The sequence below is a fragment of the Paenibacillus oralis genome (assembly GCF_003863965.1).
GTDB lineage: Bacteria > Bacillota > Bacilli > Paenibacillales > Paenibacillaceae > Fontibacillus > Fontibacillus oralis.
This window is the reverse complement of record NZ_RRCN01000001.1, coordinates 3,457,677-3,515,347: the sequence shown is the minus strand read 5'-3', so window position 1 is coordinate 3,515,347 and position 57,671 is coordinate 3,457,677. Positions and strand designations below refer to the sequence as shown.

The 57,671-nt window shown below is 54.7% G+C and carries 42 protein-coding genes, 1 pseudogene and 1 riboswitch (1 of these 44 only partly in view); of the genes and pseudogenes, 11 read left to right on the top strand and 32 right to left on the bottom strand.

The features are described from left to right. Positions 1-56: 56 nt before the first annotated feature. The 4 genes from EHV15_RS15685 to EHV15_RS15675 all read right to left on the bottom strand — a co-directional run bounded on the left by EHV15_RS15685 (position 57) and on the right by EHV15_RS15675 (position 5,668). Positions 57-1,079 (bottom strand): LacI family DNA-binding transcriptional regulator, encoded by a 1,023-nt coding sequence (locus EHV15_RS15685; RefSeq protein ID WP_128632024.1) that lies wholly within the window; start codon positions 1,077-1,079, stop codon positions 57-59. Between the two features lie 578 nt (positions 1,080-1,657). Next, entirely contained in the window at positions 1,658-3,403 is a 1,746-nt protein-coding gene (locus EHV15_RS15680; protein ID WP_128632023.1) for a methyl-accepting chemotaxis protein, read from the bottom strand. Positions 3,404-3,560: 157 nt separating this feature from the next. Then, the gene (locus tag EHV15_RS36540) at positions 3,561-3,737 is read right to left on the bottom strand and encodes a hypothetical protein (protein WP_178075870.1); all 177 of its coding nucleotides are present in this window, start codon (positions 3,735-3,737) and stop codon (positions 3,561-3,563) included. A 188-nt stretch (positions 3,738-3,925) separates the two neighbouring features. Next, positions 3,926-5,668 (bottom strand): DUF4127 family protein, encoded by a 1,743-nt coding sequence (locus EHV15_RS15675; protein ID WP_128632022.1) that lies wholly within the window; start codon positions 5,666-5,668, stop codon positions 3,926-3,928. A gap of 210 nt (positions 5,669-5,878) precedes the next feature. On the opposite strand from EHV15_RS15675, the gene EHV15_RS15670 reads away from it, so the two are divergent. Together EHV15_RS15670 and EHV15_RS15665 are read left to right on the top strand one after the other, a co-directional pair. Further along, positions 5,879-6,220: an RNA polymerase sigma factor gene (locus tag EHV15_RS15670; protein WP_128632021.1), complete on the top strand. Its 342-nt coding sequence runs from the start codon at positions 5,879-5,881 to the stop codon at positions 6,218-6,220. Beyond that, positions 6,172-6,390: a hypothetical protein gene (locus tag EHV15_RS15665; protein WP_128632020.1), complete on the top strand. Its 219-nt coding sequence runs from the start codon at positions 6,172-6,174 to the stop codon at positions 6,388-6,390. The genes EHV15_RS15670 and EHV15_RS15665 overlap by 49 nt, the downstream gene beginning before the upstream one ends. Positions 6,391-6,425: 35 nt before the next feature. Here the strand turns inward: EHV15_RS15665 and EHV15_RS15660 are convergent, their stop codons facing one another. Genes EHV15_RS15660 through EHV15_RS15650 form a run of 3 tightly spaced genes read right to left on the bottom strand, consistent with a single transcriptional unit; the run spans position 6,426 to position 9,595 of the window. After that, complete coding sequence (locus tag EHV15_RS15660; RefSeq protein WP_425464474.1) at positions 6,426-7,304, bottom strand: carbohydrate ABC transporter permease; 879 nt, start codon at positions 7,302-7,304, stop codon at positions 6,426-6,428. A 22-nt stretch (positions 7,305-7,326) separates the two neighbouring features. Further along, positions 7,327-8,208, bottom strand: a complete 882-nt coding sequence (locus EHV15_RS15655) for a carbohydrate ABC transporter permease (RefSeq protein WP_128632018.1) — start codon at positions 8,206-8,208, stop codon at positions 7,327-7,329. Positions 8,209-8,233: 25 nt separating this feature from the next. Beyond that, positions 8,234-9,595 carry an extracellular solute-binding protein gene (locus EHV15_RS15650; protein WP_128632017.1) on the bottom strand — a complete coding sequence of 454 codons (1,362 nt, stop codon included), beginning with the start codon at positions 9,593-9,595 and terminating at the stop codon, positions 8,234-8,236. Between the two features lie 535 nt (positions 9,596-10,130). Between EHV15_RS15650 and EHV15_RS15645 the strand changes: the two genes are divergently transcribed. Continuing rightward, a complete protein-coding gene (locus EHV15_RS15645; RefSeq protein ID WP_128632016.1) occupies positions 10,131-11,033 on the top strand; it encodes a transposase in 903 nt (300 codons plus the stop codon). A gap of 372 nt (positions 11,034-11,405) precedes the next feature. Here the strand turns inward: EHV15_RS15645 and EHV15_RS15640 are convergent, their stop codons facing one another. Continuing rightward, on the bottom strand, positions 11,406-12,191 hold the full coding sequence (locus tag EHV15_RS15640; RefSeq protein WP_128632015.1) for a response regulator transcription factor: 786 nt from the start codon (positions 12,189-12,191) through the stop codon (positions 11,406-11,408). After that, positions 12,188-13,948 (bottom strand): cache domain-containing sensor histidine kinase, encoded by a 1,761-nt coding sequence (locus EHV15_RS15635; RefSeq protein WP_128632014.1) that lies wholly within the window; start codon positions 13,946-13,948, stop codon positions 12,188-12,190. Before EHV15_RS15635 ends, EHV15_RS15640 begins: the two co-directional genes overlap by 4 nt. A gap of 164 nt (positions 13,949-14,112) precedes the next feature. Between EHV15_RS15635 and EHV15_RS15630 the strand changes: the two genes are divergently transcribed. From EHV15_RS15630 to EHV15_RS15615, 4 genes are all read left to right on the top strand, one after another. Continuing rightward, positions 14,113-14,844 carry an HAD family hydrolase gene (locus tag EHV15_RS15630; RefSeq protein ID WP_246061609.1) on the top strand — a complete coding sequence of 244 codons (732 nt, stop codon included), beginning with the start codon at positions 14,113-14,115 and terminating at the stop codon, positions 14,842-14,844. Between the two features lie 112 nt (positions 14,845-14,956). After that, positions 14,957-16,465, top strand: a complete 1,509-nt coding sequence (locus tag EHV15_RS15625) for a spore germination protein (RefSeq protein ID WP_246061607.1) — start codon at positions 14,957-14,959, stop codon at positions 16,463-16,465. Positions 16,466-16,474: 9 nt separating this feature from the next. After that, on the top strand, positions 16,475-17,086 hold the full coding sequence (locus EHV15_RS15620) for a GerAB/ArcD/ProY family transporter (RefSeq protein ID WP_128632012.1): 612 nt from the start codon (positions 16,475-16,477) through the stop codon (positions 17,084-17,086). Beyond that, positions 17,079-18,185 carry a Ger(x)C family spore germination protein gene (locus EHV15_RS15615; protein WP_128632011.1) on the top strand — a complete coding sequence of 369 codons (1,107 nt, stop codon included), beginning with the start codon at positions 17,079-17,081 and terminating at the stop codon, positions 18,183-18,185. The genes EHV15_RS15620 and EHV15_RS15615 overlap by 8 nt, the downstream gene beginning before the upstream one ends. A 3-nt stretch (positions 18,186-18,188) precedes the next feature. On the opposite strand, the gene EHV15_RS15610 is transcribed toward EHV15_RS15615, so the two are convergent. The 4 genes from EHV15_RS15610 to EHV15_RS15595 all read right to left on the bottom strand — a co-directional run bounded on the left by EHV15_RS15610 (position 18,189) and on the right by EHV15_RS15595 (position 23,364). Continuing rightward, positions 18,189-20,186, bottom strand: coding sequence for a beta-galactosidase (locus EHV15_RS15610; protein ID WP_128632010.1), 1,998 nt, complete (start codon positions 20,184-20,186; stop codon positions 18,189-18,191). Between the two features lie 113 nt (positions 20,187-20,299). Then, positions 20,300-21,601, bottom strand: a complete 1,302-nt coding sequence (locus EHV15_RS15605) for an ABC transporter substrate-binding protein (protein ID WP_128632009.1) — start codon at positions 21,599-21,601, stop codon at positions 20,300-20,302. Between the two features lie 54 nt (positions 21,602-21,655). Next, complete coding sequence (locus tag EHV15_RS15600; RefSeq protein WP_128632008.1) at positions 21,656-22,483, bottom strand: carbohydrate ABC transporter permease; 828 nt, start codon at positions 22,481-22,483, stop codon at positions 21,656-21,658. Further along, on the bottom strand, positions 22,483-23,364 hold the full coding sequence (locus EHV15_RS15595) for a carbohydrate ABC transporter permease (protein ID WP_128632007.1): 882 nt from the start codon (positions 23,362-23,364) through the stop codon (positions 22,483-22,485). The genes EHV15_RS15600 and EHV15_RS15595 overlap by 1 nt, the downstream gene beginning before the upstream one ends. 125 nt (positions 23,365-23,489) lie before the next feature. On the opposite strand from EHV15_RS15595, the gene EHV15_RS15590 reads away from it, so the two are divergent. Both EHV15_RS15590 and EHV15_RS15585 read left to right on the top strand, forming a co-directional pair. Then, positions 23,490-25,286, top strand: coding sequence for a cache domain-containing sensor histidine kinase (locus EHV15_RS15590; protein ID WP_128632006.1), 1,797 nt, complete (start codon positions 23,490-23,492; stop codon positions 25,284-25,286). Positions 25,287-25,320: 34 nt separating this feature from the next. Beyond that, positions 25,321-27,006, top strand: coding sequence for a response regulator transcription factor (locus tag EHV15_RS15585; RefSeq protein ID WP_246061605.1), 1,686 nt, complete (start codon positions 25,321-25,323; stop codon positions 27,004-27,006). 305 nt (positions 27,007-27,311) lie between these two features. On the opposite strand, the gene EHV15_RS15580 is transcribed toward EHV15_RS15585, so the two are convergent. The 7 genes from EHV15_RS15580 to EHV15_RS15550 form a co-directional block, all read right to left on the bottom strand. Then, the gene (locus EHV15_RS15580; protein ID WP_128632005.1) at positions 27,312-28,469 is read right to left on the bottom strand and encodes an SGNH/GDSL hydrolase family protein; all 1,158 of its coding nucleotides are present in this window, start codon (positions 28,467-28,469) and stop codon (positions 27,312-27,314) included. Between the two features lie 56 nt (positions 28,470-28,525). Next, positions 28,526-29,269 (bottom strand): amino acid ABC transporter ATP-binding protein, encoded by a 744-nt coding sequence (locus EHV15_RS15575; RefSeq protein WP_128632004.1) that lies wholly within the window; start codon positions 29,267-29,269, stop codon positions 28,526-28,528. Positions 29,270-29,287: 18 nt separating this feature from the next. After that, positions 29,288-29,947, bottom strand: a complete 660-nt coding sequence (locus EHV15_RS15570; RefSeq protein WP_128632003.1) for an amino acid ABC transporter permease — start codon at positions 29,945-29,947, stop codon at positions 29,288-29,290. A 177-nt stretch (positions 29,948-30,124) separates the two neighbouring features. Then, a complete protein-coding gene (locus EHV15_RS15565) occupies positions 30,125-30,913 on the bottom strand; it encodes an amino acid ABC transporter substrate-binding protein (RefSeq protein ID WP_128632002.1) in 789 nt (262 codons plus the stop codon). A 114-nt stretch (positions 30,914-31,027) separates the two neighbouring features. After that, positions 31,028-32,062 (bottom strand): GerAB/ArcD/ProY family transporter, encoded by a 1,035-nt coding sequence (locus EHV15_RS15560; protein WP_246061604.1) that lies wholly within the window; start codon positions 32,060-32,062, stop codon positions 31,028-31,030. 46 nt (positions 32,063-32,108) lie between these two features. Next, entirely contained in the window at positions 32,109-33,320 is a 1,212-nt protein-coding gene (locus tag EHV15_RS15555) for a Ger(x)C family spore germination protein (protein WP_178075869.1), read from the bottom strand. Between the two features lie 7 nt (positions 33,321-33,327). Further along, on the bottom strand, positions 33,328-34,845 hold the full coding sequence (locus EHV15_RS15550; protein WP_178075868.1) for a spore germination protein: 1,518 nt from the start codon (positions 34,843-34,845) through the stop codon (positions 33,328-33,330). Positions 34,846-35,185: 340 nt separating this feature from the next. Here EHV15_RS15550 and EHV15_RS15545 point away from each other — a divergent pair, with 340 nt between their 5' ends. Beyond that, complete coding sequence (locus EHV15_RS15545) at positions 35,186-36,832, top strand: glycoside hydrolase family 9 protein (protein WP_246061603.1); 1,647 nt, start codon at positions 35,186-35,188, stop codon at positions 36,830-36,832. A 295-nt stretch (positions 36,833-37,127) separates the two neighbouring features. Here the strand turns inward: EHV15_RS15545 and EHV15_RS15540 are convergent, their stop codons facing one another. The 9 genes from EHV15_RS15540 to EHV15_RS15500 all read right to left on the bottom strand — a co-directional run bounded on the left by EHV15_RS15540 (position 37,128) and on the right by EHV15_RS15500 (position 52,350). After that, a complete protein-coding gene (locus EHV15_RS15540) occupies positions 37,128-42,431 on the bottom strand; it encodes a choice-of-anchor I family protein (RefSeq protein WP_128631998.1) in 5,304 nt (1,767 codons plus the stop codon). 737 nt (positions 42,432-43,168) lie between these two features. Further along, positions 43,169-44,011 (bottom strand): carbohydrate ABC transporter permease, encoded by an 843-nt coding sequence (locus EHV15_RS15535; protein ID WP_128631997.1) that lies wholly within the window; start codon positions 44,009-44,011, stop codon positions 43,169-43,171. Between the two features lie 18 nt (positions 44,012-44,029). Further along, positions 44,030-44,914, bottom strand: coding sequence for a carbohydrate ABC transporter permease (locus EHV15_RS15530; protein WP_128631996.1), 885 nt, complete (start codon positions 44,912-44,914; stop codon positions 44,030-44,032). A gap of 57 nt (positions 44,915-44,971) precedes the next feature. Beyond that, positions 44,972-46,312 (bottom strand): ABC transporter substrate-binding protein, encoded by a 1,341-nt coding sequence (locus EHV15_RS15525; protein ID WP_128631995.1) that lies wholly within the window; start codon positions 46,310-46,312, stop codon positions 44,972-44,974. 164 nt (positions 46,313-46,476) lie between these two features. Next, positions 46,477-48,243 (bottom strand): cache domain-containing sensor histidine kinase, encoded by a 1,767-nt coding sequence (locus tag EHV15_RS15520; RefSeq protein ID WP_128631994.1) that lies wholly within the window; start codon positions 48,241-48,243, stop codon positions 46,477-46,479. Between the two features lie 2 nt (positions 48,244-48,245). After that, positions 48,246-49,040 carry a response regulator transcription factor gene (locus tag EHV15_RS15515; RefSeq protein ID WP_246061939.1) on the bottom strand — a complete coding sequence of 265 codons (795 nt, stop codon included), beginning with the start codon at positions 49,038-49,040 and terminating at the stop codon, positions 48,246-48,248. 24 nt (positions 49,041-49,064) lie between these two features. Continuing rightward, positions 49,065-50,597, bottom strand: coding sequence for a glycoside hydrolase family 43 protein (locus EHV15_RS15510; RefSeq protein ID WP_128635370.1), 1,533 nt, complete (start codon positions 50,595-50,597; stop codon positions 49,065-49,067). A 491-nt stretch (positions 50,598-51,088) separates the two neighbouring features. Further along, positions 51,089-51,340, bottom strand: a complete 252-nt coding sequence (locus EHV15_RS15505) for a hypothetical protein (RefSeq protein WP_128631992.1) — start codon at positions 51,338-51,340, stop codon at positions 51,089-51,091. A gap of 14 nt (positions 51,341-51,354) precedes the next feature. Further along, positions 51,355-52,350 (bottom strand): AraC family transcriptional regulator, encoded by a 996-nt coding sequence (locus tag EHV15_RS15500; RefSeq protein WP_246061602.1) that lies wholly within the window; start codon positions 52,348-52,350, stop codon positions 51,355-51,357. A gap of 144 nt (positions 52,351-52,494) precedes the next feature. Between EHV15_RS15500 and EHV15_RS15495 the strand changes: the two genes are divergently transcribed. Beyond that, on the top strand, positions 52,495-54,630 hold the full coding sequence (locus tag EHV15_RS15495) for a glycoside hydrolase family 52 protein (protein ID WP_128631991.1): 2,136 nt from the start codon (positions 52,495-52,497) through the stop codon (positions 54,628-54,630). Between the two features lie 713 nt (positions 54,631-55,343). Here EHV15_RS15495 and EHV15_RS15490 read toward each other — a convergent pair. The 3 genes and pseudogenes from EHV15_RS15490 to EHV15_RS15480 form a co-directional block, all read right to left on the bottom strand. Continuing rightward, on the bottom strand, positions 55,344-56,444 hold the full coding sequence (locus tag EHV15_RS15490) for a DMT family transporter (protein ID WP_128631990.1): 1,101 nt from the start codon (positions 56,442-56,444) through the stop codon (positions 55,344-55,346). 128 nt (positions 56,445-56,572) lie between these two features. Next, positions 56,573-56,743, bottom strand: a riboswitch (FMN riboswitch). Between the two features lie 140 nt (positions 56,744-56,883). After that, positions 56,884-57,069, bottom strand: a pseudogene (locus EHV15_RS15485) (spore gernimation protein); the annotation flags it as partial. A 169-nt stretch (positions 57,070-57,238) separates the two neighbouring features. After that, a protein-coding gene (locus EHV15_RS15480) for a MetQ/NlpA family ABC transporter substrate-binding protein (protein ID WP_425464435.1) crosses the window boundary here: on the bottom strand, positions 57,239-57,671 show its end. 443 nt of this gene lie beyond the right edge of the window; only the last 433 of its 876 coding nucleotides appear in the window; the start codon falls outside the window, past its right edge; it ends in the stop codon at positions 57,239-57,241.

Here is a 57,671-nt window from a genome sequence, read left to right as displayed (position 1 = left end):
TTAACGGGGAGAAGCCTTGGGCCGCCCCCCGGTGTTGCCTCTAGAACAAGTTTGCCTTAGTCGGTCGGCCCGCCGCAGGATTTGCGCATAACGATCCGTGTATCCATTTGTTTGGCGGTCTTTACATTTGTCTGGTACCGCATCATCTCGATCAGCAGCCTCAGGGACTCGCCGGCCATTTCCTCAACCGGCAGATGAACCGTCGACAACGTTGGGACCGTGTAGTTCGTCACCTCATCGTTATCGTAACCGATGATCTCCAGCTCTTCGGGCACCTTCACGCCACATTCGTCCAGCGCCTTCAGTGCTCCGACGGCCATCTGGTCGCTGAGGGCGAATATCGCCGACGGCCAAGCCCCGCCCTCCGGCTTCAAGCGTTTAACGGCCTCATAGCCGCCCTGTTCCGAGAAGTCCTCGTAAACGATCCATGCTTCGCCGGCATCCATCCCAAGCTCCGCGGCTTTGGCCATAAAGCCTGCCTCCCGCAGCCGGATCGCCCTGGAGGAAACGTCCGGAACGATCAGCCCCACCTTGCGGTGTCCGCGGCCATACAGCATCTCGGCCACCATCCCGCCGCTTTCGTAGCTGTCTACGCTGACGGAGGCGTATTTGTTGGAATCCCGCTGGTACAGCACCACCGGCACGTTCAAATCCGCCGTTTCCAGGAATTCGTCGTCCTCCTCCGTTGAGTTGGCGATTATCGCCCCGTTGAACCGCGTGCCGGTCACGAGGCTTTGAACCTCGCTTAGCTTCGTGCCCACGTAAGGGTGAATGAGCAGCTCGTATTCATCCTCCAGCTCACTCATCGCATGCTGCAATCCCTTCAAAAATCGTCCGACCAAAGCGGCGCGGGTGTCGAGCGTCCAGAACAGCGCAATGATCGGCAGGACAGTCTCCCCCCCGCTGCGCAAACGGCGCGCCGAGATGTTCGGCTGATAGTTGAGTTGTTTGGCAGCCTCAAGTATTTTCTGCTGGGTTGCAGCGGATATCCGGTATTTGTCCCCTTTGCCGTTCAGGACCATCGAGGCCGTCCCTTGCGATACGTTGGCAAGTTGGGCGATTTCTTTAATACTGGCCATGACTATAACACCTCGTTCATCATTCTTGGAAAAAACAAACAGCCTAACCCCCATTGTACATGGCCCTTAAAGACGAGAGCAATGAAATCCGCTGCACACGTTAGACAGACAAAGCTAAATCGTTTTGCTAAAACGTATTGCTAATACGTTTTTATTGTATTTTAAAAGCGCTTACATGTCAACGCATATTAACTAATTAATTTCTTACGCCAAACTTAAAATTCCCGGTTAAAGCTCAGGGGTTAGAACTGATATTACACCCGCCGGAAATCTAACGGTTGTTGCAGCCGCTATTTAACGATAACAAATAGCCGCTGTGGCAACCGTTAGAATAGTTGTGTGACCCAACGGACACCAGCGACCTTATCCGCTCATTTCCCGGGTATTTCCCAGCCTAACGGACACCAATTCCCCTATTTCGCTCTAAACCCGTTCATCCAGGCCGATTTTGAGTAAATAAGGGCTTCTGTGTCCGTTACATTTTGCAATCCTCCGTTTTTCCTCAAATAACGGCTCTGGTGTCCCTTAGCCCCCCACGTCCAAAAAAAAGGACGCCAGCAGGCGTCCTCACACTAAAATCAGACTTTAAATTTAGCGACCATACTCTGCAGCTCTCCCGCCATACTGGCCAAAGTGGTGGCGGAGGCCGAGATCTCCTCCATCGACGCCAACTGCTCTTCGGAAGCGGCCGCTGTACTTTGGGAGTTTCCTGCGGATTGTTCGGAGATCAGCGCTACGGCTTCGATCATCGCCACCATGTTTTGGGAAGAGGCGCTTACTTCCTGCACGATCGCGGAAACCTCCTGGGACTGGGAGGAGACTTCCTCGATCATCTTGGTGATGGTTCTGAAGCTGTCCCCCGTTTGCTGGGCCTGTCTCAATCCTTCGTCCACAGCGTAGGTCCCCTCTTGGATGGCCGTTACCGCGCCCTGTGTTTCGTTTTGAATGTCCTGAATAATAGTCCGTATCTTTTCGGTGGCTGCGGATGACTGCCCGGCTAATTTACGGACTTCATTGGCCACCACGGCGAAACCTTTGCCCTCTTCCCCGGCTCTGGCCGCCTCAATGGCCGCGTTTAAGGCAAGCAAATTGGTTTGGTTGGCTATTTCCGTAATCAGGGATACAACCTCCCCGATTTCGCTGGATTTCTCCCCTAAAGAGTGAATCACGCGGGCCGTCGCTTCAACCCGTTCCTGCACCACGCCCATCTGCTCCACCGTTTGCTTAACGACTTCATTGCCTTTCATGGTTTCCTCGTTTGCGGTTACGGCCGCCTCGGCAACCGCCTGAATCGAATAGGCGACCTGCTCCATGCCTTTTGAAATTTCGCTTACGACCTCATTGGCATCATTTGCGGTTTTGACTTGTTGTTCCGCTCCAACCGCGACTTCCTGGGCGGAAAGCGCGATTTGTTCGGTCGCTTTAGAGGTTTGTTGGGCGCTTTCGTTTAATTCTCCGGATGAAGCCGCCACCTGCTCGGAGCTGTCCGACACATGACGAATCAGTTCCCTGAGGTTGCCGGTCATCGTGTTAAAACCTTCCGCCAGTCTTCCGACTTCGTCTTTATTTTTGAACGTCAGCGGCTCCATCGTTAAATCCCCGTTGGATACCTTTTCCACCTGACCGGCCATAATGGAGATCGGCTTCACGATCGAGTTAACGAACAGCCCTGCGACGACCGCGCCGATCACCAAAGAGATCACCAGGGTAATGATGAGAATCTGAAGCACCTTATTGGCACCTTGATTAAATTCGCTCATGTAAGCGCCCGAACCTACGATCCACCCCCAGTTTTCGTCCATTTCCACATAGGCAATCTTGGTTTCGTCTTTGCCGGTGATTGGATTGTTCCAGATGTATGTATAAAAACCTCCCCCTGCTTTACCGAGTCCGATAATCGTTTTGCCCATTTCCACGCCATCTTCGGTCACGACCGTGTTCATATCCGCTCCTTCGTTGGCGGGATTCATTACGGAGATGCCATTTTTATCGACCGCATATAAGTAACCGCTTTGGCCAACCACGTATTTTGGGTTAATCGGCCGTTTGTTGTCGGAGCCTTTGGGCCCAAGAATCTCTTCGCGAAACATGTCCTGCGCTTGCTCAAGCGTTAAATGTCCCGCTTTGACCTCTTTGTCCAAATTGTTGATCATGGCGATCGCCAAACGAACGCTGCTTTTCAACTGTGCTTGCCCCGACTCATCCAGTTGTTGCTTGGAAGTATTAAAAGCCAGGTAGCCAAGCAGAAGAGAGGGGACGGCCAAAAGCAAAAGGCAAAGTATAAGAAATTTGGGGCGTAAAGCGTTCAAGCGGAAAGTTTTCATGATGAGCGGTATCTCCTTTGTGTGATATTTTCGCCATTATACTACGTATTTCGACATATCTATATATAAAATTTAGGGTATTCAAAATAAAAATACCCCTTACAAAAATAAGGGGTATTTTTCCGATCGCATCCAAACTATATGATAAATTTCTCTCTTAGCTGCCCGCTCTCGCGTTCCGTTCCTGTTCGTTTTGATGCAGTTCCTTAATAAACCGCTGCAGCAGAAAGGTGTCCTGATGCCCCAATCCGTGCTGGTTCTCCTTGGCAATCATCCGGCCGATCCGTCTTTTCAACAATTCGCTGCGACGTTCAAATGCATCCCCATTACTCAAGCTGTCCACTCCTTTTTATACTTTTTGCGCTTAGTCCTTTTAAGTATAAAAGTTTCGAGGGGGCGCTGAAAAACCGGTTCACTCCCGGTATGACCGGGGATGCCAGCGAGAGGGGCCATGGAAGCGCCCACTTGCTGACCGGGCATAAACATCCTCCCGTTTGCTCCCAGTTCCTCTTGTTTTTTGCATTATCGCGATAAAGCAATGAATTTAGGCTTTGAATGAAGTGTGACGGCGGGACTCAGTGTGACTTCAAAAGCGCGTCCCCAAATGTAGTCAGGATTGTCATAAGCCAGGGATACCCTGCTGTATTCGGCAAAAGTCCACGAACACCCGCAAATTTGTTTCACAAGGCAAGCCGCGGCGCAACTGCCGATCTGGAACGCACGCCTTGCGGCCAGCGTTGCCAGGTGACTCTGCATCAGATCCCGGAGGAGCGCCTGCAGCTCAATATAATCCTCCTCTTTGTTAAAGAGAAGCATGTTCTGATCGGCGCTATTCGGCGGGAGATTAACATACCGGATATGCTCGGGATTTCTGGAATAACTTCGGACATCGGCGATGGCGACTCTTTTATAGTAATAATCTTTCAAGAATCGCTTAAACAGAAGCGAACCATGAGCGTTGACGGCCTTATCCAGCTCCTGCGCCCGCTTCTCGGTCACCAGGAAGGCATAACGCGCTTGTCCCATGCTAAGCGAGATGCCCATGAGGTTCCCGGCGGTGTTCCATGCGCTATACCCCAGAAGGCCGCCCGTGTACCGGCTGTCCAGCAGCGCTTCGGTTACCGTGATGTTGGCCGCGCCGCCCCCCGTAAAATCCATCGCCACGGTTGCCTGGCGGTTTGTTCCATTGGCCTCGATGCGGTTTACCGCGCCGGACACCTGGTCTGCGCTTGTAATCGCCACAATTTCGATGTCGGGTGCACAGGTTGCATATTCGCCACCGGCAATATCAATGTGACGAAGAATATTTTGATGCACGTTCATGTACTCATAAGGGTTGATGATCGTCGAACCGTCTGGACCGTAGTAGTTAACCGAGATTCGCGTCTTCCTGCCGCCTCGATGCAATTGGTTGGCCATACGGGCGACCAAGGAATGCCCCAGGCCGTCGGCGTCGGGTAAAATGATGGCCCGATCCGGATTTTGGCCGCCGCTGCCCCCGAGCGAATCGTTAATAAAGCTTTCGACAAAGCGAATTTCATTGATCTGTGCGCCCTCTGTGCTCGCGTCATCGACCCCGACAGCCAGGAAATCGATACAGCCGAGGCGGGTCAATTGATCAAGGACATAATAATTGGTTTTAAATTTATGCTGCCGTGTGTTGTAATACAACATCTTGTCAAAATACACCGTATCTCCGTACTGGGTGTTGTCCGCGGATGTGTTATACCCGTTCAGAATATCTTCGAACGCCGTGTAGGTTTGACGGGGTTGTCTCATAAAACTGCGCGATTCGTTGTAGGCGTCGGAAGTGAGCCCCTCCGTAAACGTTGTTGTGGCCAAGCGCATAATGGTATCCAGCACATAAACCGGTTTGCTTGGATAAGACCGTTTAATATGCCGGATCACATCGAGCAGGTCCGTAACGGTTGGATCGTAGTTGGGATAGGTTCCGCCCCCGCTTGTCCGCAAGCGTCTGCTGCCGATCAAACCGCCGTAAGCGAGCATATCGATGGAAATGATAAACCCTTCAACCGCCGCGGCGTTGTCCAGGATAAATTGGCGAATTTTTGCGGAATTCCCGAAAGTGGGAGAAGAAGTGCCGAGCAGCGTTTCTCCCGAAGCCTCGGCCACGGCGTCAAGCCGGTTCCGAATGTCGGCGGCATCCGGCGTAATCAGATGCAGCCCCGACGCTTGTCCCAGTTTAATCGTATCGTCCAGGTTTACCGGGCGGTCGTCCAGCGGAACATACAGTACATTTCTCATCTTATCAATCTCCTTTTCAAATAAATGAGGTCATGGCCCTTCACTTAAATGGGCGATTTTTCGCCTCTATTTACAACCTGCTGCGGATTTTTAATTGGGAATTACAGGAGATTGTGATATAATATAAGAACAGATGTTCCTGTTTTGGTTGTAAAGCTCATCCGTAAAACGCCCTATTTATTAGAGGGCACATGAAAGGGGGAATGATTTATGGATAAAAAGGAGACGCTCGTGGTTGAACGCTACCGGAAGGAGTTGTACCGGATTGGCTGGCGTATGCAGTACCGGTACAGAAAAATGCGTCGTCATGAATGTTCGTTATTTGACAATATTTCCGGACAACAACACTTTTCCGAGACCAGTGACACCCGCATTTTGGTGCAACAGCTCCTGCATTCGTTGCCCGAAAAGGGAAAAACCATTCTCCACAAACTCTACATCCAGGAATTGACCGAAGCCGAGGTGGCGGCACAACTTCAGATAAGCCAACAGGCGGTGAGCAAATGGAAGAAAAAAATGCTGCAACAGCTATCACAGATCGCGAATTTGTAATGCTTGTACAAGCTGCGAAACAACAGCAACCGGAAGCAATGCTGAGAATTATTGCGTTGTTTCAGGAGGATATAGAGAAGATCAGCAGGAAAATCCGTATTCCCAAGGAAGACGCTGTTTCGCACCTGATTACGGGGTTATTGGAGTATGTTCAAGCAGAAAAACCTTGAAAGGCCGAAGCCATTCAAGGTTCACCGATTTCATTTCAACCTTTGACCGATCCCGCGGCGATGCCTTCCACAATGCGGTTGCTCATGATGAAAAAGGCAAGCAAAATCGGCAAAATGCTGATCATCAGCGTCGCTCCGATCGCGCCCCAATCGGTCGTATACTGGCCGATGAAGTTCTGGACGCCCACCGTCAGCGTTTTGAAGTGGTCCGAGCTGATGAATGTGTTGACGAAAATAAATTCGTTCCAATTATAGATCATGTTGATGATCGCCGTTGTCGACAGCACCGAAGCGGTCATCGGCAGGATGATCCGGAAGAACATCCGGTGGATCGAGCAGCCGTCCATAATGGCGGCCTCCTCCACTTCCTTCGGCAGCGCGTAATAAAACCCGAGCAAAATCATAATCGTGATCGGCAGGTTAAACGCGGCATAGGAAAGGATGACCGACAGCGGATGGTCCGTCAGGCCGATTTTCAAAAACAGACTAAACAGCGGAATCAGCGTCGAGTGCACGGGAATCATCATCCCGACCATAAATAGACCGAGGACAAACGAGCTGCCTTTCCATTTCATGCGGGTGATGGCAAAGGTGACGAAGCTGGCGAGCAGTACGGTCAAGATAAGTGATACGACGGTGATCCATACGCTGTTCAGGAAATAAACGCTGATGTTGCCCTGAGTCCACACCTTTTCGTAGTTCTCCCAGCGGGGATGCGCCGGGATGGAAAAAGGCGGCATATTGAAAACTTCCTGATTGTTTTTCAGCGAAAAGAACAGCAGCCAAATCAGCGGCAAAATTTGCATCGCCGCCACAAGGACGAGCACGATATAAAGCAGGCCGTACCCCAGCTTGCGGCCGAGCTGCAGACCGGGACCGGACACCGCCGGTTCCAAACGGATCGATTTTTCCATTTCCATCAGTGGCCCCTCCTCCTTAGGAATATTGAACCGTGTCGTCCGAGGCCGTTAATTTGCGGATCAGCCATGTCGCAACCAGACAGATCAGCAGCAGCGAGAACCCGATCGCACTGCCGTAACCGAAGTCGAAACCGCGGAAAGCCTGGTGGTACATGTAGGAGGCCATCACTTCGCTCGCTCCGTTGGGTCCCCCGTCGGTCATGACATAGATCAGATCGAAATATTTAAGCGAACCTACGATAGCGAGTACAATCGTCACTTTAATGACTTCCACGATCAGAGGCAGCTTGATGCGAAAGGCGATCGACATCGCGCCCGCGCCGTCGATGCGCGCCGCTTCCACCAGCGATTCCGGGATGTTCTTCAGCGCGGCGTAATAGATCAGGATGTAAAAGCCGGCATACTGCCAGATAATCGGCACGAACAGAGCGTACAGCACCATCGACGGCTCCGCCAGCCAGGACGGCGCGTCCGTAATGCCGATCGAGGTGAGGAAGCTATTGAGCACCCCACTCGAAGGGTGGTAAATTTTCAGCCACAGCTGGGCGATGGCGACCGAAGACAACAGCATCGGAATCAGGTAAATTTTCCGAAACAGGTTGGCCCCTTTAATCTTTCCGGACAAGACGAGCGCAATCAGCAGGTAACCGATCAGGCTAACCCCCGAGAAAACGGCCAGCAGCAAGGAATGGTAGGCGCTTTGCCAAAACATCGGATCTTTCACGAGCGTGCTGTAGTTGGCAAGGCCGACAAACGTCATCGCACCGATGCCGTCCCAGTCCATCAACCCGTAGTAACCGGTCAGTACGATGGGGATATAGATCATGGCCATAATCAACAAAAGAGAAGGCAGCACATACAGCGCAATGACCCATTTATTCGACATGACCCTATTCATAAGGTTTCTTCCTTTCTATTATGCCTTACTCCCCTTTTTGCAGGGCCGCTTCATGCTCCTTGGCGAAATCCTCCGGCGTGACCGCTTTGCCGAACAGCGCTTGAATCATGTTCAAATGCGTTTGCGCCGCGTTCGGTTTCATTTGCACGTCGGCGAACAACGTCAGGTTGCTGGCATTGTTCAACTCGTTCAGCAAGTCGATGTACATTTGCGGGAGATCGGAAGAAGAGGTGTCCACTTTCGTGGCCGGAATAACCCCCGCCGTGCTGACCGATTCCGCGCCCCATTTGCCGATGAAGTACTCCACGAATTTTTTCGCTTCGTCTTTGACTTTGGAATTTTCGGCGACGAACAAGCCTACGCCCGGACCGCCGACCCAGCTGTTGATGTCGCCTTTGCCGCCTTCCACCGTCGGGAATTTGAAGAAGCCCACCTTGTCTTTAAATTCCTGCGGTACGTCCGGATTCGTCGTGAAGTTCGGAATTTCCCAGGTGCCCATCAGGTACATCGCCGCTTTTTCGTTCATGAATTCGGATTTGCCTTCATCGTTGGATAAGCCGTTAAACCCTTTGTTAAACGCGCTCATATCCACCAGCTTTTGAATTTCCGCAGCGGCCTGGATCAGCGCAGGGTCTTCAAACGACCCGGAACGGTCGATCGCTTTCTTAAGTGTTTCCGGTCCGCCGAGGCGATCCGCCAAATACATATACCACAGCGAGCCGGTCCAGCGGTCTTTGTTGCCGAGGGCAATTGGAGCCACACCGTTATCTGACAACGTTTTCACAACTTGCAAAAATTGATCGTACGTTTGCGGCACTTGCAAATTGTATTTTTCGAAAATCGCTTTGTTGTAATAAATCGGCGAAATATTTAGTTCGATCGGCAGACCGTACGTTTTTCCGCCCACGGCGTAAGCATCGGTCGTGCCCGGAACGAATTTATCCTTCAACCCGCCGTCCAGCAAATCGTCGAGCGGGGTAAACAGGTTTCCTTTGACGTACGGATCCATAAAGCCTGCCGCCCAGGTCACGCCGACATCGGGAAGCTCGTTCGAAGCGGACAAAATTTTCAGCTTGTTTTTGTATTGTTCGTTTTCCAGCACTTCCTGCTGAATCGTCACGTTCGGATGGTCGGTTTGATATTGGGTAATAATTTCGTTGACCAGTTTATTTTGCTGGGCCGAGCTGCCCTGCGGCCACAGATGCATGAACTTGATGGTGACTTTCTCGCCGTCCGCCGGTTTGACTGCTTCACCGCCGGCATTGGCGCCCGCATTTCCTCCGCCGCCGCTCGCCGCGCCGCCGTTCGATTTCCCGCCGCAGCCGGCGAGCACCAGCAACAGTGAAAGCGCAATCAAAAGGATTGATGCTGTCTTTTTGTTGGACATTTGTTACATCCCCCCATCATTATTAACGGTTTCATGTAACCGCTTAACCTGAATTCTAGCACCTTCGTTTCGTCCCCATAAGATCACGCTCATTAGCTAAAATTCCACTTTTATTAGGTTGTTTCATATTATGAAAATACGTTCAAAATGAGCAATATTCCTGCATGACGTAAAACTTGGAAAATACCTGGAGGCAAGAGAACTACATGAACAAATCAATGAAACGGCTAAACGTGAACTTTTTGAAGAAACGGGAGCAAATTCACGAATTAAGTCAACTACCGCAAAGCGAAATCGGAGAAGTTTCTTTGTTTTATAGCATTCGTGTCTTCGTGTCTTGGTGTCCCTGCATGCTGCTTTGCACGATTATCCCTTTCATTCAGTGGGCAGGTGTTAGGGGCTAGGGTAAGGATTAATAAGGAAAAAATGAGGCGGTTCAGGTGAGATGTTCGGCTTGATTTAGGAACGTATGTTTGGTATAATAAAATAAATCGAACACGCGTTCGTGTAATCTTGATTCGGGGGGCAAGCGAACATGGAGGTCAATGCGGGAACGGAACTTCAACCATTCAGCAGCCGTTATAACAGCGAGCAGGCCTGCATGGAGGCAGTGATCGCGATGAAGTGGCCGAACGGCTTCGTCTGCCCGCGCTGCGCTCACACCCGGTGCAGCCGTCTGACCTCCCGGCATATCCCCTTGTTCGAGTGCGGAAAGTGCAAGCATCAAACGTCGGCTTTGGTCGGCACGATTTTTGAAGGAACGCATTTGCCCCTGCTCAAGTGGTTCAATGCGCTGGAGTTGTTCCTGCTCCCTGACGGCATCTCGGCGTTGCGGCTGAGCCAGGTGATCCGGGTCACCTACAAAACCGCCTGGTTGATGCTGCACAAAATACGCCATGCCGTCGGGGAGTTCGATATCCGGGAGCTGCTCTGCGGAAAAGTAAAGGTGAACAACGATCTGTACGGGCGCAATCCGTCCCGGTTTCAGTTTTCGCATCCGTACGCCTCGGCGGTCGTAGCGGGATGCACGGTCACGGAGTCGGGCGAGCCGGAGCAGGTCAAAATCCGTCTGGTGCCGCATAAGAGAGGAGACGGACAAAGGGCAAACCGTCACGAACTCGCCGCGTTCATCAACAGGCATGTGGATGTCCGTACATCGGCGGTAGAGTCGTTCCCCCTAGCCTTTCGGCTGTATGCGCCCTTGCGGAAAGTGGTGAGAGAGGCGTGGGAATCGCTGAAGAGTACGTATATAGCCTTGGGACTGAAGCATCTGCAGGCGTACCTAAACGAGTACACCGTACGCCGCTCGCTGCGCCGGCCCGGAGCGGAAGAAACGATGCGGCAGAAGTTGCTGCGCATGTGTGTGGCGATTCCGGCGATTCCTTACCGCCGGCTGATCGCGCGCCAACCGAACCAGCCCCTTGCGGCTGCAGCCTGATAGAAGTGCTTGAACGGTGCTGGCATTGATGCAAACGGATTCAGGTTGCAGCAAAAAAGACCTATCTAATGATCTCGAACATGACTACTTCTTACAAACATATCTTCTTCTCCTGAATTTACCTTTTTCTCCTGAATTTATATCCTTCTCTGCTTCCCTGATAAAACGGGATAATCGTGCAAAGCGCCCAGACAGCGGATGTTGACCTGCCGACCACCCACCCCATCGGCCTCTCCTGCCCGCACACTTTCAACGCCCTTCCGGCTTTTCTTGCCACGACCTGTTGCCGGCTTGACTGTCAAGCACTGATTATTAAGTTGAGTCTTTAATATCAAGAGATATCACAAAATCCTTATTTTTTACCTTTAGATATCAAAAGTTCTTTACGCTGTTTCTGTACTTGCTTGGACTCATGCCTTCAAACGATTTGAACACTTTGATAAAATATTTGTCCGTTTGATACCCGACGCGTTCGGCGATTTCGCCGACGGGCAAGGACGTGCGCAGCAGCAGTTCCTTGGCCCTTAGCATCCGCAGCCGGCCGAGATACTCGCTGAACGTCATTTCCGTTTGTTCCTTGAACAAAACGCTGAAATAACTCGGATTCAAATGCAGCATATCAGCCACCTGACGTAACGTCACCGGTTCGTGCAAATGCCCATCCAAAAAGCTAAGCGCTTCGCGGATCGACGGATTGTACCGGGTATCGGTCTCCTTCGTCTCCAGCAGCCGCGGGTCAACCAGCTTCTCCAGTGTTTCGATCCGGTGCCGGTCGTCCTCGATCGTCAGCGCCTGCTCCACGGCCTGTACAAGCTTATGCTTATCCACCGGCTTAAGCAAATAGTTGACGACGCCAAGCTGCATCGCTTTTTGCGCATAATCGAATTCCGGATAGCCGGAAATGATGATCGCCACCGGTTTAAACGGTTTATGCTTTTGCTGCATCTCGATCAGCTCCAGCCCGCTGATACCCGGCATGCGGATGTCCGTGATCAGCAGATGAGCGGCGTGGTTTTCCAGCCACGCCAGCGCTGCCTGGCCGCTCTCCGCCGCTTCGATCCGGTAGCGCCCGCAGGACCAGGCCTCCAGCGTTTTGGCAAAACCTTGCCTCGTTCTCGGCTCATCTTCCACGATCAGAATCGTTTTGGAATGAATCATATCGCTCCCCCATATTCGCTCGGAATTTCAAAGCTCACCACCGTACCCTCTCCCGGCCGGCTAAATACATCCAGTCCTGGCCTTGCGCCTTGTTCCTTATCAAAATAAAGCCGCAGCCGGCGCTGCACGTTGACGATACCGAACCCGGTTCCTTTGGACGACAGGGCCGGGCCGCCGTCCATCGCCTGCCTTAACTTGCGCAGTGTCTCCTCGTCCATGCCGGGACCGTTGTCCCGGACCGTAATTTTGACGTAACCTTCCCGGCCGGAAGGCGATACGTTTACCGTCACCACGCCTTGAACTTCCTTCGTCTCCACGCCGTGCAAAATCGCATTCTCCACCAGCGGCTGGATCAGCAGCTTCGGAATTTTCACGTTCCCGAAAGAGCCGGCTTCGATCGACCAGGTCAACCGCTCGCCCAGCCGGATATCCATAAGCTGTAAATAATGCTCGACATGCTCCAGCTCTTCCTCGGCGGTGACCCATTCGTCCTGATTCGGCCTGCTGATGATATACCGGAACAGGCTGGACATGCTGACGACGAGGCCAGCCAATTCCTCTTCGCCTTTATCCTCCAGCGACCAATAAAAAGCCTCCAGCGTATTGAACAAAAAATGCGGATTGATTTGCGCCTGAAGCGCTTTCAACTCCGTCCGGCTTTGCAGCAGTTCCTTTTCGTAAACAACGCGGATCAATTCGTTCATGTTGTCGACCATCTGGTTGTATGTATTGTTCAGCTCGTTGATCTCCATCGTGTTGGAGAACATCGGGTTGGGCTGCAGCACCCCAAAGCGCGCGCCCCGCATCGCCTTGATCAGCTTGAAAATCGGCCGGGTGATCATCGTCGATAGCAGCAGCGACATGATCAGAAACAGCAGCACCCCGATCGCGCCGGATACGAGCACGGCCGTACGCAAGGCGGAAATCCCGCTCGTGACGTAGCTGACCGGCGTAAAGAAAACGAGCGTCCAGCCGGTAGACTCGGACTTTTGCTTCACCTCAATAAATTCCTGCCCGCCGATCGTAATGTTTTTCCCCTCGTTAGCAAGCAGTTCGGACAGATTCAGCGCCCCTGCCGACTGGCCGAAGTTGGAAGCGATCGTGTGCAAATTGCCGTCGACCAGCAAAATATATTCGCCGCCTTCCCCGCTCATCTGCTCCTGGAGCTGGAAGTAGGTCCGGTCGATCCGCACCATCAGATATCCCCCGGACGAAAACCAGCGGTCGATCAGGCTGACGCGCTTTAACGCAAGCACCGAGCTTGGATCGCGGGGATCGGCGCCGATCCAGACGAGCTCCCCTTTCCCCCGATCGGCTGCGGCGATCCACTTCGGATCGATCGTGTCCTGCAGCGGAATATCGTTCAGCGGGAACAGCCGCCGGTAATCGGTCGTATACAGCTCCAGCGATTTAATCCCCGTGACGTACGACTGGTAGTTTCCCAGAATCGACAGAAGAGATTGGCGCGCGCTAAACGGCGTCTTCGTCCCCTCCACTTCGGAAAGCAACAGCCGCTGAATGCTGCCGTCCGTCGCCACCTGCGTCGACAGCGTTTTGATCTGGGCGAGCAAAGCGTCAAGCCGACCATTGGCCTGCAGCGCGGTTTGGCCGATATGCTTCTCCGCATTGTTCTCCAGCAGGGCGGAGCCCTGGGTGTAAGTCAGGATGCTGGCGAGCGTAAGCACGAGAACCATGGCGAGCATAAAGCCGACGAAAATTTGATTTTTTAAAGTGAACCACCTTTTCGGTCTTCTCACCTCGAAAGGCCCCCCCCCTGTAATCCTAAAATTGCAAAACGTCCACCAATAATATAATCCAACCGCCTAGCAGGCGTCAGCAAAATTCGTTTCCGACTGCCGAATCCCCCGTTATCCGGTATAATGGACGGTAGATTATATAAGCAATGATGGGGGGAGAAACCTTGAATTCCGTACAATCAGCCGCACTTACGTCAGCCGTTTTTTTCGATCTGGACGATACGATTTACGATCATTTGCTTCCGTTTCGGGATGCCCTGCAAGCGGTGCTGAACACCGGGGACGATTTTCCTTATGAGCCCGCTTATCACCGGATGCGCTTTTACAGCGACCACCTGTCTGCCCTGGCCGGCGGCACGCCTACCCATGGCCGGGCGCTTGAGGATATGCGGACGGAGCGCTTCATACGCTCGCTGGCCGAGTTCGGCGTCACGCTTACGCGGGAGCAGGCAGCCGCCGTTCAGTCCGCTTATCTGGACCGCCAATTTCGGATCCGTCCTTTTGACGGAGCATTCGAGCTGATCGGGAAGCTAAAATCGAGCAAAACCCTCGTTGGTTTAATCACCAACGGTCCACCGGAACATCAATGGCGCAAAATCCGCGCGCTGGAGCTGGACCGACTGGTCTCGCCAGGGCTGATCTACATTTCCGGAGCCGTCGGCATCACTAAACCGGATCGTAAGCTGTTCGACCACGTGGCCGCGGAAGCCGGCTTAGCCCCCGAACAGTGCAGTTATGTCGGCGATTCATGGCGCAATGACGTCGTAGGCGCCGCCGGTGCCGGCTGGCGGACCATATGGTTCAACCATCGGCGTGCAAAGCCCGAATCGGCGTTTCGCCCGCACGAGCAGGCGTTCAGCTACGCGGACATAAATCGCCTCCTTCTCGGGGATTAAGGCCCGGCGCTAAAGCGCCCGCCTCCCCGCCCCTGCTCCTCCGCTCCTCCGTATAGTTCTCCCTCAGGCTACACACAATAAGAAGAAAATGCCTCATCAGGAGGAATTTTCGGTGTTATTCAACTTGTTCAAATTCTTGAAGAAAAAAGGAAAGCAGCAGCAAGAAAAACTGAAGCAGGTGGAGCCGGAGCCCCACGTGAACGAACCTCAGGCTCCCGGTCCGCTCTCGCTCGAGAACGTTATGGAGGAATTCAACGGCTGTTCCGATCTGACCCGCCGTTCGCTTCCGATCCTGAAGGCGGAAATAGTCTATTTCGGCCATCTGGTCGACAAACATGTCTTTGAACGCGATTGTTTACGGCCATTGGAAAATATCCGGCAGGACGAGCTTGGGACATTGCTGCGGCAATCCCAATTCAACGAAGCGAAGGATGCCAAATCGGTCGTGAACGGCATTTGCAAGGGCGATGCGGCCCTTTTTGTGCCGCAGGGCGTTTATATGGTCCATGCTTACGGGCCGGAAACGCGCTCTGTCGAGCAATCGCAAACCGAATCGGCCATTATCGGGCCCCATGACGCTTTTAATGAATCGCTGGACACCAATCTGTCCATTATCCGCCGCCGGATCAAGAGCAACCGGCTGAAGGTGAAGCAGTTTGAAGTCGGTGAAATTCTCAAAACCAAAGTATGCGTTTTATACATCGATGAATTGGCGAATATGGATTTCGTCAACCGGATGTCGGAACGAATTCAAAACATTGAATATAGCGGCCTATACGACAACAACATGCTCCTCCAGACGATCGAGGACTTTCCGAGCACGATATTTCCGCTGTATTTGACTTCGGAACGCCCCGATGTAGCCGTATCCAAATTGAACGAAGGCCGGGTTCTCGCCATCATGGACCAAAGCCCGACCGTCGTCATCGGTCCGACTTCGATTTTCGAATTTTTCACCTCCCCGGACGACTATTACGGCCGCTGGGCGGTCGGAACGTTTCTGCGGTTGCTCCGTTATGTCGCCTTTTTGCTTACGCTTTCTCTGACTTCCATGTACGTGGCGGTCACGACTTATCATTATGAAATGATCCCACAAAGCCTTATCGCTTCCTTAACCGAATCGCGCAGCCGCGTCCCGTTTCCGCCGATTCTGGAAGCCCTGCTGATGGAAACGACGATCGAACTGCTGCGGGAAGCGGGCGCCCGCCTGCCAGCCAAAATCGGGCAGACCATCGGGATCGTCGGAGGGATCGTCATCGGCACCGCCGCCGTCGAAGCAGGGTTTACCAGCAACATTCTGATTATCGCTGTGGCAATGTCGGCGATCGCCTCATTTGTCATCCCCAGCTATACGATGAGCGGAACGATCCGGGTCATCCGCTTCGGACTGATTATTTTGACCGGCTTTTACGGCAACTTTGGCTTTATGTTCGGCATCGCCCTGATCATTATTCACATCTCCAAACTGACCAGCCTGGGGGCGCCGTATACAATTCCCGCCGCACCAATCAAACCGGTCGACTGGAAGGACATTTTTATCCGCGGACCCTTTTGGTTGCTAAGCAGGCGTCCAACGCAGTCACGCCCCCCCAACCCGCAAGCCAACAAAATGAAGAAATAGGTGACCCCCTTGGCTCAGGAAAAGCTGCATCGATTCCATATCATGTTAATGATGCTCAATACCCAAAGCGGGATTGCCCTCTTTACTCTGCCGCGGATCACGGCGCATCACTTCGGGACCAACGGCTGGCTTTCGCTCATCATCGTATTCCTGTTTGCCTCCCTTAACACGATGTTGATTTCGGCGGTTTACCGCCTGGGGCGCGGGACGTCCGTATTCGAGATCCTCCGGGATTCACTGCCGCGCGTCATTTTATATCCGCTTTATTTACTGATTGGAAGCAATTTGGCCATGTTCGGCTACTTAAGATTTCCGTTTGTCGAGCGAATCCACAACTTTTTATTGAGCATGTACCTGTTTTCGGTAGTACACACGGGAGCGATGTACTATTGGGCAAGCAAAGCCATGATCAAGCAAGTTTTTCCCCGGGTTCCACCTAAGCTGTTATTGGCTCTCACTATGGCGGCTACCATCGCGGTTAGTCTTACTCCGGATTCGCTGATGGATGTGGAATGGTGGCTTCGGAATATAACTTTAGTCCAGCTCGCTTTTTCCGTCGGCTTTCCGCTGCTGTTGATTCTGCTACTGTTCATTCAAAGGAGGGAAAAAAAACATGCATAAACGGATCGGCTGCTTGTGTGCGTGCGCCTTCCTGCTGCTGACCGGATGCAACCAGGACGAACGGGTTCTGGAGAAGATCGGTTATGTGGAAACCGCCGCCTACGATACCGCGCCTGGCGGAAATATCAAAGTAACGGTCAGTATTCCGCTGGTCACCCAATTCGCCAAAGACGGGAAAACGACCGATGAACTGCTGAGCACGACCGCCAAAAGCCCCAAGGAGGCGAGAAAAACGCTGAGCTTAAGGACGAGCCGCATGATGGTGAACAGACAGGTCCGGACGCTGATGTTTGGCGAAGCTTTGGCTCGGCAGGGACTTTGGAAGTACATGGATACCTTTTTCCGCGATGCCACCATTTCCTTAAGAGGCACCATCGCCGTTGTGGAAGGAAAGGCCGGCAGCATCATTAGCCAGGAATTGCCGCGGCATACGAAAACGGCCAACTATATCAACAAACTCCTGCAAAAGGAGTTCAGCAGACAAGGCGCCCCGCAAACGACGCTCCACCAGTTCGTGCGGAACTATCATGATGACGGCATTGACCCGGCCGCCATCATGATCAGGGAGCTGGAAAAAGATATCACCGTTAGCGGCCTCGCTTTATTCCGGAATGATCAAATGGTGGGGAAGCTTACTTCGGATGACCTGCATTTATTTTTGGTACTGTATCAAAATACTTCGCGGGGCGAGTTTAACGTGAGGACGGACAATCCCCATCTGGAGACCATGGCCTTCCACTCGGTAAAAAGCAACCGCAAAATAAAAATCACGAAAACCAAGGACGGAGAATATCAAGCGGATATTTATTTAAAAATCGTTGGCGCGGTGGATGAATACATCGGCGATCTCGATCTCAGCACCCCGGAGCAAAAAAAGGTCGAACAGTTGTTAAGCGAATACGTCGTAGAAGAAGGCGGACGCCTTCTTAAGGACATGCAAAAAAAAGAGGCCGACTGCCTCGGCATCGGCCAACATGTCCGCAACAGCATGAGTTATGCGGAATGGAAAAGAACAGCTTGGCACGAGATGTACAGCCAAATGCCGGTGCGCGTCCACTGTTCTTTCCGGATTAAAAATTTCGGTGCGTATTTCCATTAGCTCCTACGAAATCCGCAAAATATCCACCTCATACGGAGCAAGGCTAAGCGTCCGCTCTCTTATGACGCCATATAACTCACTGGGATAGCTTGACGGCAAAGTAACATGGCGCGGTTCCCGGCTTAAGTTCAGCACAAACAGGTAGGCGCCCGATTCACCGTTCCGAACCGCAACCTGCACGCCCTCCGGCAACCCCGGAAACGCTGCGAGTTCAAGCTCCCCGGCGATCGACGCGAACAGCTCCTTAAGATAACTTTCTTCGGGATGCGTGCCGAGATAGTATACTTTGCCCTGGCCGAACCGGTTTACCGTCACCGCCGGCTCGCCGCGGTAGAAGTCTTCGTCATACCAGGCGATAGCTTCGGCTTCCTGCAAGCTCAGGATATCGCACCACTGCATCCCATAAAAGTGCCGCCCGGCCGCGTCCGCGATCCGGTGCGAAGCCCGGCCGATCGGATCGTATTCCTTCACCGTCACGCCGGCGCATTTCGCCAAAAGACCCGGCAAAGGCATCATGACGTGCTGGTTGTTCATCCGCTTCGCCCCGGAGCGGCTGGTCAAAATCACCGTGCCGCCCGCTTCCGCAAACGACTCCAGCGCCTCGGCCGCCTTCTCGTCCATCAGAAAAACATGCGGGGCCACGACCAGCTTGTACCCGGCGAGCGGCTGGGTCCATTCGATCACATCGCACCCGATCCCAAGCTTGGTCAAAGCCCGGTGATAATCTTTCACATTTTCATAATAATCGAACCCGCCCGCCTGCGGCTGAATCCGCAAAGCCTCCAATTGCTCGTGCGACAGCAAAATCGCCGCTTCATTCCGGGGCGCGGTCCCTTGAAGCTTGCCGGCGAGCGCGTTCACCTCGCCGCACAGCTTGGCAAATTCCTCAAACCTGCGGCCGGGAACGTTGCTGTGGTCAATCAGGCCGTGCCAAAATTGCTCCGCGCCGGCCGCGGCCGAACGCCAGCGAAAATGCACGACCGTGTCGGCTCCTTTGGCGATGGCCTGCCACGCAAACGCGCGGATAAAGCCGGGATAAGGCGCCCGCCACGTCGGAAACCAACAGCCCGGCGGCCCGCTGAGCTGCTCCATGATCCAGAAGTTGCGGCGTTTGATGCCGCGCGTCACATCGAGCGCCAGGGCGCCGCTGTACGGCCCGGTCGCCTGCTTGTCCGGATCGGTGTTCGGGTAATAGTCGAACGAAGCGATGTCCAGATCGGCGCCGATCCGGTACAGGTCCAGGCGTTGCGGATAAGTATGGAAGTTGTGGGCAATAAAATGTCCCGGACAATGTTCGCGAATAATCCCGATTTGGCTGCGCTGGAACTCGGCGATGGAATCCCATTGGAACCGGGTAAAATCGAGCAAGTATGACGGGTTCTGGTGCGGCGAACCGCCGTAAGGAACACCGGCCTGGGACCAGTCACCGTATTCCCCGCTCCATACGACCGTCCCCCATTCGCGGTTTACCGCTTCCAGGGAGCCGTATTTCGCCCGCATCCATTCCCGGAAACGCTCGTTGCAAGCGGCGCAGTGGCAGTCGATCACCCAAAACTCGTTGTCCGTCTGCCAGCCGATCACCGCGGGATGGCCGCCGTAACGCTTCGCCATTTCCTCGATGATCCGCGCTCCGTACACGCGTAGCGATCCGCTGTTGTAGCAGCGATGCCCCCGAACGCCCGGATGAACGGTCCGGCCCGCCGCATCCACCGGCAAAATGTCCGGCGCCAAGCCGGTCAGCCAACGCGGCGGCGTATTGGTCGGCGTCCCCAGCACCACGCGGATACGATATTTATGAAACAGATCGATCGCCTGGTCCAGCCAGCCGAAGGCAAATTGGCCGTCCGCCGGCTCAAGCCGGCTCCAGGCGAACTCCGCCAGCCTGACGACCCGGACGCCCGTCGCCTTCATCAGCTGAACATCCTCTTCCCACAGGGAAGGATCCCACTGCTCCGGATAATAGCAGACGCCGATTTGAACTTTATCGAGATGCTTATTCATAAGTTTGTTCCCCCTTTCCGCCAAAAAAAGGCAAAAGCCGCCTCATTCCCCTTTACGAGAGGATAAATCCTAAGAGGCGGCTTGCCTTACGTCATCCGATATTTATGCTGCCGTTACTTCAATTTGTCCCATGCGGCCTGCATATTTTTTTGCCAGGATTCGACATCACTCTTGCCTGCCAAATATTGCTGAATCGCACTGCCGAATTCCTGAGCGACGCCATCCGGGTATTTGCCGGCCTGGTGCGCAAAAATGTTGCCTTCCTCCACATACTTCACCAGATCGGTAGCGATCGGCCCCATATCCTCCGGCGTGGCTTCGATCGTGGTCATGGCCGGAATGAACTTGAATTTCTTCACGATATATTCTTTACCGATATCGGAAGTGACCAGCCAGTTCAGGAACGTTTTCGCCTCTTCCTTGGCGTCAGAATCTTTGTTCACGACCAGGTTTACCGGAACGCCGATCGTCACTTTGCCGGTTTTCGCGGCGTCGTCGCTCAGCGGCATCGGCAGCACGCCGATGTTCATGTTAGGGTTAATGCCGTCGATCATCGTTTGCGCCCAGTTGCCTTCCTGCATCATCGCCGCCTCGCCGTTCGCAAACATCGCCACCTGCGTGTTATAGTCGGTCGTAAGCGGATTTTTGTTGCCGTAATCCAGCGTCAGCTTCATCAGCTTCGCCCAGTTGGCGAAATGCTCATTGCCGACGATCGAAGCCGTGCCTTCGTTCATGCCTTTAATAAAACCGTCGACATCGTCCTGGTTGGCAAAAGCGACGCTAATCCCTTGGCTGCCCACCAACCACCATTCCTGATAAGCGTTTGCAAAAGGCGTAATGCCCGCAGCCTGCAATTTCTTGGCCGCCGCTTCCAGTTCCGAGTAGGTTTTCGGAGGAGAGGTGATGCCTGCTTTTGCAAACAAATCTTTGTTATAGACGTAGCCGAAGCCCTCAAGATCCAGCGGCAAACCGTACACTTTGCTATCTTTGGTGATCGCCTCGGCGGCCAACGGCACCAGATCCTTCACCCAAGGCTGATCGGACAAGTCCTCCAGCTTCTCTTGCCACATATCCAGCTTTGCATAGCCGTTGTTGGAGAAGATGTCCGGAGCGTCGCCGGAGGCGAATTTCGTTTTCAGCGCCGCGTCGTAATCGGCACCGCCGCCCACCGTTTGAATATCCAGCTTGATGTTCGGGTACTCTTTTTCAAATTCCACTTTCAGCTCGTTAAGCCCTTCCACGATTTCGGTTTTAAATTGGAAGATCGTGACCGTCTTCTGCTCCTGTTTGCCGCCGCCTTGGCTTTCGCCGCCGCTATTGGTACCGTTTGCAGAATTTCCGCCGCCACAAGCCGCTAGGATCAGCGACATCGTCAGCAGAACGGATAGGACGATAGAATACTTTGCCTTCTTCATAAGCTAATTCCCCCTAAATCTGTTTAGTTTATTGGAACAGCGGATCGGCCGGCGTCAGCCTTTGACCGATCCCGCTGCGATTCCCTCAACAATATAGCGCTGCAAAAACAAAAAGAAGATAATGATTGGCGTAATTCCCAAAATGAGCGCCGGGAGCGCAATGTCCCACTGCTTCGTATACTGTCCGAAGAAAGCGAACGTGGCCAGCGGAATCGTCCGCATTTCCGGCCGCTGCAAAATCAGCGACGGCAGCAAGTAGTCGTTCCACACCCAGAGGCAGTTCAGCACGATAATCGTCATCAGCATCGGCTTCAGCATCGGCAGCACGATCCGGAAGAACACGCTGATGCCGGTGCAGCCGTCCACCGTGGCGGCTTCTTCAATTTCCCGCGGAATCGATTTAACGAACCCGTGGAACAGAAACACGGCCATCGGCGCTCCCAGACCGAGATAAGTCATCACCAGTCCGAAGTGGGTATTGTTAACCCCCAGCTCGTTAACGACCCGCAGCAGCGGCATCATGATCGTCTGGAAAGGGATGACCATGGAAGCGATAAACAGCATGAATAATATACGGTTAAACCATGTGTTGGCGCGAACCATCCGGTAAGCGCCCATCGCGCTGATCAAGGCCAGAATTCCCACACTGATCACGGTAATGATCAGCGAATTGGTGAACGCCTGCGGGAACTTGGTCAGCTCCCAGGCCTTGGCATAGTTCTCCCATTGAAACACCTTAGGCCAGCTCGCCGAATCCGACATGATTTCGCCAAACGGCTTGACCGAATTGACAAACAGAAAATAGAACGGCGACAGGAACAACAGGGCGATAAGGCCCGTAATGATTTCCGTCGCCAACAGGCGTCCGGTGTATCTTTTCATTAAGCTTCGACCTCCTTATTCTTCGTCAGGCGAACCTGGAACGTCGTAATGACCGCCACGATCACGAAGAACAGAATAGCCTTGGCCGTCCCCAGCCCGTAGCGGTTGTTCTGGAACGCTTCGTTGTAAATGTTCATCGCCACGGATTCCGTCGATTTGAACGGCCCGCCTTTAGTCAGCGACAAGTTGAGGTCGAACATTTTGAACGCCCAGGAAATCGCCAGGAACAGACAGATGGTCACCGCAGGCATAATCAGCGGAACAATGATGCTGCGCAGCATCTGCCAGCGGTTTGCCCCGTCGATCTCCGCCGCCTCGATCACTTCCGAAGGAACATTGGTCAGCGAGGAGATGTAAATGACCATCAGGTAACCCGCCGTATGCCAGACAAAGACGATCATGATTCCCCAGAATCCGGTTGCGGCGTCTCCCAGCCACGGAAGCCCGAAGAAGGACCAGCCGGTCAGTTCATACATGGTGTTAAAACCTTTGATGAAAATAAACTGCCAAATGAATCCCAGCAGCAGCCCGCCGATCACGTTGGGCATAAAGAAAATCGTACGCATAAAGTTTCGCAGCTTCAATCCTTTAGTCAAAAAATAAGCAAGAAAAAAGCCGACGATATTGGTAAGCACGATGCCAACCACCGTAAATTTGGTGGTAAACCAGAAGGATGACCAAAAATCGGGGTCATTCGTAAATATCGTTTTAAAATTATCCAACCCTACCCAATTGACCGTGCTCGCCACGCCATTCCAATCGGTCAGTGCGTAATACATCCCGAGTAAGAATGGAATCACCATGATGACTACAAAAAATAAAAGGACAGGTCCCACAAAAAACAGCTGGAGTCCCCATTCAGACGCTCTTTTGCTACCCATGGCGCAGCCCCCTTTCTTTCTAGCGAATAACTGTTGTATTGTTATTATGACTCGGGTGAATCACCGAATACACCGACTGAGGTGAACACTCGGGTGTAATTTATTGATCGGGAGTGGGAATCCGCTTGAAATGGAACAGTATCCGCACCAAACTGATCGTCTTTATGTTGCTCGCCACGATCATCCCGATCGTCGCGACGATGGTCGTAACTTACTCCTATACAGCACAATCGCTCCGCACGCGGGTCGCCGCGGAAGACGCCAATCTTCTGTATCAGGGGGGGCGCAACCTGACCAGCCTGCTTGACGATCTCAACCGCAGCTCTTCCAATATCTATAACATTTCAACTTTACTGCAGGCCGGCTATGAGGACGTGCAAAGCAACTCTCAGGTTTACGCCGTATTGTCCAACATTGCGACCTCCGTGCCGGACATTTTTCAGGTATATCTCTATGAAAATAAAAGCCGGAGAGCAACTCTCGTTACCCAAAACACGCCGCAGCGCAACTATAACATCGGGCCTTTCGGCGATGCGTTGGGTATCGACCGGCCCAGCGTCTGGGTGCAAAGCAGCCATATGAGCCATACGTACGGACTTACCGCCATATTGCCGAGGTACCCTTCCGAGCCGGTATTTACGCTCCACCGCAAAATCGAAAAAGTTCCTTCAAGCAACATCATCGGCTATCTCTCCATCGACGTCAAACTGTCGGCCTTAAGCGATATCGTCGACCAGCTGTATGAACAAAACCGCGAGAAAATCTATATTCTCGACGATCACGGAGATATCGTGTACAGCGACGAGCAGGGCAAGCTGGGGCTTCCGCTCAGAGAGAAGTGGTATACGGAACGGATCGCCTCCGCGCCAAGCACGAGCGGAAACTTCGAAGAGGACGGCAACGTGTTTGTCTATCAGCGAATTACCAGCGTCGGCGCCAACTGGACGCTGGTCAAACAGGTCCCGGTCGCTTTTCTCACCCGGGAAGCCAACCGCGCGGCCGGCATCAACATGCTGCTCCTGGCGGTGTCGCTGATCATTATCATCGCCGCCACGATCATTATTTCGCTGCGGATTACCGCTCCGATCAAGCGGCTTGGCCGATATATGAACCAGATTCAATCCGGCAACTTGAACGTCGATATCCAGCCGGCCGGCCATGACGAAATCGGAGCGGTGATGCGGCGGTTCCGCACCATGATGGATACGATCAACAATTTGATCTTAAGGGAATACAAGCTGGAGTTGTCCAGCAAAAACAACCAGCTTCGGGCGCTGCAGGCGCAAATCAACCCGCATTTTCTCAACAATACGCTGCAGATCATCGGTACGCTCGCACTGGAGCTGAAGGTCCCGCAAATCTATACCCTGATTTCGGCGCTGGCCAAAATGATGCATTACAGCATGCATAACGACGACCGGATCGTGACCTTGAAGGACGAGCTTGAGCACGTTAAGGCTTATATCGAACTGCAAAAAGAGCGATTTGAAAACCGCTTTTCCTTCCACTGCGAAGTGCCGGAAGAGCTGCTCCAGGTTCAAATGCCCAAGCTCATCCTGCAGCCGATCATGGAAAATTACTTCAAGCACGGGATCGACCGTTCGAAAGCGGACGGATGCATCCGTTTGGAGGCCGTACAGGAGCCGGACGGTTTCGTCAAAATTATCGTGCAGAACAACGGCGCGAAAATACCGGAAGATAAGCTGAGCCGTTTACGGCAGGGACTTGATGGAGTTACCGGCGCCCTTGACGGGAATCGTCCCGATCCCGCGAACCAGGACGGCCGCGTAGCGCCGATCGGCTTGATCAATGTGCTGACCCGGCTCCGTCTGGTTTACGGCAGCGGGGCCGATCTGAACGTGGCCAATTTGGAACCGGCCGGAGTACGCATTATACTAAAACTACTCGCTCTGCCGCAATAAATTTCGGAAATGAGCCCTACATGGAGTGTGAAAAATGATGAGAGCGTTAATAGTCGACGATGAAGCCCGGGTCAGAAAAGCCGTTCGCTTGCTGGTGGATTGGGAGAAGCACGGCATTCGGGAAGTTACCGAGGCGGGCGGAGGGAACGAAGCGATCGGAATCATTCAAAGCTTTGGCCCGCAGCTCGTCATTATGGACATGATGATGGAATCGGGCCACGGGCTGGAACTGATGGCCTGGGTCCGCGAGCATGCCGGAAACATCAAATTCATCGTCGTCAGCGGCCATGACGATTTCGATTTTGTGCGGAGCACCGTACGCCATGGAGGTATCGATTATATCCTCAAGCCGATCGAGCCCGAAGCGATCAACGCCGCCGTCGCCAAAGCCGTGGAGCAGTGGCGACGGGAAGAACGGGAACGGTTGGAGCAGCAGCAGAAAAGCATTCGCCTTAATGAATTCAAACCGGTTTACGACGAAAAGCTGCTCTCCTCGTTGATCGACGACCCGGGCTCGGCCGACGTCTCGCTGCGCAGATTGCGTCAGGAAGGCGTGATCCCCGAAGAGGCGGGGTTGTGCCGTCTTTTGCTGGCCCGGATCGACGCCGGGGATGCTTCCCTGCAGCAAAGATTCGGCCATAACCGGGAGCTGCTGCACTTTGCGCTGGTCAACATCTGCAATGAATTTCTGCTCCCAAGCCGCAGTGGGATTGCGTTTAAGCATTGGCGGGCGCCGCGGGAAATTTTGCTGCTCGTTTGGGGCGATTTGGAGCGCGCGGCCGAACGTGCCGCCCAAATCAATCAAGGGCTGCACCGCACGCTAGAGCGCCGGCTGCATTTTGGCCTCGGGTCCGCCGGGGAGCTGCCGCTAAGCCTCCCCCGGCAGTATGCCGAAGCCGCCGCCGCGCTGCAGCGCCGGAATCTGCTCGAACCCGACCGGTATATCCATGAGTTAAACGCGGGAAAAGCGGACGGTCACGCCATGGTCATGGACGGGCGCGGCACGGCCGCAAACGCTCCCGCCGCGGCTTCGGCTGCCGGCGGCTATCCCTCCCCGACCTTCGTCAAGGTACAGGAGGACTGGAAGCTGGCGGTCAGAAGCGCGGACCCGGGTCAGATTGCCGCCGCAAGCCGGAAATGGATCGACGAGCTGTGCCGGCTGGGAACGGTAACGCCGGAAATGCTGGCCGCGTGGACGGCCGATATTTTGTCGTTCCGCTCGGGAATGATCCGGGAAACGCTTGGCGAGAAGACCGAAAGTGTGTTGACGGAACTGGAGCGGGACGACGCCGGACATGCTCCCCCGTCTGCCGACAGCTATACTTTCTCGCGTTATGCCTGGAGCGACTGGGCGGAGCATGTCATGACCCGGCTGGCGGAAGTGATTTCCCGGCAGCAGGCGCGCGATAGAAGCACGTTCGCCGACATCGTCAAATACATCGAGCAGAACTACCAATCCGATTTGTCACTGCAGGACATCGCCAGCCGTTTTTACGTGAGCCGCGAATACGTGTCCCGGAAATTCAAGCAGGACTACGGCATCAATTTCTCGGATTACCTGGGCAAATACCGGATCGACAAGGCCAAGCTGCTTATGCTGAACCCGCATCTGAAACTGCAGGATATCGCCGAAATGGTCGGATTCCACGACGTGAAATACTTCAGCAAAGTGTTCAAGAAACAGGTGGGTCAGTCGCCCCGGGAATACCGGGGCAAGTAAGAAGTTGGAAAATATAAGGACAAAAAAGGTCGTTATTCCGGCGATATCAGCCAATTTGAGAGAAATAAGGGAAATTTATGTCGCTATTTTCCCCGGTCGCAAGGAAATGCACCGGTTCTGGTCCCTTCATAGGAAAATAAGGACAAAAAATGCCGCTAATGGGGATCAACATGCCTGCCTCTGGATAATAAGTACATAAAGTTCCGCTATTTTGCAGGGTCAGCAGCCAACGGTTCGTCGTTCCAGTCGCCGGCTGTCATGCGCCGATATTACCTTGCACCGATAACCGGACGGTTTCTATTTATTTATCCCAGGTACCACTTCAAAAAAGCATCCGCCACCACTTTGCCGGCAAGCCCGTTCGGGTGCGGATCATCCCCGGGGCTCATAAATTCCGGTCTGAGCCGATGTTCCTCAGGGGCCGGCTGGGACAGCAGCGCCGCCATGTCGAACATCCGGTCCACTCCCGGGATGGAGGAAGCCCGAATCGCGGCGTTGACGCTCCGCCACACCTGCTCCCGCTCTCCGCTGAAATTAAACGGCGGTACGGTAAAAAGAATGATTTCCGTGGCAGGATCGCTGTTTTTCAGGAGCGATATGATCATTTCCAGATCGCCAAGCAGCTGCCCGGCCGTCCGGGCGCCGATGTCGATGTCGTTCACGCCCAGCGCCAGGATCACCTGCGGCCCGGGATGCGCTCTCTGCCCGTGCTTCACTTTGCGCAGCCAGGCGCCATCCGCCGCGGCGTCATACGCTCTCGCCCACCCGGAGCCGAGATTCCAGACCCCGTACTGCGCCCCTAATCCGCCAGCGATCCGCGCCACCCAATACTCGTAGCCGTCCAGCGCCGTTCTGACCCCTTGGGTGATGGAATCGCCGAAAAACGTCAGTTGCCGGTCCACCGGCTTGGCATAACCGATAAAGGCGGGCGCCACCAACAATTTCTCGGACAGCGTAAACGGCTCCGCCGATTCCTCGTCCGCATGGCGGCCGGGGGCATCGTAGGCCGAAACCAGCATCTGTTCGACGTTGTACGGGAACGTTTTTCCCGGCGCCGGCGCTGTGATCGTCCAGGTGAATGCCAAATAATGTCCTTCCGGCAACTCGATATGTACGGGATCGCTCCAAAACGTCTCTCCCGGTTCCACCGGTTTCGCGTCTCCGCCGTCAAACGTAACGGGGACCTGCGAGCCCGGCGTTACCGCGCCGTCCGGCTCCGTGCCGCCGTCGGCCACGTAGGCGGCCTCGATCCGCCACGCTCCGCCAAGCTGGCTGCCCTTGGCCACCGTTCCGGTATCCCAGGTGGAGTCCACGGCATTGCTATGCCAAAACCGGAGTTGAAGCAGGCCGTTTTCCCTTAATTTAAAATAAATCCGGTACGTATGCGTGAACCGCTCTTCGCGGTCCATAATGTAGTTGGCCGCCGTAGAAACTACGGTAGCTGACGCATACCCATTTGTCATGACTTGCACCTCTATCCTCTCTGCAGCATTTCGCGAGGACGCGAACATTTATGATTCTACAACACCCGCTGCAAAAATGCTCGCGTCCGTTCATGCCGCGGCTGGCCGAACAACTGCTCCGGCGCCCCCGATTCGATGAACTCCCCGTCCGCCATGAACATCACGCGGTCGGCCACTTCCCGCGCAAAACCCATCTCATGCGTCACCACGATCATCGTCATCCGCTCTTCGGCAAGCTGCTTCATCACCTGCAGCACCTCGCCGGTCAGCTCCGGATCCAGCGCCGAGGTCGGCTCGTCAAACAGCAAAATTTCCGGGTTCATCATCAGCGCCCGGGCGATCGCCACCCGTTGCTTCTGGCCGCCGGACAAATTCGCCGGATAGGCGTCCGCTTTCTCAAGCAAACCGACCTTGTCCAGCAGTTCGGAAGCCCTGCGGCGCGTATCCTCCCCCGGAATCCGCTTCACCAGCTTCGGCGCCAGCTCCAGATTTCCGCGCACCGTCAGATGCGGGAACAGGTTGAAATGCTGGAACACCATACCCATGCGCGCCGTAATCTTTTTGATTTGCGCATTTCCGGCATACCGGCCGTCTTCGAGCAAATAGTCGTCTCCGATTCTAATGCTCCCGCCGTCCGCTTCCTCCAGGTGGGCCAGGCTGCGCAGCATCGTGCTTTTCCCGGAGCCGGACGGCCCGATCACGGCCACCACTTCGCTCGTATCCACGGTAAAGGAAACGTTCTTCAGTACCTGCAGCGAACCAAACGATTTTTGCAAATTCGTTACTTCCACGATTTTCATACCTGTTCATTCAACCCTTTATTCGAATTTGAATTTCCGTTCCAGCGCCTTGAACAGCAGCGTCAACACCAATGTCAGCAGCAAATAAATGATCCCGGCGACCACGAACGGCATAATCGTAAAATCCCGGTTCACCGCCGTTTGGGCAAAATGCAGCAGCTCCGGAACCGCCACGGCGTACAGCAGGGCCGTATCCTTCACCAGCGTAATCGACTCGTTCGAAACTGCCGGCAAAGCGATGCGCACCATTTGCGGCAAAATGACCCGGGACGTCGTTTGCCAACGGCTTAAGCCAAGCACTTTGGCCGCTTCGTATTGGCCCTTGTCGATCGCGAGCAGGCCCCCGCGAAAAATCTCGGCAAAATACGCCGCGTAATTCAAAGTGAACGCCAAACAGGCCGCCGCGAAGCGGTCCATCACCAAATATTCGCCAATGCCCGGAATGACGGGAAGCCCAAAGCAAATAAACAGCATCTGCAATAGCAGCGGCGTTCCGCGCATCACATAGATGTAGGCGTTCGCGAACCAGGCGACCGGCTTCACCCGGCTTCTCACCATAAACGTAAACGCAAAGCCAAGCGGAATCGACGTTACGATCGCCAGCACAAACAGCAGCAGGGTTATCCGCGTGCCTTCCAGCATCGGTACTAAAATATTCATAAAATAATCCAGACTCATCTCGCATCTCCTTCAATCGCAGAATCAACGGTAATCCCAAACGGTACAGGCAGCCTCACAGGACCGGAACGTGTCCCCGGAAGAATCAGAAAAACCGGATCGCGTTCAATCCGGTTTTGTCCTCGCCTTGCGCTTTCTGACTGCCGGGTTTCCCCGAGTTTCTTTGCTCCAGGTTCCTTACTTCAGCACTTTATCTTCGCCAAACCATTTTTCGGAAATCTGCGTGGCTGTCCCGTCCTGGTTCAACTCGTCCAAAGCTTGCTGCAGCTTGTTCAGCAGCTCTTCGTTGCCCTTCTTCACGCCGATTCCGTATTCCTCCGGTGCGAGCGACTCGTCCAAAATCTTAAAGGCGCCCTCTTCTTGGGCCATATAATATCTCGCCACGACCTCATCGATGACCACCGCGTCAAGCCGCTTCGTCTTCAAGTCGCTGAGCGCCAGCACGTTGTCCGGAAACTCCGTAACCGTCTTAATCTCGGATTTGATCGGATCGGCGTTCAGCGCGTCCGCCGCGGAAGACAGCGATTGAAGCCCAACGGCTTTGCCGGCCAAATCGCTGATTTTCGAAATCGGCGAATCCGCGAGCGTGACGATCACCTGGCTGTTTTTCAGATAAGGCTTCGTAAACAGCACTTTTCCTTTCCGTTCCTCGGTGATGGTGTAGCCGTTCCAGATCAGATCGATCCGGCCGCTGTTCAGCTCTGACTCCTTCGATGACCAATCGATCGGCTGGAAGGTGACCTCCATGCCCATCTTCTCCGCAGCCGCTTTGGCGTAATCGATGTCGAAGCCGACGATTTCGTTCTTTTCATCGCGGAAGCCCATCGGCGCGAATTTATCGTCTATCCCGATGACCAGTGTATTGCCGCCCTTGCCTGAACCGGATTTTGCGCCGGAGCAGCCGGCCAGCGCCGTCAGCATAACGGTCAGGACCAAACCTATTAATGCGATGTTTTTCAGTTTCATATGACTCTCCCCCAATAAATTAGCAAATCTAGCGAATGCTTTAGTTCGTTAATACGTTATCAGACTCTCATGATAACATACTAATATGGAAGAGTCGAGGGTTTGGCTCACGATTCACCCCTTTTTTCTGTTCTTTCTGAATATACCCACAAGAAGAAGCAGTAAGGGGATGGCAAAAAAATGAATCGGCAGCACATAGTTGATCCACACCTCTGTCAGCAGCATCCTGGATGAGGGGTTCAAGCGAACGACGGCCATACAAACGGCCAGCGTGACCGCGGCCGCGAACCATATGCAGTTTCTCCAGCTTGCCGGTTTGCCGATCCATTGGGCCGTTCCGTAGCTGGCGATAAACAAATAAACGGTCAGCTTGATAAACACGCTGATCAGCCAGATCGCCACCAGAAAAATATCCATATTCTGAATGAATTCCATCAGATAAACCAGCTTGACCATTTCGAAAAACGGGAACTGGATTTTGGACGACAATGCCGGACCAAAGGTCATAATCACCCAGACCGCCCCGATCGCCAAGATTAACGAAGCAATCGATACCCCCAGCCACACGTTGCGCAGGGCATTCCGATCCGGTTCTTCCAGGAAAGCGAACAGCATCGTAATGAACGCGATTTCGCCGAGCAGGGACATCGGCGTCAGACTGCCCTTCAGAATGGCAAGCGCCTCCGTATCGGCATAAACCGGAAGCATGGCGCCCCAGTTCAAATTACGCATCGACAGCGCGAAGGTTAGGACCAGAACAAACAGCAGCACAGGACCCCAAAGCTCGCTGAAACGGCCGATGCCCACAATTCCGCCTCTGCGGACCGCGTAAACGGCGATCGCCAAAAAACTGACCGCAATGACTAGGTCCGGCGTTTTCTGCAGCATACTAAGCCGGATAAAGCTAAACTGTTCGCGCAAAATGATCCCCATCACCCAATGCCATTGAAGCAGGTACAGAAGTCCCACGAGCTTGCCCGGCCACTTGCCCAATATCGAAATGCTGAACTGGAGCAACGTCTGGCCGGGAAATAACCGGCTGACTTTAAATGCCAGATACGCGATCAGCATTGCGGCCAACCAGGCGATCATCATGGAAATCCAGACATCCTGCTTGGCGTCGGTGATGGCAAAGTTCAAAGAAATCAACAAGTTTATCCCCAATTCAAACATCCATACAAGCCAGAAGAGCTGTCTATTGCTGATTCGCACCGTTATCCTTGTCCTCCACACCAGGAACCAGGGATTTTCCCGTGAGCCCCGTGCCAGATATTTTCATATGTACCTGAAATTCAATGTCCACGTTTTCGAACTGCTTATCCCAATCCTTTTTCATCCTTTTCCAAACGTAAGGGTGTTTGCGATGCAGCGTCTCTCCCAATTCAAAAATATCCGCCTTATACTGCTTCTGCACCAGGGCCACCGTCTGCTCCACCTTTTCCGTCAACCGGCGGTTCAGCTCATCCTCCACCTTTTTGACGTTGTCCGGCTTGGACAAATCCAGGTTTGCGTTGCTTTCGTTGATTTCACCTTCCCCGCTAAGCCAAACTTTAAAGCTGACCTTTTCGCCGGCGATCTCCGGCACAATCCGGCTTTTGAACCTCATTGCGGGAATCGTTATCGTCTCGTGCTTCTTCCCCATCCGGATCGTAAACACACGATGGTCAAGTTTTCCCGTGAGCCATAAACGAACCCAAAAGTTGTCATGACCCAAATAACCTTTCAATTTCAGATTGCGGTCGAATACCGCCGAGCCCGTCAGCGCCAATTCCGAACCGGCAGCATTGCCCGCATTCTCGTTTGTCTTTGCCGTTTGCGCGGGTGAGACGATTTCCACGATCGGTATCACACTGCCTCCCGACGCTCCATTCGCCATGATAAAAAAGTCGAGCAAAGAACGGCTCACCGGAGCGCCCATCACCTCCTGGATTTTTTGCACGCTGATCGTCGGGTTTTTTTCCAGCCGGCTGCTTAGATTCATGGCTTCTTGGGCCGTTCCTCCCTTTACGACAAAAATATTCGTCCGCAGTCTGACCAGCGGATTGCGGGCATATTCATCAAGCACTTTCGCGATCCCGTGCCTGGCCAGCGCCTCGCCGATAAACACGTTCCTCCGGTGGCTGGCGAAGATGACGCGGGGCAGCTTTTTTTGCATATTTTGACCGGCATCGCCATCGCTAGTGCCATAGGAGGTCTCGATGAGATACTGGTTTTTCCCGCCCTCGGTCCCTCCTGACTTTGTACCCCCGGGAACGACGATATTGGCCGTGGCAACGTACCTCCCATCCCCGTTCAGATCCATCCCCCAGCCCAAAATGATCGCCCGGTCATTCATTTCCTGCCGGTCCCAGCAGCCGGTCGTCAGCAGCACGCAAGCCAAAAAAGCCGTCCCCAGCTTCAAACGCATGATGGTTTCACTCCTTGTTTTTCTTTCCCGCATCGTTTGCGCCCGGCATAGGGTCCTTGCTCGCTCTCGTTAGGTAATGCCGCTGCGTCTTGCGCATTTTCCAGGTTGGTCCCCGCACCAGCACATCGTCGGGGCTTTCCCGGGAAACGGTGCCGGGACCAAGCGGGGTCATATAAGGGACGCCAAAAGAATTGAGGCATACCAAATGGATCGTCAATGCGGTAATAAACAACACGATCCCGTAAAAACCAAACGCCCCCGAAACAATCAACAGCGGAAAGCGCAGCATCCGGTAGGCGGTTCCCAGGTTATAACGGGGAAACGCAAAGGAAGCGATTCCCGTGGTCGCCACAATAATGACCATTGGCGCCGAGATGATTCCGGCTTGAACAGCCGCTTCACCGATGACCAAGGTTCCGGCGATGCTTACCGCCGATCCAATTTGGTTCGGGAGGCGAATCCCCGCTTCCCTGAGCCCCTCGAAAAGGAATTCCATCAGCAGCGCCTCAAACACCGCCGGAAACGGCACGCCTTCCCGCGCCGAAGCTACGCTGACCAGCAGGGATGTCGGCAGCACTTGCGGATGAAACGTTGTCAGCGCAACGTAAAGGGAAGGCAGCAGCAAGGAAGTATGGACAAAAATATAACGGACCCAGCGAACAAAGGTGGTGTAGATAAAACGTTCGTGATAATCTTCGGGCGACTGTAAACCCGACCAGTAAGTCATGGGACAAATCAAGGCAAATGGGCTGTTTTCCATCAAAATAACGACTTTGCCCTCCAGCAGCGACCCTGCGGCCACATCGGGCCGTTCCGTATTTTGAATTTCCGGAAACGGGGAGAAGGGCTGCTCTTCGATCAATTCCTCCAAAATCCCGGAGCCGTTTAGCGCATCGATGCGGATTTTGCCCAGACGTTTCCGGACTTCTTCAACCAGCGACGGCTTGGCAACGTCCTCCATGTAAATCAGCTTCACTTCGGTCCCCGTCAGTTGGCCGATCGACATCGACTCCATCTTAAGGCTGGGGCTGTGGATTCTTCGGCGCAGCAAGGACGTGTTGACGCTAATCGTTTCCGTAAAAGCGTCCCGCGGTCCACGCACCACCTTTTCGGAAGGAGGCTCCTCGATGCCCCGCTGCTCCATTTTGGTTAAGTTGGCAAGCAGCGCGTAGCTCTGCCCTTCGAACAGAATCGCCGTCTCCCCTTCCAGCACCCCCTCGATCAGGGCAGCGTATTGGGAAGTCTTTCGGACCCCGGCGGCAGCCACCAGCGTGTCCTCGACAAACCTCCCGAATTCTTCCCGCTTGGGAAGCCGCTCCGCCTCCCCCTCATTCAGCCAGAGGCGAAGCAAAATCTGATCCAGCAACTGGGTATCCGTCATTCCTTCCGTATAGATCAATAACATGACTTCTGCACCGTGTACGGAAACCGGACGGAACACGATGTCGGAGCAGCGGTCAAACGACTGGCGCAGTTGCTGCTCGTTATGGGCCAGCTCTTTTAATATTGGCGTGTCATTGCTCATCCCCGGCACCTCCGCATACGTAATCCCGATTAGTTTCATTCCAAAATTTGCAAAATATTCATGATTGCAGCTTTTTGTAGCCTTGCCAAGATTCACGGGCCATGCAAATATGGGGATAGATGAGTGAAAGCGATTACGATCAAATGCAAGTTTAAAAGTCGGCTTTTCAGCACCGAGAAGGTTGGATGAAGCTAGGGACGTAAGGAGCGGAGCGTACGTTTTGGGTACGTGAGCAACGGAAGGCCCGGCTGAATTCAAGATTCGATGTCGAATCCACTTCTTGACCTGCTTCGTGATCAAAAGTTGACTTTTAAACTACCTTGTTTAGGAGGGGATTTTGATGAATGAACCTGCTGGGAACAGTATGGCGACGCGGGGCATCACGGTGAATCAGATCGGGTATCCGCCGGACGCGCGTAAGACCTTCATTTGTACAGGCGAAGGCGGGACGTTTGAGATCGTCCGGGAAGCGGATGGGCGTATTGTTTATCGAGGGGAAACCGAGTTGCCGGTGTATGATGAAGCATCGGGGATCACTGTCAGCCGCGGGGATTTTACCGCTTGTACGGAGGAAGGCGGCTATTTTGTAAGGTTGCATGGGGAAACGTCCGCTTCGTTTGCTATCGCCAACAATCCGTATGCAGAACTTCATACCGGTCTGCTCAAATCTTTTTATTACTTCCGCTGCGGCATGGAACTGGAGGAGCCGTATGCCGGTCCGTGGAAACATGCCGCCTGCCATACGGCGGAAGGCATCGTTTACGGCGAGCCGGACCGGAAGCACGGCAGCTCCGGCGGCTGGCATGACGCCGGTGATTACGGCAAATACACCGGACCGGGGGCCAAGGCGGCCGCCGATCTGCTGCTGGCGTACGAATTTGCGCCGCAGGCGTTCCAGAGGCCGGTTCCGCTGCCGGAGACGGACGGCCTGGCGCCGGATGTCCTGCACGAATGCCGCTACGAGCTCGAGTGGCTGCTGAAAATGCAGGACGAGCGCACGGGCGGAGCGTTTCATAAGCTCACGACAAAGCAATTTCCGGCGCTGGACGTTATGCCCGAGGATGACCGCGCGGAGCTGTATTTTATGCCCGTCTCCGCCGCGGCAACCGGCTGCTTCGCCGGGGTTATGGCGCTGGCGGCCCGGGTGTACCGGCCGTTCGATGAGGCGTTCGCCAGCCGCTGCCTGGCCGCGGCGGAGCGGGCCTGGGAGTGGCTGGAGGGGCATCCCGCTTCGCCGGAAAACCCCGGCTTCAAAAACCCGGCCGACATCGCCACGGGCGAATACGGGGACCCGGTCGACCTCGACGAGCGATACTGGGCCGCCGGCGAGCTGTTCCGGACGACGGGGGAAGCGGTCTATCACGAGGCGTTCCGGAAGCTGGCGGCGGAAACTTTTCCGAAATACGAACTGGGCTGGGCGGATATGGGCGGTTACGGCACGATCGCCTACTTGTTCGGCGAAAAAGCGAAAGCTGACGGTACGCTCCACGCTTCGCTGGAGGCCGGTTTGCTTGGAGTGGCCGAAAGGCTGGCCCGGCGCTGCGCCGAGGACGGTTATCTGACTTCGCTGCGGCCGGAGGACTATATTTGGGGCAGCAACATGGTGCTGCTGAACCGGGCGATGCTGCTGCTGATCGCCGCAAAGGTTAGCGGCGAAGCCCGCTACCAGGCGCTGGCGCTGGAGCATGTGCACTATTTGCTCGGCCGCAACGTGCTGGACTACAGCTATGTCACCGGCTTTGGCCACCGGGCGGTCCGCCATCCGCACCACCGCCCTTCCGTCGGCGACGGCGTGGAGGAGCCGGTGCCCGGGCTGGTGTCCGGGGGCCCCAACCGCGGGCTGAACGACGACTGCATGCAGGAGCATCTGCAGGGCAAAGCGCCAGCCGCCTGCTTCATCGACGACGAGCTCAGCTACGCCGGCAATGAAGTGACGATCTACTGGAACTCCCCGGCGGTATTTGTGGTATCCCATTTTGTGAAGTAGATGGGGGCTAAACTTTGGACGACGCGGCTCTAACGGACACCAGTGACCTTATCCGCCCATTTCCCGGGTATTTCCCAGGCTAACGGACACAAGCGACCCTATTTCACTCTAAACCAGTTCATCCAGGACGATTTGAGGTAAATAAGGTCTTCTGTGTCCGTTACATTTTGCAAACCTCCGTTTTTTCGAAAATAACGGCTCTGGTGTCCCTTAGCCCCCTGATTCTATATGGTGAACAAAAAAGGGACGCGGCAGAACGAACAGCCGCATCCCTTTTTGTCATTGCTTAGTACCATTAATCGATAAACCGCAGCTCCTGCAGCATCCGCATCAGCAGGATGGCCGCCTGGGCGCGGGTGGTATGGCCGTTCGGGGCAAAGGCGCCACGATTGTCGCCCTGCATGATCCCCTGCTCAACCAGCCAGGCTACGTCTGCCGCGGCCCAGTCCGGGATCGCCAAGCGGTCCGTGAAACGGGCCAGCAAAGCGGTATCGGCGCTTGTTCCGGCAGACATCTCGCCATCCGTATCCGCGTTTCCGTCCTTAACCAGCCGCATCGCTTTCGCAACCATGACGGCCATCTCCGCCCGGGTAATGCGTTCGTTCGGCTTAAACGCGCCGGTTGCATCCGGGGTAACGAGACCGAATTCAACCGCGGCCGCGATTTCGCCGGCCAGGCTATTACCCGCCTCTACATCACTGAATACGTTCGCTTCTTGAGTCGGGGTCAACCCCAGCCCGCGAACAAGCAGCGCGGTAAATTCCGCCCGCGTCATTTCCCGTCCGGGCTCGAAGCGGGTTTCGCCCACACCTTCCACAAGCAGTTTGGAGGCCAGCTTATCGACGGCTTGCTCCGCCCAGTGCCCGTTTACATCGGCAAACCGGTGCTTTTTGCCGCTGACCAGCGTGTACAGGCTGTTGCCCGGACGCTTCAACTCTAAAGCAGGTTTGCCGTCCACCGTGACTTTAACCGCGGGAACGAAAACAAGTTTTCCGGCCGCTTTGTCGTACATGACTGCCGTAACCGCGTTGCTGTCAACTTCGGCCGGCAGAGGGATCGTCCGGCTGAGGTACGTATTATTCCCGAAAGCCGTGATTTCCCGCTCCTGACCGTCCACGGTGAGCAGCACTACTTTGAATTCAACTGCCGCAGAACCCGTAAGGGTTACTCCTTGATTTGCGGCAGCCTTGGCAATCTCCGCTTGTTCGGACGTTTTGGCCGATAAAATGGAAATCTGTATGGAAGCGCCTGAGCCTGATGAACTTAAAGCATCGGAACCGGTTAGACCGTAATGGCCCGCGATGATCGCCTGAAGCGGAAGTCTGTAGCTAGCCAGCGCGGTACGGATGACCAGCGTTACCTCGCTGTTTTCAGTCCCTTCCTTATTAACCGAAAGGAGTGTTTCCGCAGGCAGGGAAAGCACGGTTCCTCCGCCGAGGTCCGTCAGCTCCACCGCCAGTTCGCTCTGGCTGCTTGAAGCGGCTGCCGCAAGGGCGGTCTTCAACACATCCGGCTTGACGGAAACTTGATTCACCGTCTGGCCGTCGTCGCCACGGGTAACTTCAACCTGCAGCATATCGCTCACAAGCTCATACGCCGCATTTCCGGAGGAGGATTCTCCGGATGGGTTGGACGCTCCCGGACTGATTGTCCCTTTGGAGCCCGACGAACTCTTCCCGCCGCCGCTGCCGCCACCATTTCCACCGCTGCCATCGCCGCTAGGCTTAGCCTGCTCGACGATCCGGCCTTCCACAACCGGCGAGACCGTACCTCCCAGTTGCTCGATATTTTCGATAAAAATCTCGTAATCGGGATACCCGAGATCCTCGTGATAGGCTCCGGCGGCGATCGCTGCGGCAAAGGAGCTGTAGCCGTCCCCGCCGTTCGCCACGAAGCTGTTGGTCGCAAGCCGGTAAGTGGAAGACAGATTTAACGGAACATAGGTGTCGCCTTGCTTGATCTGTACGTCAAAGACGCGGCTTCCTGCCGGCTGGGCGGGATCCCACTTAAACTTCATGCCGGCGATTTGCGGGAATTTCCCCGGAAGGTCGGTCAATTTGGCCCCGCTGATCCCGTTCTCCAGTCCATCCTTCAACTGCTGCCCGGTGACGTCCAGCACATACAGCGTGTTGCCGAACGGCATCACCGTCCGCAGCTCTCCCATCGTAATCTCGCCTTGGTCGATGGAAGCGCGTATCCCGCCGCCGTTCATGATGGCAATTTGCGCCCCTTTGAGCTGCTGCGCTTTGGCCAGCATACCATCGGCGATCAGATTGCCCAGGTTCGTTTCCTTGGAACGCACATTGACGCGTTCACCGTCGAGAACGACCGCAGCCGTCCCGATGACCTGCTTCTTCAATTCTTCGAGCTCCGCCTTGAGAGGATCGAGTATCGTCTTCGCTGCGGCGTCTTCGGCAACCTGGCCGTTCACAGGAACCAGGCTGCCCGACGTTTGTCCCGGCCCCGTCAAAACCTGGCCTTGCTCATCGAACACCAGGTCCACCCGGCCGAGGTATTTGCCCCATTCGTTCGCCTGAACGATGACGGTCGGCGTTTGATGGACGCTGTCGGTCACGATTTCCGGAGCGTCCAGCTTCGTATGCGTATGACCGCCAACGATCAAATCGATGCCTTCAACTTCGGCGGCCAGCTTTTGGTCCCGCGCGTATCCGAGATGCGACAGGCCGATGATGATATTCAGCCCGTCCTGCTCCATGGCGGCAACGGTCGCTTCTGCGGCTTGAACCGCTTCGTTGAACGTTACATCTTTGCCCGGGCTGGAGGTCACGGCCGTGTCTTCCGTGATCAGGCCGAACACCCCGACCTTATGGCCGCCTGCTTCAAGGACGACATAAGGATACACGCCCGCATGTTCCGTCGTTTTCGGCGCGCTGACATCGATGTTGGCCGGCGATTTTACGAGCGGCGCGATGTTGCCGTCCTTGCTGAAATCGATATTGGAGCTGACCAGCGGAAACTGGGCTTTGTTGATGAAATCGGCCAGCACCCCCGTGCCTTTATCGAACTCATGATTCCCGAAGGTCATGGCATCGTAGCCCATCAAATTCATGAATTCGAGATCTTTAAGTCCCTGCCATTTGGTAAAATACAGATCCCCGGAAAAAACATCCCCCGCATCCAACAGCAAACTGTCGCCGCCCTCGGCGCGGATTTGCTTCACCAGCATGGCGCGTCTGGCCACATCGTCCAAATGGGCATGCGAGTCGTTCGTATGCATGACCGTCAGCTTCCAGGTGTCCCCGCCATCCTGCGCAGACTGAACCGTCACCTTCGCTTCGGCCACGCCATAGCCGTCTTCGCTTAACGCGGTAATCACCGCCTGCCCGGCAGCCACTGGCGTAACGGTCCCGTCCGCATCAACGGCAACGACGGATGAATCGGAACTCGACCAAACGACTTTCTCCCCGCTGCCTGCAGGCCCGCCGGCCGGCGTCACCGTTGCCGTCAATTTTTCCGCCGCGCCGCCTGCGGTTAGCGTTAACGAGGTTTTATCCAGGCTCACCTTCGTCACTTCCAGCTCCAGAACCGCTACCGTGCCGCTTACTTCGTTGGCGGTGAGCAGCAAAGGCAGCCCCGTCGGGCTTTCCGTAGCCGGCACAAACTCCAGCCCTTCCGGTCCGGTATCCGTGTTCAGCCCCGCGTTAAAGTCGCGCGTGTTCGTGTAGCTGGCGAATGCCGGATTTTCCGGGTCGGTCACATCATAAACCATCACACCGCCGATACGCTCAAGCCCGGTAAAAGCAAACGCTTTGCTGCCAACTTGGCCGACGGTGACGTATTCGGGTTCGGGGCCTTTTTTCGGACTCCGTTTATCGAAATTCGCTTTGCTGTGGTTAGAGTTAAAATAGTCCGGCAGCCGCTCGGCCGTTACCCGCTCAAAATCATTCCCGCTGTCATATACCTGCTGCATGGTGTCCGCATCCCACACTGAAAACGAGCGGGCTCCATACAGATAAACCCCGTCCGCTCCCATATCGCTGGCCGTTTCCACGTCGCCGTACCGCGAACCGTTTTCCTGTAAAAAGCGTCCCGCTTCCGAGTCCGGATCGACACTCGTCAGCTTTTTGATTTTGGTCACGTTGGTGCGGCCCGGCCATTCGGTTGCGTCGCCCTCGTTGGCCGTGAACAAATAGGTTTTTCCGCCTACCGTATGGGCGTCGATGCCGTCGGGCATGTACATCCCTTTGAACGGTACGTTTTCCAGGTTGATGATTTGGTCTTCGATCAGGTCCAAGGCGTTGTCCGGATCGTTTAAATCCTTGAACCCAAGCCCGCGAACGTAGAGAACCTTCGCTTTGCCGATATCGATCGCGGCGATCGCGTTGTTCTCCTGCAGGGACACGTATGCCGTCGTCTCGTCGCTGGAAAGCGCAATATACTCGGGCTCCAAATCAAATACGGCGTCTTCCTTGGAGCCGCTGCCGGTAATCATGCCATCGGCATCGGCCATGCCCCGGATATGCACCAGATCATCGATCACGGACGGATCGTCGAACTTCACGTGGCGGGTTTGCCCCTCCACCGTATCGACGACCGTAACGCTGCCTTCGGGATCAATCCCGGCTTCGCGCGGCTCTCCCTCGTCCGCCGTCAAAATGTATCGGCCGTCCGAGGTATACTTGACCATGTCGGGCTGAACGCCGGCTTCGTATTCATCCAGCAAATTCCCTTCGTAGTCGAGCACGAGGATTTTGCCGGCTTTGGCCGGATCGGCTTCCTGCACGGCGGCGGCGATCCGTTTCGTGGCCGTATTGATATCGAGACTCGTCAAATCGCCGAACGTAAAACCTCCGGCTTTCTCCGCAAGGCTTACGACATCGACCGTTTTCTCCTTCATCAAAGTGCCGGTTTCCGCAAGCGGTACGATATCGATGCTCGGCGGTTCGGACGACCCGTTCACCAGATAAAATTTTCCGTTGTCTTTGTTGTATTTAACGATTTCGGCGACACCGCCGTCCTCGTTGGGCGTCCCTACGGAATAAGTCGCAATTTTACGGATTTGCAGCGTATCTTCCAAGGGGGCCGGTTCCTGACCAGCGGCGGCCTTGGCAACCGTAAGCTGCAGAGCAGCTTCTGCCCGGCCCGGTTCGGCCGCGCTGTCCGTCAAGGTTACTTTAATTTCATAACTGCCCTCCGTACCGGCAGCTGGGGTTCCCGTAATCATTCCGGTTACCGCATCCAAAGCGAGGCCAGTCGGAAGCCCGTCCGCAGCAAAACCATAGGGCGGTTCCCCGCCGTAAACGGCGATCGTCGCTGAATAAGGCGTGCCGACAACGGCTTGCGGCAAGTTTTGCGCGGAAATGCCAAGCCCGTCATCCGCAGCAAGCAGGGTCTGGTCGGCGCTGCCGCCGGTTCCGGCTGCATCCACCGACCGGACTGCGTTCGTGCCGGCGGCGTTACCCTCCGCCTGGGCGGTGTCCGCACCGGCCCCATCCCCTCCTGCCGTCTCCAAACCGGGAGCAGGCTGCGCCGCCGGGGAGCTTTCCTCGGCGGCCGCCCATCCGCCTGGACCTGCCAAACTGATGAACAACGCCGCAGCCAAAAATGTAGAAACCGTTTTCGAACCTCTTTTCTTCAATCCGATTCCTCCCTAACTTCATCTATCATATTTCCATAGAAGTTTAGCGGGGAAGTGTTATCGGAAAACGTTGTTTTTCTGAATTTTTGTAAAATGATTGTTAATCGATAAGTTGAACTATGAATTGTACGGATCAGGGCAGCCGTGTGAAATGTTCTTACGATCGCTGTTGTTCGTGGATTTCTATTGATTTTATAGAATCCAACAAGGAAGAAATCCGCTCACAAAGGCGACCAAGCATATGCTTCCGATGCAGCTTTCTTCCAGAAAGCTTTTAGTTTCTTCAGAATCATTTCACCTAGGTTCAATATTCTAACATGTGCACTCTTTTAGAATATTGAACACTCTTGCCTACTTATATAGATTCATAACTTCAGCAATAAACAGGCGCAAAAAAACGCCGAACAGCGTTCGCGAAATGCAAAAGTGCAGGCGATTCTCACGAAAATGCCCCAAAATAGCCGATCAAATGCAAAAGTGCAGTTCATTTTCAGATAATATACTAAAATTTACCAAATTCACTTATATCAACTGCACTTTTGCATCCGAACCACCCAAGTAAGGGCAAATCGCGCGAGATCAAATGCACTTTTGCAGTTGGTCCCTCCATAACGGCGGCATATCGACCGCAAGACCCAACCATAAAACTAGTTTCAATCAATATCCAGCGCCCCCAACCGTCGGCAGTTTTAACGGTACAACTATTCCTCGACGTCCGCAAACAGCGCACTTCCGAGCTACCCTTTGATCGCGCCTTCCGCCATCCCGGACATGATGCGTTTGCTGAAAATCGCGCAGACGGTTATCGTCGGGATCGTTGCCATCAGAATCGCCGCAAACATCGGGGCGTAATCGGTCGTATACTGATCCTTGAAATTGGACAGGCCGACCGGCAGCGTCATCTTCAGGGGGTCCGATATAAAAACGAGCGCCACGAGCAGCTCATTCCAGATGCTGACGAAACTGAAGATGACGATCGTCATCAGCGCCGATTTGGCCACCGGCAAAATGATCCGCCAAAACACGCCGTAAACGGAGCATCCGTCGATCACAGCGGCTTCCATCAACTCGTTCGGAATCGCTCCGAGGAAGCCGCATAAAATCAAAATCGCGGCAGGCAGCGCAAACGCGGCGTAAATGATGATCAGGCCGATCTGCGAATTGATCATTCCGATTTTGGAGAAATAGACGAATAACGGAATCAAAGTGGCGTGAATCGGCACCATCATCCCGATCAGAAAGTACCCTAACGTAAGTTTGGACGCCTTCCAGCGCAATTTGGCCAGCGCATACGCTGCCATGGAACTGACCACGACCACGATCAGCAAAGTCACGGCCGTGATAACCACGGAGTTGAACAAATATTTTCCCGTTCCCCCGGTCGTCCAGGCATCCGAATAGTTGCTCCAGATGAACTGCTCAGGAAAGCCCCACGGATTTTCGTAAATTTGCGGCGTATGTTTTAAGGAATTCAAAATCAGCCACAGCAAGGGATAGAGGTAAAATAAACTTCCAGCGCCGAGAAAAATGTAGATCAGCACCATTTTCAGAGGGTGCCGGCCGATGTCGTTTTGCATCATTGAATCGCCATCCCCCTTCTAGTTTTCCTGATCCGTCACGCGGAACAGCTTGTTAATGATCACGGTAACCACCAGGCACATGACCAGCAAAACAACCGCCATCGCATCGCCGTAACCGTACTCCGACTGATCGAACGACCGGTAATAAAGATAGGAAGCAAGCACCTGTGTACGGTTAGCCGGGCCGCCGCCCGTCATCACAAAAATCAAATCAAAAAACTTCAGCGACCCAATCGAAATCAAAATCGTGTTCACCTTCGTGATCGGTTTAACCAGCGGCAGCGTGATATGCTTGACCACCTTCCAGCCCGTAGCCCCGTCAATGCGCGCCGCTTCGAAAATGTCGGCGGAAATGTTCTGAATCGCCGCGATAAACAAAATCATCGTATACCCGACGAACTGCCACGACGTGACGATCGCGATCGCCCACATCGCCGTTTTCGGCTCCGACAGCCACGGCCGGGCCCACGCTTCCAACCCCGCCGCCTTCAGCAGCGTATTTATGATGCCCATCGACGGATCGTAAATAAAGGTCCACATCATGCCAACCGCGACGCTGGAAATGACCGCCGGCGTGAAAAAGATGTTTTTAAACCATTCCTTGCCTCTTAGCCTGCCGCTCAAAAAAACAGCCAGGACGAATCCCAAACCGAGCTGCAGCACCAGGCTGACCACGAGCAGCAGCAGCATGTTGCGGACGCTGACGCCAAACACGGAATCCTGCGTAAACATTCGCGTATAGTTATCCACCCCGATAAATTTCATCGGACTAATGACATCCCATTTGAAAAAGCTGAAATACACCGAGGATACGATCGGAACAAAAACGATGGCGGTATAGATCAGCAGGGCGGGGAGAATAAAGAACAGAATGGACATCCTGTTTCTCAGCACTTTTTCCATTATTGACCACCTTATTCTAGAAGGAGCGGATTCCTTGGAAATCCGCCCCGTCTAGCATCACTTATTTTCAGCCCGATAACGTTCGGTGTACGCCTGCAATTCCTTAAACGCCTCTTCCGGCGCCTGCCCCGCCAAAATGGCCTGAATCGTATTGTTGTATTCATCGCCAATTTGGGCGCCGAGGCCTTGATCATAGAAAATAAACATGCCTTTCATCGCGGACATCTGATTGCTTAGTTTCCGGGACAGCTCAGGCACTTTCTCCGGATCGAGCTGCACGTTCGTTGCCGCGATATCCCCGCCTTCTTCGGCGATCCGTTTCTGGTACTTGTCCTCCGACCAGGTTTTCAGGAATTGGATGGCCGCGTCCGTATCTTTTGCTTTCGCATTGATGACCAGGTTAAACGACGGCTGGCCTAGCCACGTATCCAGGTCGCCTTTGCCGCCTGAGAACGTCGGGAATTTGGCGATATCCACGGCATCTTTCACTTTGGAATCGTCCGCCGTAAGCTGGTTGATCGCCCAACTGCCGGTGACCAGCATCGCCGCCCCGCCGTTTTTGAACAGGTTCACCATTCCGTTGTTGTCGATGCCGAGAAAACCTTCGGGGAAAGCGCCCATCTTGGCGAGTTCCTGCATGATTCGCCCGGTTTCGATGTAAGACGGGTCCTCCCATGTTCCGCCGCCATTCATGATCGCATTAAACGGCTCGTCTCCGCCGATCCGGTTGGCGACCAGTTCGCTGAACAAAGCGCTCGTCCACGCCTCCTTGGCGCCGAAGGCAAACGGCGTGACCTTGTTGTCCCTCAGCACCTGGATCACTTGTTTCAGCTCAACGTAAGTGGTAGGCGCCTCCAGGCCGTACTCCTCAAAAATATCTTTGTTGTAAAACAGCACCGCCGTCGAAAACGACGTAGGTATCCCGTAAATTTTTCCGTCGAACGTGAGCAAATTAAACGCGCCGGACGTGAAACGTTCTTTCCATTCCGGGTCCGCCGCGAAAGCGTCGTCCAGCGGCAGCAGGCGGCCTGCGTCCACATACGTTTTCATTTTGCCGGCCGCGTGCAGCGAAAACACATCCGGTCCATTGTTGGCGGCAAGCCCGGCATTGATTTTCGGATAATACGGATCCCCGGGAACGTGTTGAATTTCGATTTGCGCAGCGGAATCGGGCAGCGCATTAAACTCCTTGGCCAGATCCTCGCCGATTCGGGTCATGGCCGTATCGCTCGTCTGCCAGTCGTACATCACCATTTGGGTTTTGCTTCCGCCTTCGGCAGACGGGCCGGCGCTCTTATTGTCCGCAGCTTTGCCGCTTCCGCCGCCGCAAGCGGTTAAACCGGCGGCTAACAACAGCACCGCCGCAAGGCTTGCGGCTTTCATTCTTTGTTTACTCATCCCATCGAACCCTCCCTTTGATCTCGCGCTGTTACTCTTTCATCATAAAGTCCAGGGAAAAAAATCAAAACGAGGCGATGCCGACTTCGATGTCGAAAATTCCGACCCTTTGCCTAATCCACCCCGTTTGTCCCCCTCCGGGAGCCGGGCTTATTACTGCGTGCTCATGCCCGCATACCGGGCAGCGTGATCGTAATTTTCGTCCCTTCGCCATACCTGCTGTCGATCCGCAGCCCGTATTCTTTTCCATAGTGCAATTGAATCCGCTGATGGACATTCAGCAAACCGATGCCCGCCGTATCCGCCGGGCCGCCGTCCAGCGCAGACCTTATTTCCTCCAGCTTGGCGGGCTCCATTCCCCCGCCGTTGTCGCCGACCGTCAGCAGCAGCCAGCCCTGCTCAAAGTATCCATGGATCTCAATGCCCCCCTTGCCCATCGCCAGCTCCAGCCCGTGAACGATCGCATTTTCAACCAGCGGCTGCAAAATAAACCTCGGAACCGATAGGGACAAGGCGTTCGGATCGATATCGGTGCTAACCTCGAATTTGTCGCCGAAACGGTGCTTTTGGATATACACGTATTTCTCGACATTACCGATCTCGCTTACCAAAGGAATGAAATCCTTCCCTTTGATCCCTTCCCGCATTAAATCGCCCAGCGCCTTGGACAACTTGCCTACCTCGGGCGCGCCCTGGATGCGGGCCAGCCAATTGATCGTCTCCAGCGTATTGAACAGGAAATGCGGATTGATCTGAAACATCAAATATTTGAGCTGGGACTGTTGCTTAAGCAGTTTCTCCTGATACACCTTGTTAACCAAATGATTGATCTGGTCGACCATCCGGTTGAAGTTGCGGCTGAGCAGCCCGATTTCATTGCGCGAGTTGTAGACGAAGCGGGCGTCCAGATTATCCCCTTCCACGTTTTTCATGACGGCGGACAGCTGGCGGATCGGCTTGGAAATGCTGTTGGATACGAGATACGACAAAATGACGGCCACCGTGATAAAAATGGCAAAGAGAACGAGCATCCAGTTTTTGAGGAGGAGCGATAAGTTTTCATATTGGGTAGCGGGAATCACGCTGACGATCCGCCATCCCGTCTGCCCGATCATCCGGTAATTGACGACCGCGTTTTGATTGTTCAGGACCGTCTTGAAGCTCCCTTGTTTTTCCCCATGCAGCACCTGATCGATATAGGCTGCGGCAGGCCGTGTGTTGATCAGTTCCTTGTCGCCGTGCGAAACGATGACCCCGTCCTGATTGATGATGTACAGTTCCCCTTGTTTGCCGAGCTGGATCGAGCCATAAATGGAATACAGCGCCTTTTCGCGAAGATGCAGCACAAAATACCCCGATTTCTTCAGATTGTCCATGTCGTAAACGGAACTGCCCGCCGTCACGGCGGGCACCAAAGGTTCGGGGTCCATCCAAATCAGATTGCCTTCATTCTGCTGAAGGCTCCACCACTCCTCCAGGCTTAATTCGGTCAGCGGCGGATCCGAGGATTGGAACCGGTACGGCTCTAAGGAATACAGCTGAATTGACTGCACCTCGTCCCGGTCGATGATCACGCTGTCCAAAAAATGATTGATCCGCTTGGCCACGGCGACATATTCAACTTGGCTGTCGAAGCCTTTGTTCGCTTCCCGCAAAGCGTTCCGCACATCCACGTTCGTAAAGACGGTATGATACAGCCGGTCGATGTCCACCAGATGGAGCTCGATATTTTTGCTTACCTCACTGAGCAAGTCCAGTGTATAGTCGTTCGTTTTTTCCTGAATCAGCGATCTTGATTTCTGATAAGTCAACGTGCCGATCAGGGCGATCGGTACCAAAATCAGCAGCAAAAACGACGCCAGCAGCTTGCTGCGGATTTTGAAATCATGGATTCGCTGCGCTAGCCTGCGCCCCCATTTTCCGAAGCCCATCGTCACTTCTCCCCGCCAGCCGGCTGTTGGCTGCGGAATTCCTGCGGAGTCAGGCCGTAACGCTTTTTAAACAACTGCCCGAAATAACGGGCGTCCCGGATGCCGACCTTGGCGGCGGCCTCGTAAACTTTCACGCTCGGATCGGCCAAATATTCCACCGCCTGCTGCAGCCGGATCCGCGTCAGCGTATCACTGAAGTTCTCCCCCGTTTCCTTTTTGAACAGCCTGCTTAAGTAATCCGGGTGAAAATGCAGCGCCGCGGAAATTTTGGCGATCGTTACGTCCTCCATATAGTGCGCCTCCAAGTAATCCGTCATCTGCGCGACGACTACGTTTCGGCATTCCGTCTCAGGGAGCATCTTCCCTTGCAGGGTAAGCGAATATTCTTTCAACTGCTGCCGCAGATCCTTCTCGGCGGCGGCTTGCCCGCGCTCCGCTTCGATTTGCAGCTTGGCCTTCTTGCAAGCCGCCATAATTTCATCCGGATCGGTTGGCTTCAATACGAATCCGACCGCCCCCAATTCAATCGCTGACAGAGCGTAATCAAGCTGGTGATAGGCGGTAATGAACACAACCTTGACCGGGCGGTTTTCCTGATTCAGCGTGCGCATTAAGGACAATCCGTCCACGCCTGGCATCCGGATATCCGTCAGCAGCAAATCGGGAGCCTGGGAACGCACCATTTCGAGCGCTTCGGAGCCGGAGGAAGCGAGGCCGGTCAGCCGGAATCCTTCGGACTCCCAGTCCAGCGATTGCAAACCGAGGCGGGTGATATGCTCATCGTCGGCAATAACCATCGTGACCACTTATGCTCATCTCCTTTACGCCATCCCGAGCGGGATGTAATCAAACCAGTCAAAGCGGGCCGGAGCTGCGGGAGCGTTGGTGCCGCTGACCGCGTAAAGACCGAAATATACGCCGGTGAACCCGCCGGCCACCTCGGTCGCCAGCATGCTGCATTCGCCCCTGCCCAGAATCGTCCGCTCTTCCTCCCGTTCCGAATGACGGTATGTAAAGACGTAATTTTCCGCGTCGGCCTGAACGCCGAGAATGACCCGGTCTTCTGCCCATGGGACGCTGTGCTCCACTTTCCGCAAAGAGCCAAGCCGCCGGCGGAAAATAAGAACCGTTTCCCCGCTTATTCGCGTCAACGCAATTTCGTAATGGAAGCAGTGGTTCATCAGCACGGTCAAGCCAGCCTCATCCCCTTCATCAGCGGGCGAAAACTCCAGCAGCGTCTCGGCCCGGCAGGCAAAATGCTGTTGCCGTCTGCCGAGGAACGCCGGCGCGTCCTCGTCGTTTAAGGTCACCTGTGAACCGTGCAGGGTCAACCACCCGGGACGTTCTTCCAGAGACCAGCTGCCCGGATGGGGATTCCGCAGGAAGTTCCAAGCCAGCCCCGGGGACGCTGCCGTGAAATCGTCACGATGTTGTGTTTCTTCGGTCCACGGACACAGCGGGAGTGTATCCGCTTCCATTTTTTCTGCGATCATACCGCCTTCCCCGATCTCCGGCCAACCTTGTTCGTTCCATTTCACCGGGGCAAGGAACGTTTCCCGTCCCAAATGGTGCCGATTCGGATAACCAACCGGGCGAATCCCCAGGCAAACGGCCCACCAACTGCCGTCATGAGCCTCTATCAAATCGGCGTGCCCGGTGGCCTGAATCGGACTCGCTTTGCTGCGATGCGACAGAATCGGGTTGCCGGAGCAGCCGGTAAACGGACCGGACGGGCTGGCGCCACGGGCGATCGTCACCATGTGACCGTATTCGGTGCCGCCCTCGGCCAGCATCAGATAATAGGTCGCGCCGATTTTATACAGATGCGGAGCCTCCGGATGTTTGCCGCCGCTGCCGTCCCAGATGATTTGCGGCTCGGTTAATCTTGCTCCCGTCTCCAGATCGATTACGCTTTGATAAATGCCGGTTTCGGCCTGGCCCGAAGCGGTCGAGAAATACACCGTCCCGTCCTCGTCAAAAAACAAATCCGGATCAATGCCCGGCTGATCGATCCAAACCGGGTCGGACCATTCCCCCGCCGGATCGTCGCTATGGACCAATAAATGCCCGCCGCCGGTCACATTCGTCGTCGTCACATAAAACTTCCCTTGGTGGTAACGGATCGTAGGAGCGTAAATTCCTCCCGAGCTCCTCGCTTTGCCGAGCTGCAGCTGGCTGGGGCGGTTCAGCACATAGCCCAGTTGCCTCCAGTGAACGAGGTCGCGGCTGTGGAAGACCGGAACCCCAGGAAAATATTCAAAAGAACTCGTTACAAGATAGTAATCTTCTCCAACCCGGCAAACGCTGGGGTCAGGATAAAATCCCGGAATAACGGGATTGCGGTAAGAGGCCATACGCTTCATTCCTTTCCATTCGGTCAATTTTGGACTCCGCAAGCTATATATGTTGAACTAATGATTACATGTAATAGGGCAGCCGGGTGAAATGTTCTTACACTCTTGCCTAATTCCCGTATTTCTTTAGTTCAACTTATATAGATTCATAACTTCAGCAATAAACAGGCACAAAAAAACGCCGAACAGCGTTCGCGAAATGCAAAAGTGCAGGCGATTATCACGAAAATGCTCGTATCCGCTGATCAAATGTAAAAGTGCAGTTCATTTTCGGATAATCTACTAAAATTTACCAAATTCATTTATATCAACTGCACTTTTGCATCCGAACCACCCTAGTAGGGGCAAATCGCGTGAAATCAAATGCACTTTTGCAGTTGGTTCCTCCATAACGGCGTATCGAGGCGACTTCACGTGCCAACCATAAAACTAGTTTTCATCAATCCAGAGCCTGTCGGCAATAACCATCTGATCACTTGAGTTCATCTCCTTTACGCTATCCCGAGCGGGATGTAATCAAACCAGTCAAAGCGGGCCGGAGCCGAGCTTGGGTGCCGCTGACCGCGTGCAGCCCGAAGAATACGCCGGTGAACCCGCCAGCGGAAAATAAGGACGCCTTCCCCGCCTGTCCGCGTCTGCGCAATTTCATAATGGAAGCGGTGGTTCATCAGTACGGTCAAGCCGGCAGATGCTGGGGTTGGGAAAAAATCCCGGAATGACTGGATTGCGGTACGATGCCACATGCTTCATTCCTTTCTCAAATATGGTATCTCCCGCGGAATTTGCCGGGCGGCTCGCCGGTCCAGCGTTTGAACTGCCGGCTGAAATGGGCAATGTCCTTGTAGCCGAGCCGCTGCGAGACGTCTTCCACGGACAGCTCCGGCTCCATCAGCAGCAGCTTGGCTTTTTTCAGCTTCAGCGCCGACAGGTACTGCCGCGGGGACATGCCGTACACGCTGCGGAAGATGCGGTTGCAGGAGGAGGCGCTGTACCCGAGGCCGGCGGTTACGGCCGCCACGGTTTCGCGCGCCTCGTCCCCGTCCGCGCCGGCGTCTCTGCCGCTGCCGCCATCACCATCGCCGCTGCCAGCTTCGCCGCCTTCGCCGTGTCCGGCATGTCCGCCGCCGGCCGCTTCAGCGCCGGCCGGGCGGCTCCAGGCGTCCGGCGCCTCGACGCAGCGCGTAAGGCCCGCGGCGATCTCCGCGGCGACGCGATGCGTCCGGCTGCCGGAAGCGCCGGCGCCGCCGCTTTCCGCCAAGCTGTCGCTAAGGCCGGCGAACAGCTCAAACAGCGCCGACAAGGTCCGCATCTTGTCGGCCAGCTTCACGCCCGCGCCGCTCGAGGTAAGCGCGATCAGCCTATCCAGGCTGGGGCGGATTTTCTGCGCCAGCGGGCTGTCCGCCGCGTACAGCACCGCTTCGCCCCGGCACAGCACCTCCCGCAGGACGCGGTCATCCACGTTGAAATGCAGGCAGTAGTACGTCATCCGCCCCGTTCCCGCCGCCCGGCTCTCGTGTACGTCCTCGGGACGAAGCAGCAACAAATCCCCCGGCTTTTGCACGTAGCGCTGGCCGTTTACGATCATCTCCTGACTCCCCGCCAGCAGCAGGTTCACTTCAAACAGCGGATGGCTGTGCCGCGGATAAGACCATTCGTTCGTCACCGTCCGCAGATGCGCGGCAAACAGCCGGAACGTCGAATCCATATCGGGCAGCATAAACTCGGCCACTTGATGCTCTCCGGACATATTCATACACCGATTCTCCTTTTACCGTCAATTTCTTTTTTCTGATTGATTTGGGTAAATTGATTAGCGATTTGGACATGGGAGACACCAAAATCCCTTGATATAATCAAACTAACACACCATTCGCCTAAAAAACAGGAGGTAATCAAGTTGGGTAAAAATATTTTTTTCAACGCGCATCACTCGCCGGTCGGCGCTTTCGCCAGCTTCACGCTCGGGTATCCCGGCAAAAGCGGCGGGTTTGATCTTGAGCTGGGCAGCCCGCCCAACCAGAATATATACATCGGATTGCAGGAGGACGGTCAAGAGCGCTACCGGGCCCTGCCGTTTTTCGGGGAAGGTCAGGATGAGCGCGACCGTTATACGACGGAGGAGGACGAGAATAGCGGTGAAGGTCAGCATTCGGTTCAGAAACATGACAGCGGTATCATCGCTGCGTTCGCGCGCGGGGAGATCACCCGCAAGTTTGGCGTGGCAACCGACGAATGGCAGGCCGGCGATCTGACGTTCCGCCTGTACTCACCGTTCGGGCCGGTGCCCGATCCGGCAACCGCCTCGGAGGAGGAGCTCCGCTTCGCTCTTAGCCCTGCGGTGCTGGCGGAAATTACGGTCGACAACACGCGTGGCAAATCGGCGCGCAAGGCGTTTTTCGGCTTCCAGAACATCGATCCGTACACCTCGATCCGCCGCCTGGAGGATACGACCGATGGGCGAATCCGCGGCGTCGGCCAGGGCCGGAACACGGCGATTGCCACAAACGATCCGCGGGTGACGAGCGCCGGATTTTTCACCATGGAAGCGATCCTGCAGCCGAAAGTGCCGGAAAATCTGCGGTTCGGGCTTGGTCCGGTGGGCGCTCTCCTGATGGATACCCCGGCCGGCGAAAAAGCAACCTACCGATTTGCGCTTTGCTTTTATCGGGGCGGGTACGTCACTACCGGGATGGACGCGTCTTATTATTACACGCGGTTTTTCGGCAATATCGAAGAAGTGGCCGCTTACGCGCTTGAGCAGTTCGACCGCAAGCTCGAAGCCGTGCGCCAAGCGGAACAGCTAGTGAGCGCTCCGCATCTGAATGAAGACCAACGCTTCATGCTGGCGCACGCCATTCGCAGCTACTATGGAGCCAGTGAGTTGCTTGACCATAAAGACCAGCCGCTGTGGATCGTCAATGAAGGTGAATACCGGATGATGAACACGTTTGATCTGACGGTCGACCAGCTGTTTTTTGAGCTAAAAATGAACCCATGGACAGTCAAAAACGAACTCGACCTGTTCACCCGCCGCTACAGCTACAAGGATACGGTCCGCCTCCCGGGCGATGACACCGTGTATCCCGGCGGCATCAGCTTCACGCATGACATGGGCGTGGCCAATTCGTTCTCCCGGCCCGGCTACTCCGCTTATGAGCTGCACGCGATCGACGACTGCTTCTCGCACATGACGCATGAGCAGCTTGTCAACTGGGTGCTGTGCGCTTCCGTTTACGTGAACCAGACGAGGGACAAAACATGGCTGGGCCAAAACCTCGGCGTGCTTGAGCAATGTCTGGAAAGCATGGTGAACCGCGATCATCCGGATCCGGCCAAACGGACCGGGATTATGGGCCTGGACAGTTCGCGGACGATGGGCGGCGCGGAAATCACCACGTACGACAGCTTGGACGTGTCGCTTGGCCAAGCGCGCAACAACATTTATTTGGCGGGCAAAAGCTGGGCCGCTTACCTGGCGATGGAGAAGCTGCTGCGGGATAACGGCCGCGAAGAGCAGGCGGTGCTGGCCGGCCGTCAGGCCGAGCTGTGCGCGCGGACAATCGTGGCCCACATGCAGCCGGGCTGCTACATTCCCGCCGTCATTCAGGAGAACAATGATTCAAAAATCATTCCGGCGATCGAAGGATTGATTTTCCCGCTGTTTACGGGATGCGAGGCGGCGCTGGACAGGGGCGGGCGCTTCGGCTCTTATATCGGGGCTCTGTCGGAGCATTTGCGCGCGGTGTTAAAGCCCGGCGTCTGCCTGTTCGAAGACGGCGGCTGGAAGCTGTCCTCGACGAGCAACAATTCCTGGCTCAGCAAAATTTACCTGTGCCAGTTCATCGCCCGCCGCATTCTCGGGCTGCCCTGGGATGAGCAGGGCCGAGCCGCCGACGCGGCGCACGCCGCCTGGCTCACCTCCGAGCAAAACGCCTACTGGAGCTGGAGCGACCAGATCATGGCCGGCGTCATTTGCGGCAGCCGTTACTACCCGCGCGGCGTAACCGCCATTTTGTGGCTGGACGAGAAGTAGAACGGGTCTGCGGGGGTGACGCAGTGAGGTGAACCGCTGGCCGGAGAACTTCCTCCGACGGGCGCGCAGGGAAATAGCGGAAAAAAATGTACTTATTTTCGGTAAAAAGCAGGGGGAGCTAAAATAGAGGATTTTTTTACCGCTATTTTGGGGAGATGGGGGCAAAAAGGGACTTTTCCATACTTGCCACCCAGATAAGCACAAAAAATTCCGCTATTTACCGTAATAGGGGAAGAATATCAATAATAGCGCCATAAATTACCGCTATTCCGGCAACAGGGGCTGCCCCCCTCCTCATTTCCTCCCCGTACCTTAAATAAGGGCTTGCACATCCATGGTCTGAAAAAAACGGGGTTGTCCCCAAGGTCAAGTTTATGACCTTTTGGGGCAGCCCCGTGCGTCTATCTTGGTTTTTAAGTGATATCTGCAAATGCAGCCTAACGGATGTACTGTTACTCCGCTTCATACATTCCAGTACATCCGTTCTCTTATCCTAATGAGCTACGTTCGTTGGTATCCAATAGAATCACCGTCAGCGTGTTTACAAACCCTCGTACATTCGAATACATTCGCGCGATAGGCTCATCCAGAAAGTACCGGATCAGACTGTCAAAACTCAAAGCCCCCACCCCGTCCCCCCAGCACTCCTCGCACGTTACGCAAGCTCATTCTATGCAAATAATTTATTCTAAACTAGTTAAACATCATCCCTGTTAAACTCCCGCGTTGCCCGCTTTCGTCTCCGCGGCGGGCGAGCCGCTCTGGCGGGAGATGATGAACAACGTCGCCCAGATCAGCACGAATCCGCACACTTGGGCTGCTGTAATCATCTGCTGGAACGCTACCCAGTTAACGAGCACCCCAACCATCGGGAAGCTTAACTCCGCCAGCGTGGCCACCGACGCCTTCGTGGTCGTCAACCCTTTGTAGTAGACGAGCAGGCTCAGGAGCCCCGGCAGCAGCGCCTGTCCAAGCATATTCAGCGAAACGGCGGCGATTTGCCAGCCTTCGGCCGGCAGATTCAAGCCTGCCCCTTCATTCCAGGCGATACCGAGAAGTAGCGGCAGCGCCAAAACAAAGCGCAGCGACGTAACCGTCTCATACTTCATCTTTCCAACCATCAGCCGCCCCATCACGGTGGAACCGCCCCAAAGCGCGGCCGCTCCCAGCGAAAGCAGGCTGCCGACCTGCACGAAATCGCTCCAGTGCCCGATCGGAACCGTAAATCCGAAAGTGAGCAGGTACGTTCCGGCCAAAGCGATCACCAGCAATCCGAAAAAGTGGCGCGGCAGTTTCTCCTTCAATAGTGCGCCGGCGAGCAAAATGGCGAACAGCGGCTGCATTTTTTGCAGCAGCAGCACGGCGTTCAAATCGCCGCTGGAGAGCGCCATCGTGAACAGGATGGTGGCGATGGCCGACCCGCCCCAGGAAATAAAGAGCAGCGCGCCGGCATGGCGCCAGCCCAGCCCTTTCAGCTCGGAGCGGTTTTTCCATAACACCGGAACGGCTACCAATGCGATGATGATATGTTCAATCAGAACGATTTGCGCCGAAGTCAGCGACTTCAGCAAAATGACCCGAAACAGCGGGTCAACGCCCCAAAGGGCGGCTCCCAAAACGACAAGCCAAAACCCGGTTTTCGCTGTTCCTTTCGCGGCCGCCGCGTTCACGGCCAATGTCGCCGCCTTCCCAGACGCGCCCGGCGTTCCGGATGCTCCCGCCAGCGCGCCGGCGTTGCCGCCAGCCTGCAAACCGACCTTGCCGGTTCCCGCTCCTACCCCATTAATACTGCCGCTTGCACTTGCATTTTTCATAATGATGTCCCCTTCTTGAATATGGGGTCTACGTAGAAAACCCCCGCAATCCTTTCGTGGAAAGGGGTTGCGGGGGCGACCAAATAAGCCTGGCCAGAGCCAAGAAAAGCTCCGTTCAAACTCGCCTGTTTGATCTTCTCCCATCCGGACTATACCGTCGGCCTTGGAATCGCACCAAGTCAGTCGCCAACCGCAGACAATACGCGGTAAACGAGTCGCGGGCTTAAGCCCCTCTCTTCGCCATGGAATTGAGGAACCTCACCGCCGGTCAGGAATTTCACCTTACCCCGAAGATCCATATTCATTTAAATTTTTTTAAAATGTTGGGCTGGTTTCAGCATACCGCATTCAACCTGGTGCCACTGTAACTAAAATCACATGAAAATTATAATTGAAAATTCGTGAAAATTCAAGACCACCCGATGCTACCGACCTGATATTACGACCGCTTCACCACGTCGAAGTTGCTTTCGATGAGCAGCCAGTTTTGCGGGAAGCTGAGACCCAGCTTCCAATAGCTCATACCCCTGAGTTCCAACTCTTGAATCAAATCGAATTTCGCCTGGATGGACCTGGCGTCTTCGAACCACACTTCATGCTGTTTTCCTTCCCCGTCGGTGTACCTTCGGTTTCCAGCCTTCATAAAAAATTCGCTATCACTATCCTATGAAGAAGGGAGTTTGACCTATGCCGCCGACAGTCCGCCGATGTGCCAACCTCTGTGCTAGACCGCCGTCATGTAGCACGACACCGCGTGCTTGAGGCTAGGCCCTCTTTGATGCCAGGTCCCATTTTTAGAACGCCGGCAATGCGATCTCGCCGTAATTTTGTTCCAGGTACTGCTTCACTTCCGGGCTGGAAATCGCTTTGGCCAGCTTTTGGATCGGCTCCGAATCCTTGTTGTCCTCGCGGGCAACGAGCGTAATGGCAAACGCGGAATCGACGGTTTCCGTCAGCAAGGCGTCCTTTTTCGGCGTCAGTCCAAGCGGGCTGGCATACGCCGGCGTCATCAGCACCAGGTCGGCGTCATCCAGCATCCGGGCCAGCATCAGCAAATCGACTTCTTCGAATTTGTAATGGTGGCTGTTTTCCACGATGTCCGCCTGGGTGGCTTCAAGCCCCGCGCCTTCCTTCAATTTGATGATCCCCGCTTTATCCAGCATCATCAGCGACCTAGCGATGTTGGAAGGATCGTTGGCGATGGCGATCGTCGCCCCGTCCGGCAGT

Coding starts and splice junctions, on each gene's coding strand:
- EHV15_RS15675 (WP_128632022.1), bottom strand. CDS start 5,668: ATGAGAAATGTACTGTATGTTCCGCTGGACGACCGCCCGGTAAACCTG.
- EHV15_RS15665 (WP_128632020.1), top strand. CDS start 6,172: ATGGAAGAAAAAAATGCTGCAACAGCTATCACAGATCGCGAATTTGTA.
- EHV15_RS15490 (WP_128631990.1), bottom strand. CDS start 56,444: ATGAAAAATGCAAGTGCAAGCGGCAGTATTAATGGGGTAGGAGCGGGA.
- EHV15_RS15610 (WP_128632010.1), bottom strand. CDS start 20,186: ATGAATAAGCATCTCGATAAAGTTCAAATCGGCGTCTGCTATTATCCG.
- EHV15_RS15575 (WP_128632004.1), bottom strand. CDS start 29,269: ATGAAAATCGTGGAAGTAACGAATTTGCAAAAATCGTTTGGTTCGCTG.
- EHV15_RS15640 (WP_128632015.1), bottom strand. CDS start 12,191: ATGATTCATTCCAAAACGATTCTGATCGTGGAAGATGAGCCGAGAACG.
- EHV15_RS15600 (WP_128632008.1), bottom strand. CDS start 22,483: ATGAAAAGATACACCGGACGCCTGTTGGCGACGGAAATCATTACGGGC.
- EHV15_RS15685 (WP_128632024.1), bottom strand. CDS start 1,079: ATGGCCAGTATTAAAGAAATCGCCCAACTTGCCAACGTATCGCAAGGG.
- EHV15_RS15570 (WP_128632003.1), bottom strand. CDS start 29,947: ATGAGTCTGGATTATTTTATGAATATTTTAGTACCGATGCTGGAAGGC.
- EHV15_RS15555 (WP_178075869.1), bottom strand. CDS start 33,320: ATGCGTTTGAAGCTGGGGACGGCTTTTTTGGCTTGCGTGCTGCTGACG.
- EHV15_RS15545 (WP_246061603.1), top strand. CDS start 35,186: ATGAATGAACCTGCTGGGAACAGTATGGCGACGCGGGGCATCACGGTG.
- EHV15_RS15520 (WP_128631994.1), bottom strand. CDS start 48,243: ATGGGCTTCGGAAAATGGGGGCGCAGGCTAGCGCAGCGAATCCATGAT.
- EHV15_RS15605 (WP_128632009.1), bottom strand. CDS start 21,601: ATGAAGAAGGCAAAGTATTCTATCGTCCTATCCGTTCTGCTGACGATG.
- EHV15_RS15510 (WP_128635370.1), bottom strand. CDS start 50,597: ATGGCCTCTTACCGCAATCCCGTTATTCCGGGATTTTATCCTGACCCC.
- EHV15_RS15660 (WP_425464474.1), bottom strand. CDS start 7,304: ATGGAAAAATCGATCCGTTTGGAACCGGCGGTGTCCGGTCCCGGTCTG.
- EHV15_RS15500 (WP_246061602.1), bottom strand. CDS start 52,350: ATGAATATGTCCGGAGAGCATCAAGTGGCCGAGTTTATGCTGCCCGAT.
- EHV15_RS15550 (WP_178075868.1), bottom strand. CDS start 34,845: ATGAGCAATGACACGCCAATATTAAAAGAGCTGGCCCATAACGAGCAG.
- EHV15_RS15515 (WP_246061939.1), bottom strand. CDS start 49,040: ATGGTTATTGCCGACGATGAGCATATCACCCGCCTCGGTTTGCAATCG.
- EHV15_RS15525 (WP_128631995.1), bottom strand. CDS start 46,312: ATGAGTAAACAAAGAATGAAAGCCGCAAGCCTTGCGGCGGTGCTGTTG.
- EHV15_RS15645 (WP_128632016.1), top strand. CDS start 10,131: ATGGAGGTCAATGCGGGAACGGAACTTCAACCATTCAGCAGCCGTTAT.
- EHV15_RS15655 (WP_128632018.1), bottom strand. CDS start 8,208: ATGAATAGGGTCATGTCGAATAAATGGGTCATTGCGCTGTATGTGCTG.
- EHV15_RS15650 (WP_128632017.1), bottom strand. CDS start 9,595: ATGTCCAACAAAAAGACAGCATCAATCCTTTTGATTGCGCTTTCACTG.
- EHV15_RS15565 (WP_128632002.1), bottom strand. CDS start 30,913: ATGAAACTGAAAAACATCGCATTAATAGGTTTGGTCCTGACCGTTATG.
- EHV15_RS15585 (WP_246061605.1), top strand. CDS start 25,321: ATGATGAGAGCGTTAATAGTCGACGATGAAGCCCGGGTCAGAAAAGCC.
- EHV15_RS15680 (WP_128632023.1), bottom strand. CDS start 3,403: ATGAAAACTTTCCGCTTGAACGCTTTACGCCCCAAATTTCTTATACTT.
- EHV15_RS15535 (WP_128631997.1), bottom strand. CDS start 44,011: ATGATGCAAAACGACATCGGCCGGCACCCTCTGAAAATGGTGCTGATC.
- EHV15_RS15670 (WP_128632021.1), top strand. CDS start 5,879: ATGGATAAAAAGGAGACGCTCGTGGTTGAACGCTACCGGAAGGAGTTG.
- EHV15_RS15615 (WP_128632011.1), top strand. CDS start 17,079: ATGCATAAACGGATCGGCTGCTTGTGTGCGTGCGCCTTCCTGCTGCTG.
- EHV15_RS15505 (WP_128631992.1), bottom strand. CDS start 51,340: ATGTGGCATCGTACCGCAATCCAGTCATTCCGGGATTTTTTCCCAACC.
- EHV15_RS15595 (WP_128632007.1), bottom strand. CDS start 23,364: ATGGGTAGCAAAAGAGCGTCTGAATGGGGACTCCAGCTGTTTTTTGTG.
- EHV15_RS15580 (WP_128632005.1), bottom strand. CDS start 28,469: ATGACAAATGGGTATGCGTCAGCTACCGTAGTTTCTACGGCGGCCAAC.
- EHV15_RS15530 (WP_128631996.1), bottom strand. CDS start 44,914: ATGGAAAAAGTGCTGAGAAACAGGATGTCCATTCTGTTCTTTATTCTC.